Genomic DNA, 57671 nt, shown 5'->3' with positions numbered 1-57671 from the left:
CAAGGTCCGGCAGGCTTCGGTGACGTCGGAGAATCGGCTGGCCTGCTCCTCAGCCGGTCCGGGGGTGCGGCGGCGGATGATGTTCATCGCGATCATCGTCAGTACCGGCTCGTCGTCGGCGTTGATCATCTCGATCCGGGTCCGGACGACGCCGCGGTCGGGTTTCGATCGTGACGGCCGGGCGTCGAGCACCGTGAACCGCGCCGACAGGATGTCCCCCGGCCGGACCGGCCGCAGCCAGCGCAGCTCGTCCACCCCGGGAGATGCCAGGCTCGCGGCCTCGTTCAGGAACGAGGTCGCGAACACCCGCATCATCAACGCTGCCGTGTGCCAGCCCGATGCGATCAAGCCACCGAACGGTCCGGCCGCCGCCCTCTCGACGTCGACATGGATCGACTGTGGGTCGAACTCGCGGGCGAACCGCAGCACATCCGCCTCGGTCACCCGCTCCGCACCGAGCCGGACCTGCGTGCCCGGCCGGTAGTCCTCGAAGTAGCGCTCTTCCACAGCGGTGTCGAATCCGGTCACAACGCCATTCTGTCGCCGCCGATCCGTTCAGTCCCGGCCGCACCTCATTTCAGCGCCTGCCGTCGGCGGATCAGGACCAGCCCGCCGAGCAACGCGACTGCACCGAGCAGGCTGATCCAGAGCATGCCCGCCGGGCTGCCGGTACTGGCAAGGCCACCGCCGTTCCCGCCGCTCCCTGCCGGCATGGTGCCAACGGGCTGGTTGCCGCCAGGCTGATTGCCACCGGGCAGATTGCCGCCGGGCTGATTGCCACCCGGCTGGTTGCCGCCGGGCGACGAGCACGGAACGGCGAACTGCACCGGATCCGAGGCCGACGAGCTGACCAGCAGCGTGCTCAACGTCGTGGCGGCCGACATCCGGACGGCCGATTGCGTAGCGACAGCACTGTAATCACCGCAGCCGAGATCGGTCGGCACCGCGACCGACCAGGTGCCGTCGACGCCGACCTCGGCGCTGCCGATCGGACGACCGTTGACACTGACCTGGACGGTCGCGCCCGGTTCGCCGGTGCCGCCGATCACCGGATTGCCGGGATCCAGTTGGCCGCCGTCGGCGGGCTCGGTGATCACCGGCGGTGCCGGCGGCTCGGTGTTGATCACTGTGAACCCGGATTCGACCGCCTCACTGGCGTTGCCGGCGGCATCGGTCTGGATCGCGGTGACCCGGTGCTCGCCGTAGCCGAGAGCGTCGGTGATCGGGATCGACCAGGAGCCGTCCGCGTCGACCTCCACCGTTCCCACCTTCGTACCGTCCACCTCGACTTCGACGATCGCACCGGGTTCGCCGGTGCCGGTCACCACCGGCGTCCGGTCACCGATCGTCGAGCCGTCGACCGGGCCGGTGATGGTCGGCGGATCGACCTGGGTGTCGACGGTCACCGTGGCGGTCGTCGGATCGGATCTGTTGCCGACCTGGTCCGTCTGGACCGCGGTGATCATGTGCTCACCGTCGGCGAGCGGATCGGTCACCCGGACGCTCCAGTTGCCGTCGTCATCCACCTCGACGGTGCCGAGTTGGTTGCCGTCGACGCTCACAGTGACGGTCGAGCCCGGCGTGCCTGTGCCGGAGATCACCGGGGTGTTGTCGCCGGTGGTCGAGCCGTCGGCCGGCTGGTCGATCACCGGTGATCCCGGAGCGATGGTGTCGATGGTGAACCCGACCGGTTCGGATTCGTCCGAGACGTTGCCGGCCGGATCGGTCGCGGTAGCGGTGATCACGTGCGGACCGTCCAACAACTCGGTGCTGACCAGACTCCAGGTGCCGTCCGCGCCGACCACAGCCGTCCCGATCTGATCGCCGTCCTCGTCGGTGACGGTGATCGTCGCGCCGGGCTCGCCGGTGCCGGTGATCGTCGGCGTACTCGTCGCCAGTTTCGCGCCGTCGGCCGGTCCGGTGATCACCGGAGCGTCCGGGGCTGCGGTGTCGACGGTGAAACCGACCGGCTCCGATGCCGGGGAGGTGTTGCCGGCCGGGTCGGTCTGGGTGGCGCTGGCGGTGTGATCACCGTCAGCCAGCGGATCGGTCAGCTCGACCGACCAACTGCCGTCCTCGCCGACCACCGCCGTACCGACATCGTCGCCGTCGATGATCACGGTGACGGTGGCGCCCGGCTCTCCGGTGCCGGTGATCACCGGAGTGGCGTCGTCGGTGGCAGCACCGTCGACGGGTGAGGTGACGGCGGGTGCCGCCGGCGCCGCGGTGTCGACGGTGAACGTCACCGGATCCGATGCCTCGGAGGCGTTCTGGGCGGCATCGGTCTGGGTTGCGGTGATCGTGTACGTACCATCGGCCAACGCGTCCGGGGTGAGGCTCCAGTTGCCGTCGCCGTCCACGGTCGCGGTCCCGAGCACGGTGTCGCCCGAGGTCACGGTGACCGTCGCCCCCGGCTCGCCGATGCCGGTGATCGCCGGCGTGGAGTCGTTGGTCGACGATCCGTCGGCCGGTGATTCGATCCCGGGCGGCGCGACATCGGAGTCGATCGTCACGGTGACCGGGTCGGATACCGGGGATGCGTTGCCCGCCGGGTCGGTCTGGCCCGCGGTGATCACGTGATCACCGCCGGTCAGCGGCTGATCGTCGGGCACCGTGATGCTCCAGCCGCCGTCGTCACCGACGATCACGGTCCCGATCGATGCGCCGTCGACGAAGACCTCGACCGTCGCGCCGGGTTCACCGGTACCGGTGATCGTCGGCGTGGCGTCGTTCAGGGCGGCGCCGTCGGCCGGTGAACTGATCACCGGCGCGGCCGGTGCGGTGGTGTCGACGGTGATGGTCACCGGATCGGCCGCGGGTGAGGTGTTGCCGGCGGCATCGGTCTGGGTGGCGCCGATGGTGTGCTCGCCGTCGCCCAACGGTTCGGACGGGGTGAAGCTCCAATTGCCGTCGTCGTTGACCTGGGTGCTGCCGACGACCTCGCCGTCGACGGTGATCTCGACGATCGCGCCGGGCTCGCCGGTACCGGTGACGGCGACCGGATCGGCGTTGGTGACCGCACCGTCGGCCGGGCCGGTGATCACCGGCGCCTGCGGTGCGGTGCTGTCGACGGTGACGGTCACCGGATCGGACGGGTCGGAGGTGTTGTCGGCCGGGTCGGTGGCCGTCGCGGTGATCTCGTGATCACCGTCGGCGAGCGGCTCGGTCGGAGTGAACGTCCAGCTACCGTTGTCGTCCGCGGTTGTCGTACCTGCTGGGTCGCCGTCGATGATCACGGTCACCGTCGAACCAGGCTCGGCCGTACCGGAGATGTCCGGGGTCTGCTCACCGGTCACGCTGCCGTCGACCGGTTCGGTGATCACCGGCGGTTCCGGAGCGGTGGCATCGACCGTGACGCTGACCGGATCGGAGACCGGCGAGCTGTTGCCGGCCGGATCGGTCTGGGTCGCGGTGATCTCGTGGGTTCCGTCGTCCAACGCAGAATCGGCGGGTACGTCGAAGGACCAGCTGCCGTCGTCACCGACATCGGCGGTGCCGACCGGCTGTCCGTCGATGATCACCGTGACGGTCGCCCCCGGTTCCCCGGTACCGGTGATCGTCGGGGTCGGGTCGGTCAGGGTGGAACCGTCTTCCGGGCCGGTGATCGCGGGCGCCTCGGGTGCGGTGGCGTCGACGGTGATGGTGACGGGTTCCGACGGGTCGGAGGTGTTGCCGGCCGGATCGGTCTGGGTCGCCGTGATCTCATGATCACCATCGCTCAACGGGTCGGTGAGCGGAAGCGTCCAGCTACCGTCGCCGTTCACGGTCGTGGTGCCGACCTCGGTGCCGTCGACGCTGACCGACACTGTCGCACCGGGCTCGCCGGTGCCGGTGACGGTGGGCAGCGGATCGTTGGTGGTGCTGCCGTCGGCGGGCGCGGTGATCACCGGGGCATCCGGCGCCGTGCTGTCGACAGTGAAGATCACCGGGGCCGAGGCCGCGGATTCGTTGCCCGCTTCGTCGGTCTGGGTGGCGGTGATCGTGTACGTGCCGTCCGCCAGCGCGCCCGGGGTCAGCGACCAGTTGCCGTCGGCGCCGACCTCGGCCGTACCCAGCTCGTTGCCGTCGGAGTCGACGACGGTCACGGTGCTGCCGACCTCGCCGGTGCCGGAGATGGTCGGCGTCGGATCGGTGGTGACGTCGCCGTTGCCGGGCTCGGTGATCACCGGGGGCCCGGCCGCGGTGGTGTCGACGGTGAAGTCGACCGGGTCGGACGCGCCGGACACGTTGCCGGCCGGGTCGGTCTGGGTCGCCGTGACGGTGTGCTCGCCGTCGGCCAGCGCGTCACTCGGATCCAGCGACCAGGTGCCGTCGTCGCCGACGTCGGCGGTGCCGATCACCGTACCGTCGATGCTCACTTCGACAGTGGCGCCGGGCTCCCCGGTGCCGACGATGGTCGGGGTGTTGTCGGCGATCGTCGATCCGTCGGCGGGCCCGGTGATCACCGGCGCCTCCGGTGCGGTCGTGTCGACGGTGAACGTCACCGGCTCCGAGGGGACCGAGCCGTTGCCGGCCTCGTCGGTCGCGGTCGCGGTGATGGTGTAGGTCCCGTCGTCCAGGGCATCCGCTGCGAAGCTCCAGTCTCCGCCGCCGTCCGCGGTTGCGGTGCCGAGCTCGGTGCCGTCCGCGGTGGTCACGGTCACCGTCGCGCCAGGCTCTGCGGTACCGCTGATGGTCGGGGTGCTGTCGCCGGTCACCGAGCCGTCGGCCGGCGTAGTGATCACCGGCGCGTCCGGTGCGGTCGTGTCGATGGTGAACGCGACCGGTTCGGACTCGCCGGACGTGTTCCCGGCAGGATCGGTCTGGGTCGCGGTGGCGGTGTGGTCGCCGTCGGCCAGCGGAGCCGGGACCGGCAGACTCCAGTTGCCGTCCTCGTCGACGGTCGTGGTGCCGATCACGTCGCCGTCGACGGTGACCTCGACCGTGGTGCCGGCCTCCCCGGTTCCGCTGATCGTCGGGGTGCTGTCGTTGCTGGTCGAGCCGTCGGCGGGCGCCGTGATCACCGGTGCGTCCGGAGCTGTGGTGTCGACGGTGAAGGTGCTCGGAGCCGAGGTCGGCGAGTCGTTGCCGGCGCTGTCGGTCGCGACCGCGGTGATCGTGTAGTCGCCGTCGGCCAAGGCATCCGGGGTGAGGGTCCAGATGCCGTTGTCGTCGGCCGTCGCCGTGCCGAGCTCGGTGCCGTCGTCGGAGCTCACGGTCACCGTGGATCCCGGTTCTGCCGTACCGGAGATGTCCGGGGTGTCATCGGCGGTGACCGACCCGTCGGCGGGTGCGGTGATGGTCGGGGTTGCCGGGGCGACGGTGTCGACAACGAACGACGAGGTCGTCGGGTCGCTGCGATTGCCTGCCGGGTCGGTCTGGGTCGCGGTGATCACATGGCCGCCCTCGCCGAGGGCGTCGGTGACGTCGATGCTCCAGGTGCCGTCGTCGTTCACGGTCGTGGTGCCCAGTGACGTGCCGTCGACCAACACCTCGACATTCGCTCCGGGTTCGCCGGAGCCGGTGATCGTCGGCGTTGCGTCACCGATCGTCGACCCGTCGGCGGGTGCGGTGATCTCCGGTGCGTCCGGCAGCTGCGTGTCGACGGTGAAGGTCACCGGGTCCGATGCCTCGGAGGTGTTGTTCGCGTCATCGGTTGCGGTGGCCGTGATCGTGTAGGCACCGTCGGCCAGCGGATCGTCGGGAACGAGGCTCCAGTTGCCGTCAGCATCGGTGGCCGCGGTTCCCAGCACGGTGCCGTCGTCGGTCGTGACGGTGACCACCGAGCCGGCCTCCGCCGTTCCGCTGATCGTCGGCGTCGCGACGTTGGTCGAGCTCCCGTCCGGCGGGCCGGTGATCACCGGTGGCCCCGGTGGAGTGGTGTCCAGCACGGTGAAGTTGACCGCGTTCGACGGGTCGGAGCTTGCTGTATCGGTGGCCTGGGTGGCAGAGATGGTGTGCGATCCCTCGGCCAACGCAGAGTCTGGTTGCAGTGACCAGGTCCCGTCGTCACCGACCACCGCCGTGCCGATCACGTCGGCGCCCTCGACGACGGTCACTGTGGCGCCCGGAACTCCGGTGCCACTGATCGTCGGCGAACCGTCGGTCTCGGCGCCGTCGGCCGGCGCGGTGATGGTCGGGGCGTCCAGCCGGTCACATTCGACGCCGTCCGGAGCACCGGTAGCGGTGGCGTTCAGCGGCAGCAGGCCGATGTCCAGGCTGGCCAGCGAAACGCCGCCGAGGGCGGTGATGCTGCCGGTGATCCGCAGGAAGCTCGTACTCGCCGATCCCGTTGCTCCCGACGACAGATCCTGCAACGACCCGACCGAGATGTCGAGGTGCACGTTGGCGACCAGCGGGATCGTCAGGTCGACCGGGAGCGTTCCGCCGGCCCGCAGGGTGGTCGTCGTCCCGCCGACGGTGACCGCGACTGCGTAGTTGTTGGCGGTCGCCGTCCCGGTGGCGCCGTCCGAGGTCGCGGTGATGCGCGGCTGATCGAGCACGTGCAGCTGCACCAGGCCGTTGATCAACGATGTGTCTGCGAGAACGCCGGAACTGGTGGACACGACGGACCCGTTGTCCAGGTGGGTCTCGCCGGTCGTCGACGCGGCGCCGAGTTCCAGGATGTCGATCCCGGTGATGCCCAGCGCGGCACTCGCCAGGCTGGTGGTGGAGGTGGCGATCGGGCTGCCGTCCGGTACGCACATCGCTTCTCCGGGCCAGCGCGTCGCGCCCGTTCCGGTGATCACGCCGGTGTCCAGGAGCGGCGGTACGTCGACCTGTCCGAGCCCGACGTCGTAGTTGTCGGTGGCCGTCCCGCTGTCCGAGGCGGCCGTCCCGGACGACACCGCAATCGGGATTCCGACGGCATCAGCCTCCAGATTCGCCGACTCCGCCTGAGCCCGAGGGTCGCCCGAACTGGCGACGTCGGTGCTGGAGTGACCCAGCGCCGCACCGATCGTGAGACCCGCAGCAGTCACATCGAGCCCCAGCACGTCGCCGTGGGTTGTGCCGCTGTAATCGGCGGGCAATGGATCGGCTCGGGACACCAGGGTGCTGATCGGAATCAGCAGAATGGCAACAACGGCGACGGCAAAGGCGCGAAAGCCCAGACGACGAAGCATGGAATGACCCTTCGGGGGAAAAGGGAGACGTCAGGAGATCAGAATCCAAGCACAGTTCACGCCGCGCTGAGTAGATCTTGAGAAAAATTCTTGAATGGCATTGCCGAATCCCCACGCAGATCAGCCTGATGTAATCCCATCCGCCCCACCGGTCAACTTTCGACCCTCCTGTCACATCCGCACTTGACCCGCTTCGACAACCTTTGGGCGTCGACCCCGCAGCACGACCGGCCGACCGAAGATGCATCAGCTACCCGTGCTCGAGGCGTTCGATCGCTCCCCTCCGGCATCACTCCCGGATCGTTGACGGCCCGACTTTGGAGCACAGCAGCTCGTTGCTATAGTTCATCCGCCGCTGCACGCGGCGACCCTCGTCCGGGTGGCGGAATTGGTAGACGCGCTAGCTTGAGGTGCTAGTGCCCTTCACGGGGCTTGGGGGTTCAAGTCCCCCCTCGGACACCGCAGCAATCCTTTCTGACAAGTAAAGTCAGCGCTACAGCCTCGGCCCCGTCGGGCCGGGGCTGTCGGCATTTCCACGGCGTCGGCGGAATCGACACGTCGAGCCCGCCCGGCCGCTACCCCACTTTGATTCCACGCTCACGGTCTCGGAAAGCCTCGAACAGCAGGAAGAGGTTGATGACCATCGGCAACGCAAACGTATCCGCTGCTTTGCTCATCCGCCGCTGATGGCCTGGTCCGGTGGCGATAGGTTGCGGTCATGTCCTCTGCTGCATCGACGCCCGCCGGCTTGCGGCGCCGGATCGATCAAGTCCGTGAGCGGGCCCGGAAGGGCGGCCTCTCGGCGGTCATGATCACGCCGGGTCCGGACCTGGGCTACCTGACCGGGCTGAGCACGCACTCACACGAACGATTGACCGCGCTGGTGATCCCGTCCGATGCCGTGCTGCCCGTCGCGTTCGTCTCGCCCGCCCTCGAGTTCGCCGACATCGGCCGAGACCGCTTCGACGCCCTCGGCATCGAGGTACGGATCTGGCGGGACGAGGACGACCCCTTCCGGCTAGCGCTGCGGGATCTGCCCCCTGGCCCGATCGCGGTCTCCGACCTGACGCCCGCACTGCACACGTTCGCGCTGCGGGATGCCGGCGCCGGCGACCTGGTCCTGGCCGGTCCCGCAGTCGCCGACCTGCGGATGCGCAAGGACAGCGCAGAGCTCGCCGAGCTGGGCGCGGCCGGCGCCGCCATCGATCGGGTGCATGCCCGGGTCGCCGACTGGTTGCGCCCGGGTCGTACCGAGCGTGAGGTCGCCGCCGACATCGCCGCCGCGATCGTCGAGGAGGGACACGCGACGGCAGAGTTCGTGATCGTCGGCTCCGGTCCGAACGGCGCCAATCCGCATCACAGCGCCTCGGATCGGGTCCTTGCCCGCGGAGACCTGGTCGTCGTCGACATCGGCGGGCCGATGCCGTCCGGCTACTGCTCGGATTCCACACGCACCTACGCACTCGGGACACCCGCACCGGCGGTCGGCCAGGCCTACGCCGTGCTGCAGCAGGCGCAGCAGGCGGCGGTCGAGGCCGTGCGCCCGGGGATCAGCGCCGAGTCGGTGGACCGGGTCGCCCGTGACATCATCACCGCGGCCGGTTTCGGTGAGAACTTCATCCACCGCACCGGACACGGCATCGGCCTGGAGGTGCACGAACATCCCTACATCGTCGAGAGGAACCAGACCGTCCTCGAGCCGGGGATGACCTTCAGCATCGAGCCGGGCATCTACGTCGCCGACACCTGGGGTGCCCGGATCGAGGACATCGTCGCGGTCACCGCATCCGGCGTCGAGGCACTGAACAAACGACCGCACGAGTTACTGGTGCTCTGATCAGTCGGCTCCAGTTCTGATCAGTCGGTGCCGTTCTGATCAGTCGCTACCCGTGCCGACCCGAGGTTCGGTGGATCCGATCGTGCCGACCGGCTGGACCTCGTCGGGATGATCTTGTGCGAAACGTGGACCGGCCTGTCCCACCGCCAGTCGCCGACGAAGAACCAGGAGCCACCACAGCGCGGCCAGTGCGACCACTCCGGCGAACACGAATCCGTTGCCGGCGAACGCCGGCAGGAAGATCAGAGCAGCCTCGACGATCAGGAAGACGACCAGGCTGATCACCAGCAATGGTGTCCGGGCCCGACCGAGATCGAAGGTTCCGGGCTCGGCCTGCGGGATACGCCGGCGTGCCGTCGCCACCAGCAGTCCGATCGTCTGCAGCACGTAGGTCGTGAAGAACGCCAACGTCGCGATGCCGAGGAAATAGTTGAACGCCTGCTGGCTGATCAGTGCCGAGAGCAGCATCAGCACCGAGACCGCGCCGAGCGTCAGTACTGCCGTCGAGGGTGTCTTCCGCTCCGGCGAGACGTGCCGCAGCACCCGGGAGAACGGCATCATGTTGTCCCGAGAGAGCGAGTAGAGCAGCCGGGTCCCGACCAGCACATTGGACAGCAGGCAGACCAGGATGTTGGTCAGTGCGGCAGCCACCACGACGCGGGAGAACACCGGGTCGACCTGCTGGGTGATGATCTCCTCGATCGGCGCCGACGTGTTCGCCAGGGCGGCCGGGTTCTTGATCGCCAAGACGTACACCAGATACATGAAGAACTCGATCACGCACGAGGTGGCGAAGGCGTACAGCATCGTCCGCGGGATGACCCGGCGCGCCCGCTTGGTCTCCTCGGCGACGTCGGCCACCGCTTCGACACCGACCAGGCCGAAGAACGGACCCAGCGATGCCGCAAGCCAGGCGAGGATGTACGGCGTCTGTTCGTCCGGGCTGTGGCCGACGAACAGCGACGACAGCGGTTGCGCGTCACCGGTGATCACGAACGCGACCACGGCGACGACCGCGGTGACGACGATCGTCACGACGAGTTCGATACCGACGCCGATGTTGTTGATGAAGGTCGCCAACCGGACCCGGTAGGCGTTGATGATCACGCAGACGATGACGGTGCCGATCGCGATGAAGATCTGCTGCGGTTGGGTGAGCCGCCAGCCGAAAACGCTGCCGAGGTAGCCGGCGAAGACATAGCCGAGACTGGTCATCCCGCTGACCCAGCCGATCAGCGCAGCGAATCCGGTGAACCAGCCGAAGCTGGAGCCGTTCAGGCGACTCGTCCATTGATAGGCGTAGCCGGCGAGCGGGATCTTGGCCGCGACGTCCGCGGCGATCAAGGTCCAGAGCAGGAACACCGGGATGGCCAGGAACAGCGTCCAGACGAACGGCGGTCCGGCGTTCAGGTAGCCGGCACCGAACCCGGTGAAGACCGCCGTGGTCGCGCTGATCGTGGAGAAGCCGATGGTGAACGAGGCGATCCGGCCGACGGAGCGATCCAAGTTCTGCTTGTACCCGAATTCCTCCAGCCGGGCGTCCTCGTCCTCACCCGCGTGTTGGACCGGCGGCGCCAGATCGGTGCCGGGTGACTTCTTCGGCTCGGACATGGTTGCGCTCCTCCTTGATCGCTGACGGACCGCGGCCACGACCTGGGTCCTGGTGCAGCAGTAAAGCCGGAGCGCAACGGCTACCGGAAGGACGGAGCTGTTATCTGCTGATAAGCCAGCGTTATCACTGGGGTTGGCGGACGGTGGGGATCCGGCTCAGCATGTGCTGCACGAGCAGACGTGCCGACGTCGACAACCGACCGGATCGCCAGGCCAGGGCGGTGTAGCTGACCGGACGATCCACGATCGGGACGAAGCGGATACCGGGACGTTCGTACAGCCGCGACAACGACGACGTGGTGAAGCTGATCCCCACCCCGCGGGCGATCAACGTCGTCTCAGCCTCGTACGTCGCGGCCTCGGCGACGATGTTCGCCGGTTTACCGTTCCTCGCGTCCGCTGCCATCCAGTAGTCGCGCCATCGCCCGGCCGACTGCGGCGCCACCACGATCGGTTCGTCGAGCAACTCCTCCACGGTCAGTTCAGCACGCCCGGCCAACCGATGCGTCCGCGGCAGACAGGCGATCCAGGACTCCTCAGCCACCATCACCATTTCAAGATCATCCACGTCCACCGGTGGCCGCAGGAGGGCGAGGTCGGTCTTGCCTGCCGCCAGGCCCGCCGTCGGATCGGCGAAGTCGTACTCGGTGGTCTCGATGGAGATCTCGGCAAGATCATCATCCAGCCCCTCCAACATCTCGAAGAGCAGATCCCCGCCGGTCCCGGTGAGGTATCCGATCCGGACCTGGGCGTTGTTGGCCAGAGTGGCGACCGCGTCGATGGCTGCATCGACCTCCCGCAGAGCCGAACGCACGTAGGGCAGCCATTCCCGACCGACTGCAGTCAACGCGACGGAGTGGGTGTCCCGGTCGAACAGTCGATCGCCGACCCGCCGCTCCAACTGGCGGATCGCTGCGGACAGTGCCGGCTGGGAGATGAAGAGCTTCTCGGCCGCGCGTCGGTAGTTCAGTTCGGTGCCGAGCGCTTCGAAGTAGCGCAGCAGGCTCAGGCTGACGTCCTTGTTCATTGCGTCCCGTTCATAGCTGCTACCAGCCTCTCTGATAACCCGTGCTTATCACATCATCGCCATTCTTCGCTTCCACCTCACCGGCGCCGTCGGCAGGATGAGCCGCGCAAGAGCCCGTGGCCCGAAGGAGGAAGCATGAGCACCAGCCGCCATCGATCGGTGGTGATCGAAACGCCTGCTCGACAGGAGTTCTTCGACGTCACCGCCGATTTGCAGCAGGTCGTCGCCGACAGCGCAGTGCAGAACGGCATCGCGATCGCCTACTCCGCACACACCAGTTGCTGCGTGATCCTGCAGGAGGAGTCGGAGGACGTGACCTACTACGGGACTCAGCTGTTGCTGCAGGACACCCTGAACGTGTTCGCCAAGATCGCGCCGCCGGTCCGGCACGAAGGTCAGTATCTGCATCCCGGTCCGATCCACATCCGCAACGCCGGCGAACTCCGTGACGAGCTGCCGCAGTGGGGACTGAACACCGACGGCCACATCATCTCCTCGATCCTCGGTCGGTCGGAGACGGTCCCGGTGATCGACGGGACGGTCGTCCTGGGCGAGTTCGGCCGGGTCTATTTCGGGGATCTCGACTCGGTGCGGGCCCGGACCCGCACTGTCCACTTCCAGATCCTCGGCGACTGACGTGCTCGTCTACGCCGTCGACGTCGGCACCACGAACACCAAGGTGGTGCTCTTCGACGAACAGCTGCGGCGGCTGGCCATCGCCTCGACGCCGGCGATCTACGACCGTGCCGACGATCGGGTGGAATTCTCCGCCGAGCGACTCTTCTGCTCCGTGGTCGAGCTGATCCGGCAGTGCCACCGCGATGCCGGCACGCTCGACCTGCAGCATGCGATCATCGCCCTGACCGGCCAAGCCGAATCCCTTGTCCTGGTTGATCATCAGGGGCACTCGATGGGTCCGGGACTGTCCTGGCTGGACGACCGGGCGACCGACGAGGCGACCGAGATCGGCGAACACTTCGGCATCGACGCTGCGTTCGCAATCACCGGCGAACCCGCTCCGTCGGCGACCTGGCCGGCGGCAAAACTTCGCTGGTTGGCGCGGCACGATCCGGCCCGCCTGGAGGCGGCGTCCTCGATCTTGATGATCAAGGACGACCTGATCCGACGTTTCACCGGGACGGCTGCCGCCGAGATCACGACCCGCGGGTTCAGCTACTTCTACGATGTGCCGAAGCGCCGTTACTGGCAAGGGATGCTGGACCTTCTCGGCGTACCGGAGACCAAGCTGCCCGACGTCGTCGCGGCCGGTTCCGATCTGGGCACGGTGTCCAGCCCCGTGGCCGACCTGCTGCCACCGGCCACCTCCTACCGGGTGAACGCCGGTGCGCTCGATCACTTCTGCGCCATGGTCGGCACCGGCTCGTATCGGCCCGGCGTGATCAGTGAGTCGGCCGGCACCGTGCTGTCACTGTCACTGCTGACCACGGACTGGGCGTTCGACCCAGGGCACAGGGTGTCGTTCCACCCCGGCATCGGTGCCGACGACCTGGTCCTCTTCAATGGCGTGGACTGTGGCGGGATCGCTCTGGAGTGGTATCGCCGGGAGGCGCTCTCCGGGATCGGCTACGACGAACTGGAACGCCTGCTGCAACGGCGCACGTCGACGTCGGCACCCTTGTTCCTGCCCTATCTCACCGGTGTGAATCCGCCGGACTACTTCGTCGACGCTCGCGGCGCGTTCCTCGATCTCGATCTGGGCCACGACCGCATCGATCTCGCCTTCGCCGTACAGGAAGGGATCGCTCACCTGCTGCGCCGCAACGTCGACGCCCTCGCCTCCGACGCGATCCGGGAGATCGTGTCCACCGGTGGCGGGGCGGAGTCGGCGTTCTGGAGTTCGCTCAAGGCCGACGTCTGCGGTGTCGACGTCGTCGTCCCCGAGGAACCTGAGGCCACCTGCCGCGGCGCCGCCGTGCTCGCACTCGTCACGGCCGGCCGGCTGGGCAGCATCGACGACGGCACACGGCTGCACCGGCCGCCGATCGTGCGGCATCCCGCACACCGGACCGCCGAGCGGGAGGGCCGCTATCGACGTTTCGAGGACTACCTGCACCGCCTCTTCGAGGCGTGAGAGCCAACAGCAAGATCAGAAAGGACAACCGCCGATGCTGCTCGCCTGCTCGTCTCCGATGATTCCCGGAGACACGCTCACCGACAAGGCCATCCTGCTCGCGCAGTGGGGGTATGACGCTATTGCCGTGTTCCATCCGTTGCAGGACTGGAATTCCGACGTCCGACGGGAGCTCACCGCGCTCACCTCGCGTACCGGGGTCCGGCCAGTCGAGTTCGTGCTCACCGACGCGGTGTACGGCCAGGCCATGACCGCCGACGACGACCTCCGGGAACGGTGCCGGGCCATGTATCGCGAAGCTGCCGCGGTCTGCGCCGAGATCGGGGCCGTGACCGAGATCGAGTACGAGTACGGTCCGCAGGATCCGCTGCCGCTCTTCGAGCCGCACCAGCCGCTGGATGATCAACAACGGTCGGCGTTCCTGGACTTCTATCGGGAGCTGCTCGAGATCGTCTCCGGATCCGAGGGCCGAGTGCTGCTCGAGCCGTTGAACCGCTACGAGAGCCGCTACCTCAACCTCGTGGACGACAACCTGGTGATCATCGACGCCGTCGACCATCCGCAGGCAGGACTGCTCCCGGACGTGTTCCACATGTCGATCGAGGAGTCCGACCTGCCCGCCGCACTGCGCCGGGCCGGTGATCGGATCGCCCACGTCCATCTCGGCGACAGCAACCGGCTGCTGCCCGGGCACGGTCACCTGGACTGGCCGGAGATCTTCGCTGCTCTCCGCGAGGTCGGATACGACCGGTACGTCAACCTGGAGTGTTCGACCGAGGGCGACCCGGCGACAACGCTGCCGGCAACGGCGGAGCGACTCCGTGCCCTGATCGAGTCATGATCACCGCCCCATTCTTCGAGATCGGGCCGAAGAATCTGCTGCGTCGGCACGAGATCGAACCGATCGCCGCTGCCGCCGGCCGGGCCGGAGCAGAGCTCGGTGTCGCTGTCGTCCTGACTGTTCCGACGGCACTCGTCGCGCCGCTCGACGGTCTCCGAACCGGTGTATCGGTGTTTGCCCAGGGCATGGATGTCGCGCGACTCGGCGACTCGATGTTCCGAGTGACCGCGGAGTCGCTGGCCGATGCCGGTGCCGCGGGTGTGATGCTCAACCACGACAGCAATCCGCTTCGTCCCGAAGAGATCACGTCGAGCTTGGCACGCTGTGCCGAGCTCGGCCTGCAGACCATCGTCTGCGCCGGAACCGAGCAGGCGGCGATCGAGATCGCCGCGCTCGAACCGACAGCCGTCCTGTTCGAGCCGGCATCGCTGATCGGCAGCTCCGGGGTCCACGCCCGCGACTGGATCCCGGCCGCGACGGCAGCGATCCGTGGTGCCGGCGCCGGCGTCCTCGCCATGCATGCCGGCGGAGTCGCCACGCCGGAGATCGCCGAGATGATCATGGTCGCCGGAGCCGACGGCACCGGATCGACCAGCGGCGTGCTCACCGCCACCGACCCCAGCATCGCCGCACGGCGGTTCATCGCCGCCACCCGGACCGGATGGGAACAGGCCCGACGGGCGTAACACCCGACATCCCATCCTCCGCCGTTTCTCTCGTCCACCATCAATCAAGGAGTCGCATCATGAACACCGATCTCAGTCAACGCACCGCTGTCGTCACCGGCGGCGGCCGCGGTATCGGTCTCGCACTGGCCCGGTCGTTCGCCGCAAGTGGAGCCAGGGTCGCCCTGATCGACCTGCTCGACACCGTCGACGACACCGCTCGACACCTCGCCGATGAGTACGGAGTCGCGACCTGCGGTCGTCGGGTCGACGTCACCGACCAGGCGGCGGTCGCCGACGCGTTCGCCGACATCGGCGCCGGCCTCGGCGTACCACAGGTGTTGCTGACCGCCGCCGGCATCGAGATCAACGGCGACTCCGTCGACGTGACGGCCGACCAGTGGCGCAAGGTGATCGACGTCAATCTCACCGGCACGTTCTTCGCCGCCCAGGCCTTCGGGTCCGGGTTGCTCACGGCCGGGTTGCCCGGCAGTGCGGTGATGATCGCGTCGATGTCCGGGTCGATCGTCAACGTGCCGCAATGGGCGGCCTCGTACAACGCCTCCAAGGCAGCCGTCGCCCATCTGGGCAAGTCACTTGCGGTCGAATGGGCCGCATCCGGCATCCGGGTCAACTCGATCTCGCCCGGCTACGTGCTGACCGACCTGACCCAGGCGATCCTCGACCGACAGCCGCAACTGCATGACGATTGGGTCGCCCGGATCCCCCAGGGACGGATGGCCAAGCCGACCGATCTCGCCGGCCTGGTGACGTTCCTGGCTTCCGACGCCTCGGACTATCTGACCGCCCAGGACATCGTGATCGACGGCGGCTACACCGCCATCTGAGGTGATCCGACCGTCAGCGCAGGACGGCACCATCCACCACGCCGGGCCGCAGAGGCCGGGTCAGCAATCCACTTGACCAACGCCCGCGGAACTCCTATTCTCAGTTTCACTTAGCGAAGTGACATTTCCGTATTGTAAAAATGGGTTGGGGCAAGCATCCACGGTGATCAGCGATATTTCGGCGCGGAGCGTATCGACGGTGCCCGCCACTGTTCCTGACGCGAGCCCTGACATCGAGGCGGCTGCTGCCGCCTTCGCTGCGACCTTTCGCCGGGATCAGCTCATCACCGACCCGGCCGGGCTGAGGACCTACGAGTGCGACGGGCTCAGTGCTTTCCGGGTCCGTCCCGCGCTCGTCCTCCTCGCCGACTCGACCGAGGACGTTGTCGCCGCCGTGCGGATCTGCACGACGTACGGCGTCTGTTTCGTCCCTCGTGGTGCAGGCACCGGACTCTCCGGTGGCGCTCTACCGCAAGCGAATGGTGTCGTGATCAGCACCGCACGGATGCGCAAGGTGCTGTCGATCGATCCGGACAACAGGCGGATGACTGTCCAACCGGGGATGGCCAACAGCGCCGTTTCGGCTGCCGCGGAATCCCACGGTCTGTACTTCGCACCGGATCCATCCAGTCAGATCGTCTGTTCGGTCGGTGGGAACGTCGCCGAGAACAGCGGCGGAGCCCACTGCCTGAAGTACGGATTCACGACCAACCACATCCACGCGATCACGGTTGTCACTCCGACCGGAGAGGTGGTCCGACTCGGCGGCTCGTCGGCCGATCCTGTCGGACCAGATCTGCTCGGAGTGTTCATCGGATCCGAGGGGACGTTGGGCATCGTCACCGAGATCACCGTTCGGCTGCTGGTCCGCCCCATTGCGGTGCGCACCCTGGTCGCCGACTTCGCGACTGCAGAGCAAGCCGCCGACGCTGTCAGCGGGCTCGTGTCACACGGCGTCATTCCCGCCGCCGTCGAGATGCTTGATCAGCTGGCGATCTCGGCTGTGGAGACCGCAACCCGAGCGGGCTACAACAGGGACGCCGGTGCCGCGCTGGTGATCGAACTCGACGGCTTCGATGCAGCCGTCGGCGAGGAGTTCACGATCACCGAACGACTGTGCCGGGACAACCACGCATCGAACATCCGCATCGCACAGAGTCCCGCCGAGCGGGACTTGATCTGGAAGGGCCGCAAGTCTGCCTTCGCGGCGATGGGTCGGATCAGCCCCGCGTACCTGGTTCAGGACGGCGTCATCCCCCGAACCAAGCTCGCCGAGGTCCTCACTCGGATCGCCGAACTCGCCACGGCCGCCGGCCTCCGGGTAGCCAATGTCTTCCACGCCGGCGACGGCAATCTGCACCCGCTGGTGCTCTTCGACTCCGATGATGCGGAGGAGACCGAACGCGCCGAACAGCTGTCAACGGCGATCGCCGAGCTCTGCGTGACCTTCGGCGGTTCGCTCAGCGGCGAGCACGGTATCGGCGCCGACAAGGCCTGTTCCATGCCCACGATGTTCTCCGGCGACGACCTGGAAACCATGCAACGAGTCCGCGCCGCGTTCGACCCCGCCGGCCTGGCCAACCCGGACAAGATCTTCCCCACCCCGCGACTGTGCGGCGAAAGGTCGGGCAAATACCGGCCGCATCCGCTCGAACTGACCGGCCGGATCGGAAGGGGCTAGAGCCGATGACGACAGCCACCAGCCCCGGCCGGCCGCCGGCCGCGGAACGGCAACGTCCCGATACGGTCGAGGCTGCCGCCCGATATCTGCGCGCCGGTGCCGGTGACCGCCGCGGCGTGCTGATCACCGGTGCCGGCACCAAACTCGGATGGGGCGGCCCCGTCACCGCCCCGATGGTTGAGCTCGACACCAGTCGACTGGATCAGATCATCGACTACCGGCCGAGTGATATGACGGTCGCGGTGCAGGCCGGAACGCCCTTGAACACCCTGCAAGGTGTTCTCGCCGAGCACGGTCAATGGCTGGCCATCGATCCGCCGACAGAGGCTGCGGGCGCTACCGTCGGCGGGCTCCTGGCAACCGGCGATGCCGGACCGTGTCGTTTGCGGTACGGGACGCTGCGCGATCTCGCGATCGGCTGCACCGTGGTTCTGGCAGACGGCGTTGTCGCGCACGCCGGCGGTCACGTGATCAAGAATGTCGCCGGATACGACCTGACCAAATTGATGCACGGGTCACTCGGAACGCTCGCTCTGATCGGCGAGGTCGTCCTTCGGCTGCAGCCGGTGCCGGAGGCGACTCGGACGATCAGTTGCCGACTGTCCGCGGTCGCCGCCGTCTGGGCGACTCTGGCGGTCATCGGGTCGGGGGTGGAGCCCAGCGCCACCGAGTGGTACGGAGCCGGCAGTGGGCCCGGCGTCCTGCTGGTCCGGTTGGATGGCACCCAGCGCAGCATCGAACCGGCCGCAGCCGTTGTCCTTCAGCAGCTCCGCGAGGTGAACGCAGTCGACCTTCAGATCCTCACCGTCGACGATGCTGTCGAACAGTGGAGACGCGCCGCCGAGACCACAACCGGCGGCGGCAGATGCCATCCGGCAGCGGACGGTGCGGCGACCGTCCGTCTTGGCACGCTCCCCGACCAGTTGCCCCTGGTGGTCGAGCAACTCGACACACTCGGAAGTCGCCATCAGGTGCGCTTCGAACTCACCAGCAGTACCGGAATCGGGTTGCACACCGTACGACTGACAGGACCGGTGGCGAGCCTGGCGGCACTCATCGACGACCTCGGCGCCGTCCTCCAACGGCAGCTCGGCGGCACCCTCACGCTCCGTGACCGCGACCGTGACGTCGATCAGCTCCGCGGTACATCCGCGCCGATGCCCGACCCTCCGCCGACCGCCGGACTGCAGCGCGCCGTGAAGGATCATTTCGACCCGGGACACCGGCTGGCGCCCGGTCGGTTCGCTCCCTGGTTCTGACGACCACCATCCCGACAGAGGACTCCCTCCATGACCGACCCCTCCGAAGTGTTCGCCAGCGAGACGATCCTGGACCGGTCCCCGAAGAGCATCTTCGATGATCATCATCCGCCGGAGAAGGATCTGATCGCCGACTGTGTCCATTGCGGGTTCTGCCTGCCGGCCTGTCCGACCTACCAGTTGTGGGGCAACGAGATCGATTCGCCGCGGGGTCGGATCGATCTGATGAAGGCGGGCCGAGAGGGTGCGGTCCACCTTGATGACGCGTTCGTCCAGTCCTTCGACAACTGCCTCGGCTGCCTGGCCTGCACGACTGCCTGCCCCAGCGGTGTGCAGTACGACAAGTTGCTCAACGACGTTCGCCCGCAGATCGAACGCCACCGCAAGCGTTCGCCGGGCGACCGTCTCTGGCGCGCGCTGATCTTCGCCCTGTTCCCGCACCCGGATCGGCTCCGGGTGGCGGCCGCGCTCGGAGCCGGCTATCAGCGCATCCTCCGCCCGCTGCTGCTCCGCAGCGGACTGCTGACCCGACTGCCCAAGAAGCTGCGGGCGATGGAAGCGCTGCTGCCACCGGTCCGGATCAGCGACATCGCTGCCCGGCTCCCCGAACACACTGCCGCGATCGGCCCAACCCGTCGCCGAGTCGGAATGCTCACCGGCTGTGCACAACGGGTGTTCTTCCACGACGTGAACCAAGCGACAGTTCGGGTGCTGGCCGCGGAAGGCTGCGAGGTCTTCTCTCCCGCCGCGCAGGGATGCTGCGGGGCGCTGTCCGAGCACGTCGGCCGCGACGAATCGGCAGCCGACCAGGCCAGACGACTGATCGACGCCTTCGAACCGCTCGACCTGGACACCATCGTCACCAATGTCGCCGGCTGCGGCGCCAACATGAAGGGCTACGGCCGGCTGCTACGCGACGATCCTCACTACGCCGACCGAGCCGCCGCATTTGCAGCCAGGTGCCGCGACATCTCCGAACTCCTCGATGAGCTCGGACCGGTTGCCCGACGGCATCCGATTCAGGCAACGGTTGCCTACCACGATGCGTGCCATCTCGCGCACGGCCAGCAGGTCAGGTCCCAACCACGCGCTGCTCTGCAGGCGATTCCCGGCATCGCCATCTCCGACATCCCGGAATCCGAGACCTGCTGCGGTTCAGCCGGCACCTACAACCTGACCAACCCCGAACCCGCCGAGCAACTCGGCCGCCGCAAGGTCCGCAACATCCTCTCCACCGAACCCGAGCTGATCGCGACCGGCAATGCGGGCTGCCTGCTGCAGATTCGCCGCTACCTGGCCGAGGGTGACGCCGATGTCCCGCTCTACCACCCGATCCAGCTGATCGACTTCTCGATCCGTGGCGTTCAGCCGCCGACCGTCGGGCCCGCCGGACCGGGTCTGTCCGGCCCGCGCTGAGTCGATCGCCACGCCCTGGCTACCTCATCCGCTCTGCGGTGAATGATCCCGCCGGATTGCCGACCCCAGATGCAACTCGAGGCTGGACGGCCGCAGATTTCGAGATGCGCGTCGGGACGGCAGACCCGATCCACGCACCGGTCCGTCTGTGACCACGCTGAGCATCAGGCCGTCCACGGCCGATCCCCGCAGGCCTGGGAGTGGCGTTCATCTTCGCGATCGTCGCCTGCCTGATCGCGGGCATGGCCTCGGCGTTGCGTGGCGGCAAGTAGGTCCACCTCGAGGCGTCCCCGTTGCCACCGAACCGGGCGGCTTGCCGTCGTTGGCGACGGCGGACGCCGAACGGCCCGCGGGAGAGAAGCACCGACAGGTCTGAGCAGCCCGACCGACCGAGGACCGGCATCACCGGTGCTCGTCGTAACCCACCGCACGTGCCAGGGTGATGTCGTAGTCGACGTCGTGCTGGAGGTCGCGGAGATCCACCATCCGGCCGCCCAGTCGGCTCAACCGTTGCGGTCGATACCGCCGGTGCACGCGACCGGCGTAGCGGGCCCAGTGGTCGGACGCATTCTCCAGATGCGTGACGGCCTGCTGCCGAGCGTCCTCGTCCAACGCCGTTCCGGCGATCACCCGATGGGTTGCCGCGGCTCCGCGGATCTTGTCGGCGTAGTAGCAGCCGAGTTCGGCCAGGTCGACGATGTCGTCCAGCAACTCGATCAGCTCGGGATCGGCCGCGGCGCGAAGTCGTTCGGCAGCAGCGGTGGCCGAGGTCGCCGCTCGGTCCAGCCGGTCGGCCACCTCACCGGGTCGGATCCCGTCGGCGCCGCCGGTCCGACAGTCCTCGACGATGCCGAGCAGGCCACTGCCCGGTAGCGGCGTAGCGGCAATGAAATCATGCACGGTATGGAATCCGTGGCGTTGTCGCGGATGGCTGAGACAGGCTTCCGGATACCAGTCGAGGTCGAACTTGTTGCCCTCGAAGTGGAATGTGTTGACGGCCGGGATGATCATCGACGCCGCTCGCCAGGCGTCGTCCAGTGTGGCCGGGTCCGCTGCCGGATAACGCACCCGCAGCCGGTCTCGGAAATAGCCGTCGGTCAGGTGCGGATCGAATCCGAGCTGGCCGAACATGGCGAACAGATACCACTGCCGGTCGAACACCAGCTCGCGGTCATCGGTCGGGGCCAGCCGCAGCTGCTCACGGCCGATGGTGTAACCGTCCGGACCGAGGTAGAAGCCGTTCAGCCGGGCGTGGGACGGCAGCCGCCGCAGATAATCCCGGACGAATGCCGGATCACCGGGCCGAAGCAGGTAGTAGTCGTCGTCGCGGACGGTCAGCCAGAACCGCGCCCCGGCCGGTAGTTGATCAAGGAATCCGTCCCGGTGGATGTACGGCGGTTCGGTCGTCGTGTGCAGGTGGGCCGAGGAGTACTTGTAGCTGAACTCGGCGGGCAACCCGACATCGTCGAAGACCGACGAGACCTCCTGCAGGTCGGACCAATGGCTGCGGTGGATCAGCCGCAACCGACGATCGGGTTGCTCGGCGGCGATGTCCTGCAGCGCCGCGCCGTAGGTCGACCGGAGCCACGCCTGGTTGCGGCGTGCACCATGCTCGGAGCGGTCCATGTGTTCGCCGGCGGTGATACCGATCCCGGCCAACAGTGGATAGGTCCGCAACAGTGCGCGGACGCTGGCCCGGGTGTAGTCGATCGTGACCGGATTGTCCATCCGGTCGTCGATCCCGTACGAAGTGTGGTCGGTGCCGTAGCTGAACACGTTCCAGGTGAAGATCATGATCTCGATGCAGCGATCGTGGGCGTGGGCCATCACCCGCCGCCAGAAGTCGATCTTGTCGTCGATGCCGATCGTGGCGACCGTGCGCAGACTCTCCCGGGTCCGCTTGTCGACCATGCCGACACCGGTGGTGTGGGCGACCGGACGGACATCGGACACCATCACGTCGTCGAGCGCGACGTCCGGGTACTCCGGCACCCGTACCATCGACGGGAAGGGATGCAGATTCCACAAGGACAGGAGGTTGTACCGTTCGGTCGCCATCCGGTCCAGCAGTGATCGCCAGAAGTCGAAGGACCACAGGTCGCTGACCGCAGCGGCCGCGGAGTCGCCGTCGTCGCTGTAGCCCGGGGTCCGTGCATCCAGCGGTGCATTGAACTTGATCCCGCGGTACGGCAGATACGGCGTCTTCTGCTCGTCGGCGATCGCCGCAGGTCCGTCCGCCCGCACCGTCTCGGCGATGCGGAGCAACCCGTAGAGGGCTCCGGCCCGGCCGCCCGCGATCACCGTGCAACCGCCCTCCGTGCGGTCGATCCGATAACCCTGCCGATCGGCGTCGGCGTCGGCCTCAACGGTGAGACCGACCCGATAGGGCTGCCGGCCACCAGTCCCCCAGCCGAGTCCGGACCGGATTGTCGCATCCCGTAACCGGTCGGTGGCGAACGCGATCGCCGGTTCATCGGTCACGGCATCGAACTGCACTGTGTCGTACATCGACTCCGACATTATCGGAAGGCAATCCTGGTAGTGATCATTTGAGTCCGGTGGTGGCGATGCCACGGATCAGATGCCGCTGGGCGAAGACGAAGAACAGCATGATCGGCACCAACGAGACGACCGACATCGCCAGCAGCATCCCGGTGCCACCCTGGGACTGGGAATCGACCATCGAGTTCAGCGCGACCGGCACCGTGAACGACTGCGACGAGGTGAGGTAGATCAGCGGCACGAAGAAGTCGTTCCAGGTCCAGATGAAGGTGAAGATCGTCGTGGTCAGCAGTGCGGGGCGCATCAACGGCAGGATCACGTAGAGGAACGTCCGGAACGGGCCGGAGCCGTCGATCATCGCCGCCTGATCCAACTCGCGCGGGATACCGCGGATGAACTGGATCATCAGGAACACGAAGAACGAGTCCGTGCCCAGGACTTTCGGGACCACCAGCGGGAAGTAGGTGTTCACCAGATGCAGCTGGGAGAAGAAGATGTACTGCGGGATCACCAGTACGTGGATCGGCAGCATCACCGTCACCAGGACGATCCCGACATAGATCTTGCGCATCCGGAACTCCAACCGAGCCAGCGCGTACGCAGTCAGCGAGCAGGAGAACAGGTTGCCCAGGATCGCTCCGACGGTGACGATCAGGGAGTTGATGAAGAAGACGATGAACGGCTGACCGAGGACGTTCCAGCCCTGGATGAAGTTCTCCAGCGTGAACTCGCGCGGAATCGGGCTCGGATCGGCGAGGATCTGATTGTCCGGCTTGAACGAACTGACCAGCATCCAGAGCAACGGGTAGATCATGATCAGCGCGAAGATGATCAGCCCGCTGTGTTGGCCGACCGCGCGCAGGCGAGCGCGGCGGCGCGAGCGGGACGGCGTCGTCGGGTGGGCCCGGACGACGGCCTCGGGGCGGACAAGTTGATCGACCATGATCAGTCTCCGTAGAAGACCCAGTACTTGGACAACGTGAAGTGGACAGCGGTGACGATCCCGATGAAGATCAACAGGACCCAGGCCAGCGCGGAGGCGTACCCCATGTCGAAGCTGACGAATCCCTGTTGGTAGATGTAGAGCGTGTAGAACAGGGTGGAGTCGACCGGGCCGCCAGTGCCGCCACTGACGACATGGGCCTGGGTGAAGGACTGGAAGGCGCCGATCGTCTGCAGGATCAGGTTGAAGAAGACGATCGGGGTGAGCAGCGGCAGGGTCACGTTGCGGAACTGTCGCAGCTTGGAGGCGCCGTCCATCCGGGCCGCCTCGTACAGGTCCTCGGGAATCTGCCGCAGACCGGCCAGGAAGATCACCATCGGTGACCCGAACGCCCAGACGTGCAGGATGATCAACGTGATCAGCGCGGTGGACGGATTCTGCAGCCAGCTGGTCCCGTTGATGCCCACGAGTCCGAGCAGGTCGTTGATCAGGCCGGAGTCGCCGAAGACCTCCCGCCACAGCACCGCCACGGCGACACTGCCACCGAGCAGGGACGGAAGGTAGAAGGCGCTGCGGTAGATCGTCAGCCCGCGCAGCCCGCGATCCAGGATCAGGGCCAGCAGCAGCGCGAAGGCCAGCTGCAGCGGAACCGACACCGCGACGTAGATCGACGTCACCTTCACCGACTGCCAGAACCGATGATCATGGAACATCCGGGTGAAGTTGGCCAGCCCGATGAATTTCGGACTGGACAGCACGTTGTAATTGGTGAAGGCGAGGTAGAGCGAGGCGAGCAGCGGGATCGCCGTGACCAGGGCAAGGCCGGCGAGCCAGGGGATCAGGAAGACGTGGGCCACCTTGCCCTGGCGTCGCAGGTAGCCGCCGCGCGACGTGGTGGTCGTTGCCATCCGGCTGCCACCTCCCCGCTGCTCGGCGACCCGGCTACTGATTGCTCGCCCGATCGATCGCAGTCTTGATCTCGCTGATCATCTGCCGGGCACCCTTGGTCGTGGTGGTGTTGCCCAGATCGATCGCCTCGGCGATCCGGGTCATGATCGTCCGCCAGTTGTTGGCGCCGGCCGGGGATTCGTACCGCGGGTTGCGTTTCTGCGCGCGGTCCTCCGCCACGACCCGGAGCATCTCCTGCTCGTCCTTGTTGGCAAAGGCTTTCGCCTCTTCGGCCACCCGCGCGTTGGGCGGCGCACCAAGATCAAGTCCGACGGTCTTCAGCATCGTCGTCTGGTTGACGTTGTAGTCGATCAAGGTAGCCGCCGCCTCGATCTTGGCCTTGTCGGTGCCGGCGTACAACGCCATCCGCGGGTAGTAGAAATAGTGGTACCCGTCGGCAGCATCGGCGTCGGCGGGCAAGTGCCGCAGCTTGAAGGTGCTCTCCGGGAAGACCGGCGCCTCGCCGACGATGTGGTTGGAATTGTCCAGGTTGGCCAGCACCTTCTTGCCGAAGATCTCCCAGTCCGGCCCCATCCCCTCCTGCTCGCTGCGGGTCAACACCGCGTCGGACTTGCGGAGTTTCTGCCACCAATCGAACCAGGCCGCCAGCCCGTCGGCACTGAAGCCCGGCTGGCCATCGGCGGTCCAGAGCTGCTCCCCGCGCTGACGCAACCAGCCCTCGAACGGCAGGTCTGCATCGGGCACGTACGGCAGCCCCTTGCGACCGTGCTTGTTGTGCTTGCTGTAGTCGGTCAGGAACTCCGCGAACCCGTCCCAGCTGTAGCCCTTGTCGCCGTCCTCGGGGATGGTGACGCCGTCCTGCTCGGCAAAGCTCGCGTTGTAGCGCATCACGGGCACATAGATCCCGAACGGGATGGTGTTCAGCTTGCCGTCCAGCTTGAAACTGTCCAGTTCCTCCGAGCTGTAGTCGGACAGCTTGAGCTGGTCGAGCCCGGAGAGATCGTGGTACAGGTGGTTCTTGGCGTAGGTCAGGACCTGCGGCGAGGCGATCCAGAAAACGTCCGGGACGCTCTTGGCGGCCATCTGGGTGGTCATCCGCTCCTGGAAGGCGTCGTACTCGGCGAACTCGGTCTGCACCGAGATGTCGCTGTGCGACTGACCGAAATCCTTGAGCGCCTTGGTGTAGTGCTGCTGCCGGGTGCTGTTGCCCCAGAAGCCGTAGCGCAGTGTCGTCTTGCCGCCGCCCGTTGCGACCGAGCCTCCGACACCGCTGCAGCCGGTCAGTCCGAGACCGCCCAAGGCTGTGCCGGCGACACCGGCGGCGGTCAGTTTGAGTAGGCCCCTTCGACTCACTCCACTCATGCCGAACTCCCATCGTTGACGAGCGGCCGGGCACCGCTGTGCCCGTCGAAGATCGTTCCATTGGACTATTTGATTGTCAATAGCGCTTGCCTACTTGTATGACAATCTAGCATCAGCCCCAGTGGACGATCACCGTCTCGATCACGCCGACGGACGGGATCGACACCCGGAACCGACCGTCCGGCAGTCGTTCGGCAGGGACGTGCTGCCCGGCGACAACCAGCCGCGCGTCGGCGCCGGAGCAGCCCGGCGGCGCGACCAGAAGGAGTTCCTGGGGAGGCAGCGGCAGCACCGACCGTTGTTGGCCGCGCATCGCCATCGGGTTGTTCAGATTGACCAGCGTCACCGCGGTGGTCGCTTCGTCGGCCCGGACCGAGAGATCGACCAGGCCGGCCCCGGTCACCCGAACTGCCGGAGCGGAGCCGCGGGCCCATCCGACGAGATTGGCGATCAGCTGTCCGTGATCGGATTGCAGCGCATCCCAGAAGACTTCGCCGACATTGAAGGCCACGTACGCCGTTCGACCCCCGCCGGGTTGTTCGCGGCAGACGACCGCCGGATCACCGACCTGCCCCTCCTGCCGTGGATAGACCTCCTCCATCGGCAGATCAGGGAAGTCGGGGACGAAGCGGAACGGCACGCTCGCGTCCGGAGCGGCGTCGACCGCGAACAAGTGGGTGCCGCCGACAATCCGCTCGGCCCCGTCGAAACCCGCGGCGACCGGATGTCGGTCGGTGATCGCGATGTAATTGTTCTTGACCGGCCCACGCGGACCGCCGCGATGGCTGACGCCGAGCAGCCGACCCAGACCGTAGTCCGCCCGCTGCCGCCCTTCCTCGTCGAGCAGGCTGGAGCGATGGGCAGCCACCACGCTGCCACCGGCGGCGACGTAGGCCTCGATGACCCGGCAGTGTTCCTCGCTCATCGCCCGAGCGTCGGGCAGCACCAGGACATCGACCTCGGCCAACCGCGCGGCGGTCAACTCCTGATCCGCGAGGTAGCCGAACGGGACCCGAGCTTCGACCAGTGCCTGGTAGAAGCCGTCCTCGTTCGGATCGTCGCCGACCTTCGGCCCGAACGGGCGGGCCGGATCGATCCGCAGGTTGTCGAAGATCGCCACCCGCTCGGTGAACGGCAGTCCCCCGACGGCATCGTCGATGATCTTGTGCAGACCGAACGCGTCGACGATCGGCTGCACCCACCGGTCGTCACGGATCCGGGCGTTGAACTTGGTGAACCACGGAGAGGCGCCCTGGGCGAAACCGTCGGCGATCCAGCTCCGCAGCTCGGCCGGGGCTGCGACCGAGTCCTTCCAGCGATACTCGTGACTCTCCGGCCCGACCGAGGTGATCAGGCTGACCGGACGCTCGGGGAACATTCCCCGGCTGCGTTTTCCGATCCGCCCGGCCGTCCAGATCGGCTCCCGACCGGAGCGACCTTGCTTGTCGATGAAGAACATCGGATAGCGACCGTCGACGATCTGCCGATCAAGATCGCGAGTGAGCAGACTCCCCCGATTCGGTATGAACCGGGCCGCCGGCCGGACCGCCCGAACGGCGTCGTCCCAGAGCACCACCAACTCGCTCAACCGACGGCTTCGCCAGGCACCGTAGGCCGGCCACGACGGGTCGGAGGGGTCGTCCTGGCGGGGCAACTGCAGCCCGGTAGCGTCGAAGAAGCCACGCCGAGCGGCCTCGCTGTAGGAGACTCCGCCGTGCCCCTCCCAGCGGTTGGCGAAGATCGCATCCACCTGATAGTCACCGACGATCTCCCGGGCGACCTCGGTGATGAAGTCCCGGTGATAGGAGCCGAACGGGCAGGTCAACCAGATGTCGGGGAAGGACCAGTGCGGTAACGGTTCGCCATCCTGGCCGAGCGCGAGCCAGTCCGGCCGCGCCGTGGCCGCGTCATCGTGGATGGCATGCGGATCGACCCGGGCCATCACCCGCATGTCCAGCTTGCGGGCGGCCTCGACCATCGCCCCGAACGGGTCACCATCGGCCAGCTCCGCACTGCGGTAGTGCAGCGGGATCCGGGTCGGGTAGAAGGCGATGTAGCCGCCGGCACTCAGGCAGAGCGCATTGGATCCCGATCGCTGCATCACGTCGATCCAGAAGTCCTGATCGAAGGTCTGCGGATCGTTCTCCACGAAGGTCAACTGGGTCCAGCGGGAGGCCCCGAGGAACCAGTCCCGGTCGCTGCTGTGCGGTTGTTGTTCGGTCGCGGTGAGGGTCATCGACTCCGACGTCATGGTGTGATTGTATAGCAATTAGTCAAGAACACTTTTCATACTAATCTCCCTGTATGGAGGCTCACGATGGAGTACGGCGGCTACGAGTTGAGCGCGAACGTGTCGTTGCTGTTCGCCGAAATCCCTTATCTGGAACGGTTTTCTGCGGCTCACGCCGCCGGATTCGGTGCGGTGGAGAGCTGGTGGCCGTTTACGACGGCCGAACCGGGCGTGGAGCAGATCGACGAACTGCTCGCAGCGATCGAAGCGGCCGACGTCCGTCTCACCGGCCTGAACTTCTACGCCGGCGACATGCCCGCCGGCGAACGAGGGGTCGCCTGTCGACCGGAACGACACGGCGAGCTCCGAGCCAGCATCGCACCGCTGCTGCGGATCGCCGAGACAACCGGCTGCCGGCATTTCAACCTGCTCTACGGCCAACTGGCCACCGACTCGCCGGCGGACCGGCAGCACCGGGCAGCGGCGGAGGCGATCGAGTGGTGTGCTGCCGCGGTCGCACCGATCGGCGGCACGGTGTTGATCGAACCGTTGGCCGAAGGCCTGAACGGCGCCTATCCGCTGCTCACCGATGCCGACGTGCTGGCCCTGTTGGACGGGCCGCTGGCCGGGGTACCCAATGCGGCGCTGCTACTGGACACCTTCCATCTGGCGACCAACGGCATCGACCCGGCCGACGCTGCCGTCCGGGCGGCGGAGCGGATCGGCCACGTCCAACTCGCCGACGCCCCGGGCCGCGGCGAACCGGGTTCCGGTGACCTGGATTGGCCGGCGGTGATCGCCGGCCTGGATCGGGCGGGCTACCGCGGCCTGCTCGGCTGCGAGTACAAGCCGACCGGGCCGACGGCCGAATCGTTCGGCTGGCTGCAGGACACTGCACCGACCCGGTGAGTACATTGCGCACAGCAGGAGCGCGATCGGGCGGATGATGGACAGGGAGTGAGGACGATGACTGCGGGGACATCGGCGGGTCGATTTCAGCTGGGACCGTCCTCACTGACCGAGGCACTGTATGAGTCGTTGCGCGCCAGGATCGTGAACGGCGACATCGCCCCGGGCGAACGGCTGACCGAACAGCGGATCGCCGGCGAGTACGACGTCGCCCGGCCGACGGCCAAGGCCTGCCTGGAAAAGCTCACCGCACTGGGACTGCTGCGCCGGACCGCACACAAGACCGCGGTGGTCCCCGAGCTGGACATCGACGACATCACCGACCTGTTCTTCTGCCGTGGACTGGTCGAGTCGGCAGCAGCCGGCCGACTGGCAGCGACGACGACCGTCCCGGACGCGGCCACCGAGGCCCAACAAGCGATGATCGCGGCCGTGGAGCAGGACGCCTACCGTGATCAGGTCGAGGCCGACATCGCCTTCCACACCGCGCTGGTCGGCGGCGTCGGCAGTACCCGACTGAGCCGGTTGTTCGAGACCATCTCCGGCGAGATCCAGTTGTCGATGGGTCTGTATCAGGCGCACAAGACCGCCAAGCCCGCGTCGGTGGCGCATGAGCACGACGCCATTCTGACCGCCATTGCCGATGGCAACCAGGAGCTGGCGGAACGCTGCGTGCGCGAGCATCTGCAGCACGCAGCTGACCGGGTGGCTGCTCGGCGGGAACAGCAACTCGCCGAGCCCGAGAATCAGCCGACGGTGTAGCGATCCCGTGGGGTTGCGGCGTTGATCATCGGCTCGCCACGAAGGTAGTGCTCCCGGTTGGCGATCATCACGTCGATCGACCGTTGGGTCTTGTCCGGCATCGGCAGCGTGTGATGCGGCGTGATCATCACATTCGGCAGGTCCCAGAGTTCGGAGTGCTCGGGCAGCGGTTCCGGGTCGGTGACGTCCAGCCCTGCACCGCCGATCCGGCCGTCGCGCAGGGCCTCGATCAGCGCCTGCTGATCGACAACGCCACCACGGGCCAGGTTGATCAACAAGGCGTCGGCCTTCAGCAGGCCGAGCTCGCGTTTGCCGATCAGTTGGTGGGTCTCATCACTGAGCCCGACCGCGAGCATGATCACGTCGGACTCTTCGAGCAGCGGATCCAGCGGGTCGCCGCGATCGGCGCTGAGCATCCGGTCGACGTCCTCCGGCGCCTCACTGTCGCTGCGCCGGTAAACGATCACCCGCATCCCGAAGGCTCGGCCGAGAGCCGCCATCTGTCGACCGGTGTGGCCGAAGCCGATGATGCCCAGGGTCTTGCCCCACAGGCAGCCACGTTCTCGGATCGACTCCGGTGGCGCCCACCGGTGCCCGGCTTGCTGCCGCAGCGCGGCCGACGTGTCGTAGCTCAGCGCGAGCGCGAAGTGGAAGGCGTGCTGCGCCAAGGCCGGCCCGGATCGGCCGGCCGAGCCGGTCAGCGCGATGCCCCGCTCGAAGATTGCGGGCCGCGCCGACTTGTTCAACCCGGCGTGGTCGCAGTGGATCCAGCCGATCCGCGGTGCCGCCAGGTGACGGTCGTCCAGATCGCCGGCCAGCAGGGCCACCTCGGCCCGTTCCAGAGTGGCGGTGATCCTCGCGTCGTCGTCAGGACGGCAGTGGACGAACTCCGCCGGCGCGAACGCAGCCCGGAGCTGATCGAGGTCAGCCTCGTCATAGCCGAGGGTGCACAGCACTGTCTCGATGGTGGGTGCCATCATTTCTCCTCGATCACGATCGCCTCGAACAGTTCGATGTCCGGCAGCTCGATGATCAACTCACCGTCGACGTAGGAGGATGGGCAGCTGCGGCCTGCGACCAAGGCCCGAACACCGCGCGGTGCCGCCGACAGTGGCAGCCGGACCCGACCGGATACCGGGATCGGTGGCGCGAAGCTCTTCCGTCGCCGACCGGAGAAGTTGATCAGATGCAGCACCAGCCGGCCGGGCGCCCGCTGCATCGTGATCTCCACACATTCATCGAGCTCGGCGGTCAGCAGCACCCCGGCACCGGCGAGACTGCGGACCAGGCCGGCCGCCAACCGGCGGAAACCGTCCAGGCCGAGGTCGTAGTAGCAGCGGCCGATCGTCCACGGCACTAGTGCGACCGCTCCGTCGCCGCTGACCAGATAGCCCGGCCGTCCGTCCGGCTGATTGCCGTAGGCCTTCTCCGGAGGTCCGAAGCGCGCTGCGCCGAGATGCGCCAGCATCGATCGGGCGTCGGCCGCCGACTCCACCTCGTGGTAGCTGCCGTAGACCGGCAGCATCGGCGGCGCGAAGTCCGGTGCGTCGGCATCCGCGCTGACGTAGGTCGCCTTCAATTCCTCCGGGTCGTCCCGGGTCTGCAGCACTCGGCGGATCGGCATCCCGGACAGCTGCGGCCGGCCGTCGGCATCGATCGTTCCGCGACCGGTGATCAACAACCTGCCGCCGGCGGACCGGAATCGCTCGACGGCGCTCGCAGCATCGGAGGCCAGGGGGCAATCGGGGATGATCAACACCGCCAGCCGATCCAGGTCCGGCGCCTGGGCCAACCCCTCGGCAGGGATCACGTCGAACGGACAGTGACCCTCCTGCAGCGCGGCATAGAGTCCGCGGAACTCGGCCTCACTCTCGGCGTGCCGAGTCAACGTCTGGGCCAACGGATCGGGACGAACCAGGCCGATACTGCCGGCGGGACGGAGGTCGGCGTAACTGTCGGAGTTGGCCTTGCGCAGCCGGACGATCTCCGAGGCCTGACCCAGCAGCGGGTAGTCGATCTCCCCCGGCGGACCCATGATGTAGGCGGACGGATTGCCGCCGCGAGCCAGCGTCTGGGCGAAGTACTGGGCGAAGTGCTCGGTGCGCTCGGCCGCCATCCGATAGGGCATGTCGATGAAGGACACGGCGTTCACCAGCACCGGCAGCTCGGGAGATTCCGACCGCACTCCGCTCACCATCGCCCCGGTGGCCGGGTGCCACAACTCGCGGCCCACCTTGTTGTTGGCCTCGTGGAAGACGATGTCGGCGGCGTCCCGCAGGATCAACCCGGCGTCGGGGTTGCGTTGCTTGACGTGATCATGGATCCGCTCCGACAGATCCTTCAGCACGCCGCGCGACCAGGATCGCCATTGGTCGTAGGTCGGTGAGTCCGGTCCGGTGGGCAGTTCGGCACCGCCGCTGAATTCGGCGAAGGACTTGCGGGAGGTGTCGTTGGCGCAGGGGCCGCGATAGACGCCGCTGTAGTCGACCTCGTTGAAACCGAACCAGTTGAAGAAGAAGCCGTCGACCGGGTAGCGATCCAGCACCTCATCGATGATCTCGAAGGAACGTTGCTGGTAGTAGTCGGCGCTGGGGCAGGTGCTGACCAGATCGTTGTAGACCTGTCGCTCGCCGTCCGGGCCGATGAAGCACCATTCAGGATGATCATCGGCGATTGCCTTGCTGATCTTGGAGAAGTCCATCCGGGCCATCAGCCGGACCCCGCGCCGGTGTGCGGCCTCGACAGCGTCGCCGAGCAAGTCACCGCTGGCCCGCTCGCTGAGTGCCGGATTCCTTGTCTGGAACGGAAGATCGCTCGGGTAGAAAGACAGGATGCCGCCGGCATTGATCAACCAGACGTCGGCGCCGTACGCAGTGATCGCGTCCAGTGCTGCCTCGACGTCCATCCCGGCGTCGATCTCCCGCAGGTTGGTCTGGAACATCGCGAACGGCCGCTGCCACCAGCGTTGGGTCATGGTTTCACCGCGTTCAGCTCCGCACATTGGGCGTACAGCGCGGAATGATCAAGGTCACCGTCACCGCGGGCGACCAGGGTCTGCATCAACTGAGTGACCAGTGCGGTGGCCGGCAGGCCGACCCCGGCGGCCCGAGCCGAACGTTGCACGATCCCGAGATCCTTGTGATGCAGGCGAGCCCGGAAACCCGGCCGGAAGTCGCCCGCCAACAGACTCTCCCGTTTACGTTGCAGCACGGTGCTGCCGGCCAGGCCGCCGCCGATCACCTCCAGGGCTCGCTCCAGGTCGGCGTCCTGCCCACGCAGGAAGACCAGGGCCTCGGCCAGTATTTGGATGTTGCCGGCGACGACGATCTGGTTGGCCGCCTTGACCACCTGGCCGCTGCCGGCAGGACCGACGTGCACGATCGTCGTCCCGAGCAGGTCGAGCAGCCCGCGAGCCGATTCCAGTACCTCGGCCTCGCCGCCGACCATGATCGACAACTGGCCCTCGATCGCCCCGGCCTCACCACCGCTGACCGGCGCGTCGAGGAACCGGACGCCCTGCGCGGTCGATCGGGCGTGCAGGTCACGGGCGGTGTCCGGGTCGATGGTGCTCATGTCGATCCAGAGCACGCCGGCGGCGGTGTGGCCCAGCACGCCGCCCTCACCCAGCCCGACCTCGACGACGTCCGGGGAGTCGGGGAGCACCGTGATCACGACGTCCGCCCCGTCGACGGCCTCCGCTGTCGACCCGACCGCCTCGATCCCCTGCTCGGCCGCCTTCGCCCGCGTCTGTTCGGATCGTGCGAAGCCGCGGACCCGGTGTCCGCCTTGGACCAGGTTGGCCGCCATCGGCAGCCCCATGATCCCCAGTCCGATGAATCCGATCGAGAGTCCAGTCTCAGACATCGCTGCCCCTTCGTGATCGTGTGCAGTGCCGACCATCTTTCACCGCACAAGTTGAACAATGCAATCTTGTCAGACTAAGTGTCTTGACATGCAACACTACGCGTAGTCATACTCCCAGCAGGTGCACAGTCGCTCCCGAAGGGATCTGTCGTCGATGCCACTGACCGAGGTTGCCGCCAGCCTGTATGCCTGGGATCTGGCCGACGAGACCGTCGAACGATGTCTGGACAATCTGCAGGCCCTGGCCGGGGTGAACTCGGCGTATCTGGTCGGCCTGATGCACAAGGAGAAGCGGCCGCTCCATGCCCGTTTCTATCCCCACAATCCGGTCCGCAAGTACTACACGCCGGAGGACAGCCGGGCCTACTGGACCCCTGATCCGGCCGGTTACCGCGGTCGGATCAAACCGCTGACCTCGGATCGGGATTTCCTCCGTGGCACCGACTGGTTGGACACCTTGATCCAGCCGGCACGGGAACGCGGGCTGAAGACCGGCTGCGAGATCTCGCACACCGTGATCGACGCTGACGTCGCCCGCCGGGAGTATCCCGACGTGCTGCAGCGCGATGCGTTCGGCAATGTGGTCGGCACCTTCGAGGCGATCGAGGCCCAACGGGCCCTGCCGTGCTTGAACAATCCCGATGTTCAGGAGTATCTGGCGGCCCTGGTGACCGACCTGGTCGGCAACCACGATATCGACTTCATCCAGAGCTGCCTGGTGATGTTCGGCTCCGGCTACTCCCGCAGCAACACCGTCGGCGGGGCGGCCACGGCGTCCTGGAGTGATCTGATGGCCACCGCGACCGGCGGCTGCTTCTGTGATGCCTGCCGCCACAAGGCGACCGCCGCCGGCCTGGACTGGGAGGCGATCCTCCGCGAGGCTCGGCATCTGGCGATCGTGCACAGCGGACGTGATCTTGAAGAAGCCCACGAGGCGCAACTGCTGCGGGAGAGCAACTACAGCGAGGCCGAACTGCTCCTGGAGTACGAGGCATTCGCCTCCTGGCTCTCCTTCCGCCGACACAGCATCGACGACCTGTTCGCGTTGGTCAGCACGGCCGCGCACGATGCCCGGCCGGACATCGACTTCCGTTACAACACCTACATGGCGCGGCCGGAGCTGGCCGGTCTGAGCTTCAGCTCCGCGTTCGAACACGTCGACTCGGTCCGCGAGTCCGACTACTCCGACCAGCTCGGCACCGACGAGGGCGTGGCGATCAAGCGAGCGAAGCTGATGCGGGCCCGGAGGGCGCTGGGCTATGACAAGCCACTGCTGGCCGCACTCGGTGTGCGTCCGAACGCCACCCCGGAGATCCTGCGTGCCTCGGTGAAGGCCGCGGTCGACTCCGGCTGCGACGGCTTGTCGCTGGGCCACTACGACGGCGCCACGATGGAACGCCTCCGGGCGGTGCGCGACGGGATGGTCGAGTGGGAGGCCCTGGAGTCCGAATGGATCCACCGGCCATGAGCATCATCCGCTCGGTGACGCTGACCGAATTCGCCTGGCAGCCGCCCGGCAGCAACCGGCAGTCGCGCAAATTCGCTGTCCGGATCGACACCTCCGACGACGAGTCCGGCAGCTACGTCGCCCTGTGGAGTGCGCCACCGCTGGCGGTGCTGCAGACCATCGCCGCGGCCCGACTGCTGATCGGCCAGGATCCGCGGGATCGGGAACGGCTGTGGAATCTCGCCGCCCGCGCGCACGCCAAGAACGACCGGATCGGGTACGGCGCCCTGGACATCGCGCTGTGGGACCTGGCCGGGCGCACCCTGGGCCAGCCGATCTGGGCCCTGCTCGGCCGACAACGAGACCGACTACCTGCCTACGTCAGCACGGTTTCCGGACGCAAGGGCACCGGAGCGCTCGGCTCGGCGCAGGCCTACGCCGACTACGCCGAACACTGTGTTGATCATGGTGCGCTGGCCTACAAGTTCCACGGCTTCAGCGGCGCTTCGGTTCGCGACGAGATGGAGATCATGCGCGCGGTCGGCGAGCGGCTCGCCGGTCGGGCCGACGTCATGACCGATCCGGGCAAGGGATTGGCCACGGTCGCCGATGCGCTACGGCTGGGCCGAGTCTGCGACGAGGTCGGCGCCTTCTGGTGGGAGGACCCGTTACGGGGTGACGCGCCGACCGCACACCGGCTGCTCCGGGAGCGGATCCGGACCCCGTTGTTGATCACCGAATTCGTACGTCCGTTGGAGTTGCGCACCGCCCTGGCGATCGACGGTGGCACCGACCTGCTGCGCGCCGATCCCGAACTGGACATGGGCATCACCGGGGTGATGAAATCCGCGCACGCCGCGGAGAGCCTCGGTCTCGACCTCGAGGTGCACGCCGGCGGACCGGCCCAACGGCACTGCATGGCGGCCATCCGCAACACCAACTACTACGAGCTCGGACTGCTCGATCCCGAGCTCGGCAATCCTGCCATGCCGCCGGTCTACGCCGAGGGCTACAACGAGACATTGTCGGCCATCGATCCGTCGGACGGCTGTGTCTCGCTGCCCGACGGCCCGGGCCTCGGCGTCAATTACGACACCGACTGGATCGACGCCCACACCGTCGCCGTTCACCACATCACCGAGTAGCCCAACGAGGAGCTGCCTGACCATGTCCACCCCCGACGCCACGACCGACTCCCAGGACCCGGTCGTCGCGATCCAGATCGGCGCCGTCTCATTCGCCGACGAGGGCGTCGAACCCGTCCTGGACATCCTGCAGGAACGTGGCGCGGTGAACGCGCTGTTCCTGGCCACTCCGACCTGGACCCGGGGCACCGGCGGCCGGCAGGTACCCGGCCGCCCGCTGCCCGACCACGGTGTCCAGTCCTATGACCACGACTGGGTCGGCGGCAACTACGCCACCATCCATCCGGAGTTCTATCGCACCACCCGGCTCGGACCGGTCGGCCGGGCACCGGACTACGACGGCGATCTGCTGTCCGACGTGGTGTCAACGGCGGCCGAACGCGGTGTCGCCAGCTACGCCTGGATGGAGGAAAGCTCGTACGCGCAGGCCCTGCGGGACTATCCGAACTTTCCGCAGTGCCTGGAGGTCGACGTCTGGGGACGGCCGGCGCCCCGACCGTGTTTCAACAATCCGGACTACCGCAACTGGCATCTGGGCATCGTCGAGGACTACGTCAAGAGTTATCCGATCGACGGCCTGGCCTGGTGCTCGGAGCGTCCGGGGCCGCTGAACATCCTGCTGCAACGCAGCAACACCCCACCCGAACTGGTGACCTGCTTCTGTCGATACTGCCGAGATCGCGGGCAGGAGGCCGGGATCGACGTCGACCGGGCACGCGCCGGCTATCGCGAACTGTTGGACTGGAACAGCCGGGTCGGCGCCGGTGACCGGCCGGCCGACGGCGCTTTCGTCACGTTCTGGCGGATCCTGCTGCACTACCCGGAGATCCTTGCCTGGCAGACGTTGTGGACCCAGAGCCAGCGCCAGCTCTACCGCGACATCTACGGTGTCGCCAAGGCCTGCCGGCGTTCGGTGCAGGTCGGCTGGCACGTCTTCCACGAGATCTCCTTCAGCCCGTTCTACCGGGCCGACCAGGACTACGCCGAGCTCAGCGAGTTGTCCGACTTCATCAAGGTGGTCGAGTACAACAACTGCGCCGGCCCCCGCTTCCACAGCTGGATCGACAGCATCTCCCACAGCCTGTTCGGCGACGCCGATCCCGAACAGGTCTACCCACTGATGCTCCGGCTGCTCGGCCTGGAGGAGGCCGACTATGGCGACCTGCCGCAGACCGGCTTCAGCGCCGACTACGTCCGGCGGGAGACCGCCCGCGCCGTCGCCGGGGTGCGGCCGGGCTGCAAGATCCTGCCGGGCATCGACATCGATATCCCGGTCGGGCAGGTCCCGGCAGCGACCCAGGACCGACGACGCAGATCGGAGGCACCGTCCGGGGTGAACGCCGACAACACCAGCGGCTCGGCTCTCACCCACTGCACACCCGAAGGCGTTCGGGACGCCGTCCTGGCCGCCTTCGACGGCGGCGCCGACGGCGTCGTCCTGAGCCGCAAGTACTCCGAGATGCGACTGGACAACCTCTCCGGTGCCGGCGAGGCGATCCGTCAACTGGCAAACCAACGAACTCCTTGAGCCCGTCAGATGTGAGGACATGATCATGAACGCAACGACGCGATTCAACGCCTCGCCCAGCAACACGTCCACCCTCAGCAGACGCGCCTTCGTCGGCATCGGCGGCGCCGCTGCGGCTTCGATGTTGGCCGGCTGCAGTGGCAGCACCTCCGGCGGCAGCGGCTCGAAGTCGATGACCTTCCTGAACGACTCCGACGTCCAGGACAACCCGTTCGGCAAGGCCGTCGAGGCCTTTCAGAAGAAGAGCGGGATCACCGTCGAGGTGCAGCCGGTGCCGTCGGACTACGACACCAAGTTCCGGACCGTGCTGTCCGGCGGCAAACCGCCGGATCTGATCAAGATCAACGATGACTACGTCAAGGGCATGTCGGCCACCGGTGCCCTGCTGGATCTGAACACCTACATCAAGCGGGACAAGCTGGACACCTCCCACTACCCCCAGGAGTTGTACGACTTCCCCAAGCAGGCTGACGGCAAGCACACCGCCTGGGTGATCGCGCACTCACCCCGGCTGATCTACTACAACGTGGACGCGTTCAAGGAGGCCGGGCTCGAGCTGCCGCCGACCACCTGGAGCTCCGAGGGCTGGACCTGGGACGATTTCCGGAGCACTGCCCAGAAGCTGACGATCAAGGGCAAGCGGTTCGGCGGTCTGATCTATCTGGACACCGGTTTCGAGCAGACCTTCGCGATCAACAACGGTAGCCCGACCGGCATCTTCGCCGGCGACGGCAGCAGCTTCACGCTGTCCGAACCGAAGGCCGCCGAGGCCATCCAATGGGCGACCGACCTGACCTGCAAATATCACGTCCAACCTGCCTGGGGTGACCTGCAGAGCACCAATGCCGACCTGCAACTGTTCACCCAGGGCAAGTTGGCGATGATGTTCAGCCAGTTCAGCACGCTGCCCTATCTGGCCGAGAACGTGAAGGACTTCACCTTCGACGTTGCGCCGCCGCCGGCCGGGCCGGCCGATCAGAAGACCGAGTCGAGTGTGATCACCTACGCGATCCCGACCAAGGCGGAGAACCCGGACGCGGCCTGGGAGTTGCTGAAGTTCCTGACCAGCCAGGAGGGCGGCAAGTTCTTCGTCGAAGGCAACATGTGGCTGTCGATGGACGATCGGGCGCTGCAGTACCTGTCCAAGCCACCGGCACACGTCGAGCTCTTCGCAGAAGCGGTGAAGCATTCGACGCTGCCCAATCAGACCAACAACACCCTCGGCGCCCGACAGATCTACCGTCCGATGCTGGACGACGTCTACAACTGCAACAAGACCGCCGAACAGGTCCTGCAGACGGCGAAACCGCGGGTTGATCAATCGCTGAAGCAGCAGGGCTGAACGGATCTCCCGATGACCGCCGTTCATTCCCAGGCCCGTGGACTGGCCGGGTCCGCACCGGGTGACCCGCCGGTCCGCCGACGCCGTCGAGGGGGCTGGCGGCGCTACGAGGGCCTGGTCTACGTAGCGCCGGTCTTCCTCGGCATTATTGCCTTCCAGCTGATCCCGATCCTGGTCTCGATGTATCTGTCGTTGGCCGACTGGAACGGGATCAACCCGCCGAAGTTCATCGGTCTGAAGAACTTCACCGAGATGTTCACCAACGACCCGCTGTATCTGTCGACGCTGCGGAACACGTTGCTGTTCACCCTCGGCGCGATCCCGACCACCACCGTGCTGGCCTTTGTGCTGGCGCTGTTGTGCAACCGCAAGGTGCCGGGCATCGCGGCGTTCCGGGCAGCGTACTTCGCTCCGTTCATCACCAATATCGTGGCGATCGGCTACATCTGGTATTGGATCTACAAGCCGGACCAGGGTGTGTTGAACGGGCTGCTCTCGGTGGTCGGCATTGACGGGCCGGCCTGGCTGTCCAGCCCCAACCTGGCGCTGATCTCGGTGATCGTGGTCAGTGTCTGGCAGGGTGCCGGCTACCCGATGGTGATCTTCCTGGCAGGCCTGCAGGGCATTCCGAAGGATCTCTACGAATCGGCCAGCATCGACGGCGCCAGCACCACCAGGCAGCTGTTCAAGATCACCATCCCACTGATGACGCCGAGCATCTTCTTCGTCCTGATCACCCAGTTCATCACCTCGTTCCAGGTGTTCGGAGTGATCTACATCATGACCCAGGGTGGGCCCGGAAACAGCACCAGTGTCTACATCTACTACCTGTACCAGGTGGCCTTCTCGTTCGGCCGATACGGCTACGCGGCGGCGATGGCGTGGGTGCTGTTCGTCATCCTGGGCGTCATCACCCTGATCCAATGGAGATTGCAGAAGCGGTGGGTGTTCTACGGATGATAACGACCACTGAGATGCCGGCCAAGAGCACACGGGCCAGGGGCAGCAACATCAAGATCATGAACATCGTGCTGTACGTGTTGATGATCATCCTCGCACTCACTTTCATCCTGCCTCTGCTGTGGATGATCGGCGCCTCGTTGAAGGAGGAGGGCAAGGTCCTCAGCACGCCACCGACACTGTTCCCACTGCATCCGCAATGGAGCAACTACGCCCAGGTCTTCGACGTCATCCCGCGGTTCTTCTACAACAGTGTGAAACTTGCGGTGATCAACGTCGTCGGCGTCCTGGCGGTGTCGTCGCTGGCCGGGTTCGCCTTCGGACGGCTCCGCTTCCCTGCCAGGAATGTGCTGTTCGTCGTGTTGTTGGCGACCGCGATGATCCCCGGCATCGCCTACCTGATCCCGCAGTACATCATCTTCCAACAGATCGGTTGGGTGGACACCCAACTGCCGCTCTGGGTGCCGCGGGTCTTCACCCCGGTCTTCGCGACCTTCCTGATGCGGCAGTACTTCATGAGTCTGCCGCAGGAGTTGGAGGATGCTGCGCGGGTCGACGGCGCCGGTACCTTCACCGTGTTCTGGCGGATCTTGTTGCCGGAGACCAAACCGGCGCTCGGGGCGATCGCGATCTTCACGTTTCTGGAGTCCTGGAACGACCTGTTCGGCCCGTTGATCTACATCAATTCCCGTGAACTGCAGACCCTGCCGGTCGCGCTGGCCCAGTTCCAGAACGAATACTTCAGCCAGATCACCCTGCTGATGGCCGGCGCGACGATCGCCGTACTGCCGGTGATCGTGGTCTATCTGGTGGCGCAGCGGCAGTTCATCCGCGGCATCACCCTGACCGGCATCAACCGCTGAGCCGGACCTGAGCGAGACCCAACAGGTCGACCCGCCCTACCGTTGTCACCTGCACAGATCAGCGACGTGCCTGGGCCAATTGGGACAGGTGTTGGCGCAGCACCCGCTGGACCTGGGCCGGGGTCACCGACTCCGGCTCGTAGACCCGCTCGATCGTGAGCCCTCGCAGCAGTGCCGACAGCCGTCGTGATTCCACGGCCCGCACCGCGGGACTCCAGTGTGGCCGGACCCGGCCCAACACGCGGCGCACCAGGGCCAGTCGCCGGCCGTCGATGCCCGCCATCACCGCGGCGAGTTCCGGATCGGTCCTGGCCGCCTCCCGCATCGCCGTCCAGATGGTCGCCTCGGCCAGCCGGTCGTCATCCATCGGCAGCAGTTGCTCCAACCACTCCAGGCTGCGCCGCCGGCGGGCCGCCACCGACAGACCGGCACCGGGGTAGATCAGCGGCCGGGCGGATTCGTTGAGGCGCAACATCAGGTCGTCGCCGATGATCTGCAGCGTCAGCCGCCGCAGGTCGTCATGGCCACCGACATAATGCCGGACCGAGCCGATCGCCAGTCCGGATTCGGCCGCTACCGACGTCAGCGACAGCGCCGCCACCCCCTGTCCGATGATCACCCGGCACGCTGCTCGGACGATCTCGCGGCGCCGTTCGTCGGGGTCGATGATCTTGGGCATCTGCTTTTTATAGCAGCATGCTGCTAATTCGTTCTGTACGCCGGATGGGCCTGACTCCGCTGCGTCAGGCTCAAATCCGCGCGCGGCCAACCGACTCCGACCGCCCCCGCAGCTCGCTCTCAGCTGGCAGTCCTAGCGTCGGACCGAATCACTGTCCACGGCGGACCCGCGTCCGCGCAGGAGGATCGTCATCGTGTGTGGAATCACCGGATGGGTCGGCTACGACCACGACCTCAGCACCAGCACTGTCATCGACACGATGACGGAGACGATGGCCTGCCGCGGTCCAGACGCGGCCGGCACCTGGTTGTCGCCACGCGCGGCGCTCGGGCATCGCCGGCTGTCGATCATCGACCTGGAGACCGGCGACCAGCCGATGACCGCCGACACCCCGAACGGTCCGGTGACCATCGTCTACTCCGGCGAGACGTACAACTTCGCCGAACTCCGTCGCGAGCTGTCCGGCCGTGGGCATCGGTTCCGGACCAGCTCGGACACCGAGGTGGTGCTGCACAGCTATCTGGAATGGGGCGCCGATCTGGTCGACCGGCTGAACGGCATGTTCGCGTTCGCGATCTGGGACAGCCGGACCGAAAAGCTGATCTTGGCCCGGGACCGGATGGGGATCAAGCCGCTCTACTACTACCCGACCGCCGACGGCGTGCTGTTCGGCTCGGAGCCCAAGGCGATCCTGGCCAATCCGCTGGCCGAGCCGGTGGTCGGTCCGGACGGGTTGCGTGAGGCGTTCACCATGATCAAGACCCCCGGTCACGCGATCTGGGAGGGGATGGCGGAGGTGATCCCTGGGACATTGATCACCGTCGATCGCCAAGGACTGCGCAGTCACACCTACTGGCGGCTGGAGACCCGACGACATCCCGATGATCTGGACGGCACCGTCACCCACGTCCGGGACCTGCTCGACGACATCATCGGTCGTCAGCTGGTCGCCGACGTGCCGCGGTGCACCTTGTTGTCGGGCGGCTTGGACTCCTCCGCGCTGACCGCGATCGCCGCCCAGCAGCTCGCTGCCGAGGGTGAGCGGGTCCGCAGCTTCGCCGTCGACTTCAGCGGGCAGGAGGAGAACTACCAGGCCACCGAGTTCCGGCCGACGCCGGACGCGCCTTTCGTCCGGGATGTAGCCAAGCAGTCGCAGACCGAGCACGCCGACATCGTGCTCGACACGGCCGACCTCGCCGATCCCGCCGTCCGCCGGTCGGTGATCAGCGCTCGCGATCTGCCGACCGGGCTCGGCGACATGGACCTGTCGCTGTTGCTGCTGTTCAAGGCCGTCCGCGAGCATTCCACGGTGGCACTGTCCGGTGAGTCGGCCGATGAGGTGTTCGGCGGCTATCGCCAGTTCTTCTCCCCCGTCGCGCGCGAGGGGACCACCTTCCCGTGGCTGGCCGAATTCGGCAAGTACGCCGACCGGACATCCTCGCTGTGGAACGAGAGTCTGCTGGGTTCGCTCGATCTGCGCGGCTACACCGCCGACGGCTACGCCTCCGCAGTCACCGAGATCGAACGGCTCGACGGCGAGGACGACCTGGAATGGCAGATGCGCAAGATCAGCTATCTGCATCTGACCCGCTTCGTCCGGGTGCTGCTGGACCGCAAGGACCGGATGTCGATGGCGGTCGGCCTCGAGGTCAGGGTGCCGTTCTGCGATCACCGGCTCGTGGAGTACGTCTACAACGCGCCCTGGGCATTCAAGAACTACGACGGCCGGGAGAAGTCGCTGCTCCGTGGTGCGACCAGGGACGTGCTGCCGCGTTCGGTCGCCGACCGGGTCAAGTCGCCCTACCCGTCCACCCAGGACGAGAGCTATGCGACGGCGTTGCGGGAGCAGGCCGGCGATCTGCTCGGCACGCCGAACCATCCGGTTTTCGACCTGGTCGACTCCGACCGGTTGTCCACGCTGGTCGGCCGGGCCGACAATCCGTCGATGTTCGGCCGGATGGGCCTGGAGCGCACCCTGGATCTGGCGGTCTGGTTCGATCTCTACCGACCGGCGATCAAGATCAACTGATCGGGACCGACTCGCCGGCACTGGCCGGAGTTCCCTTGTCGACAGGGAAGATCCGGGCGAAGAAGTCGGCCAGTGCTGCCGAGTCGTCCAGACTCAGCACGTCGGCTACGTAGTGATCGGGTCGGACGACGACGAGCACGCCGTCCCGGTCGACGCCTCGACTGTCGAAGATGTCGTCGGCCGGGTCGGCCGCGTACACCAGTTCGTGATCGACCACGGAGAACGGGCCGACCTTGGGCCGATAGGCCGCCGGCACCCGGCCGAGATCGACGTCGTCGTACGGCTGTTGATAGATGATCTTGACGTCGAACCAGGCGTCGACATCGGCACCGGCCGGGGTGTAGGCGACCACCGGGGACTGCGGCGAGGTCGAGATCCAGTCGGCGAACGCGGTAGCCCTGGAGTCCTCGCCGGCCCGCGGCCGGTCGGCGAAGACGTAGATCCGCCATCGTCCGTCGGCCCGGTGATGGTGGCCCAGGTGGACCGGGTTGGCATCACACACCCGAGTGACGACGTTACTCCTGAATCGCTTGCCCAGTGGGAATCCGGTCGCCAACTGCTGTCGCGCCGCACCGTCGATGATCATCGACGGCGGGTACTGCGTCATCAGTCCGGCCGGGAACTCCGCGGTCTTGACGTAGAAGGTCTCCAGCTCGGTGGGATCGGACAGCTCGTCCGGCTTGGCGGCCATCAGGCTGGACCACTGCCGATCGAAGTCGATCAGGTTCTGGGCGATCACCTGGCGTTCGGCCGAGTAGGTGTCCAACAGTGCTGCCGACGCTCGCCCCTGGAGGACGTGGCCGAGTTTCCAGGCGATGTTCCAGCCGTCCTGCAGTGACACGTTCATGCCCTGGCCCGCCTTGGCGCTGTGGGTGTGGCAGGCGTCGCCGGTGATGAACACCCGCGGGCTGCGGGTCCCGGTGAGCTCGGCCGGGACGTCGTCGAACTTGTCGGTCAGTCGGTGACCCACCTCGTACACGCTGCGCCAGCAGACCTCCTTGACGGTCAGCGTGTAGGGATGCAGGATCCGGTTGGCCCGTGCCTCCACCTCCTGTTGCGACGTGTGTCGGACGTCGCCGCCGTCCTTCCCGGTGACCTCGCCGAGATCGACGTACATCCGGAACAGATAGTTGCCCTCCCGCGGGATCAGCAGGATGCTTCCGCCGTCGTGGGACTGGATCGCGCACTTGGTCCGGATGTCGGGGAAGTCGGTCTCGGCCAGGACGTCCATCACACCCCAGGCATGGTTGGCCCGGTCACCGACCAGTTCCCGGCCGATCGACTCGCGGACCCTGCTCCGGGCACCGTCGCAGCCGATCACGTACCGGGCGCGGATCGTGCGCCTGCTGCCGGCATCCGGGCCGGCGGTGCGTTCCAGGGTGGCGATCACCGGATGATCATCATCGTCGGCGACCTGCAGAGTGACGAATTCCCAGCCGTAGTCCGGCACCGATCGGGTCGGAGCGTTCCGGGCGACTTCGGCGAAGTAGTCCAGAACCCTGGCCTGGTTGACGATCAGGTGCGGGAACTCGCTGATCCCGGTCGGGTCGTCCGGTGTCCTGGCGGCGCGCACGATATTCTCCGGAAGCTGCGGATCGGGCTTCCAGAAGCACATCTCGGTGATCCGGTAGGCCTCGTCGATGATCCGATTGGCGAAGCCGAAGGCCTGGAACGTCTCCACACTGCGGGCCTGGATTCCGTCGGCCTGGCCGATCTCCAGCCGGCCGGGTCTGCGTTCGACCATCCGGGTGACGATGTCGTCGAACTGGGCGAGCTGTGCCGCGGCGATCATGCCGGCGGGCCCGCTGCCGACGATCAACACGTCGACCTCGGCAGGCAACTCGTCGGGGCGGTCCACGCCGCAGCCGGCAGCCGGCTGGATCCGCGGATCACCCGAGACGTAGCCGTGGTGGTGGAACTGCACACCCGCTCCTCACGTCACTGTGGGACCTCGATCGAGGCCCACAATAACGCCGGACGAAACAGCTGCAGCCGACCGGTCAGCCGGCGCCGGTGATGTCGACACTCAGGTGCGAGAGTCGTCCTCCCCAACCGTCGTCGGGAAAGGAATCGGACACCTTGAGGTAGACCGCCTTGTCGGTCCCGAGATAGGGCGCGAGGTCGATCTCGTGGGTGGCCTTGTTCTGGCCGTCGTGGATCTGTTCGGTCTCTTTCAGCACTGTCGTCCAGTCGGTCCCGTCCGGTCCTGCCTGGACGGTGTACTCGTTGTCGATGGTCAACTTCGCAGTGGCAGCCTTGGTGTCGGCCGGCAACGGGAAGCGGTAGACGAAGTAACTGTTGCCGTCGGCGAACCGGTTCTGCGGACCACTGCTCTGCGATCCGTCGGCGTCGTACAACCACGGGTCCTCCGCGGCCGTACCGGTATCGAAGTCGATGCTGTGCGCGACCAGCACGTCGGCCTCGGCGGTGAACGTCAGCCGCGGATCGGCGGTCACCGTGGCTCGTACGGTGTGGTGTCCGTCGGCGGCATCGGCAGGCACCGTGACGTCGACGGCGATGCTGCCGTACGCGGGCGTCCGGCTGCCGTCGGTGCGCAGCGCCACCGAGGAACTCTTCGGCGTGATCTGCCAGCCCTTCGGCCCCGTCACGTCTGCCGTGACCTGCATCGGACGCTTGCCCGCCGCGGTCCCGGAGACGCCGAGATTGATCTTGATCCGGGTCGCGCCGGTCGCTGCCGGCATCACCACCGGTTGGGCCGGGTCCATCGTTGCGGCCAGTGAACGGGTCGGCGCCGGCTCCGGCACGGCCGCGATCAACGCACTCAACGCGCTGGCCTGGGTCCGCCAGTCGAAGGCGTTGGGGTGTTCACCGTCACCGGCGCCACCGGCCCACCGTTCGCCGAGTCGATCCGCTGCGTCGCGGTCGGTGGTCCAGATGCTGTCCGCCTGCCGCTGGACGAAGGCCTCGTACCGGTCGGCGTGCGTGGTGTCGGCGAGATCCATCACGTAACGCATGAAGATGCCCTTGAACTGCTTGCCGTTGTCATCACAGCTCCGGTCCGCGACATCGCAGGACTCGGTGAGGATGCCGTCGGTGGTCAGCTCCGACGACGTCAGAGCGGCGTCGGCCAACCGGCGCGAGGTGGCCAGCAGTTGATCATCACCGGTGGCCCGCCACAGCTCCAGTCCGGCGCCGATCGCCAGCCCCTGGTTGTAGCTGTAGACGGTCTGGCCGTTGCTGGTGCAGTCGTCGTTCAGTCCGTCGTTGACCAGACCGTCGGAGTTGATCATGCCGCTGTCCATCAGCCAGTCCCAACCGGCCCGGGACTTCTTCAGCCATTGGGTATCGCCGTCGATCCTGTTGTGCAGCTCCGCAGTCAGCCGGATCCACAGCCCGTTGGTCACCGCGTTCTTGTAGGTCCGCTCACCGTTCCACCACACGCCGCCACCGCAGGTGTCATCCCAGTAATCGTTGACGAACTCGGCGATCGTGACGGCCATGTCCAGATACTTCCGATCACCGGTCAGGTCGTAGGCCTGGATCCAGGTCAGCCCCCACCATTCGGAATCGTCGATGGCCCGACTGGTGAAGTTCCCGAGCAGCGGATCCCCGGACAGATAGCCGGGCGGGAAAACACCCTTGTCCTTCTCGAAGGTGTTGTCCAGTTGCGGCAGGTAGCGGCGATCACCGGTGCGTTGCATGTAGTCGCCGATGGTCTGCAGGGCGACCGCGGAGTTCCACCAGCTGGAGGGGAACCAGGCCTTGACCGGTTCGTAGGAGCCCATCAACACGTCGGCCGCCACCCGGGCTCTTGCGGTCGCGGTCGCCCCGGAGTCCTCGGGCACGTCGGCCCGCGCCGTGACCGCCGTTGTCGCCGGGACCAGCCCGACAAGGAGTGCGATCAGTCCGATCACCCCGTTGCGAAGACGGTGCGGCCGGTGCTTCCCGATCATCATGAACAGCCTTCTCCCTGCGCTTGCTGCGATGGAAACGTTTCCGAAGGTCGCACGTCAGTATGCTGAGCCGACCCGGACCTGTCAACCGTCAGATGCCGACCGGCACGCAGCAACCGGGCCCGATCAGCTCAGGCATCACATCAGGCGCTGTAGCCCTTCGGCGGGATCAGGGTCGCCAACTGCTCGAAGGTCAGCCAGTAGGTCTCGGTGGGAGCGAAGCCGGCCGGGTCGGCGATCAGTACGTCCTGGTTGTCGGGGTTGTAACCGATCACGGTGAAGTAGTGCCAGATCGTCTGGTCGCTCGGATAGCCCGGCGGATGGTTGCTCGGAGGGGCGACGATGTTGGTGACCAGCGGATAGCCCTGATCGAGATCGGTGGTGACGTCGTTCCAGAGCTTCTCCCGCTGGGCCTGGGTCGGCGGATCGTCCGGCATCTCGGTGGTCTCGTACCATCCGACGTACTTGGCCAGGACGGCGGTGACCTGACCGATCCAGTCGGTTCCGTTCTCGCTGGTGGGCAACTCGTCGGCCATCTGCTGCTGGGTGACAGCGACCCCGCGGGCGGACAAGGCGATCCGGGTCGCCGCCGGACCGCACCAGTACGAGGTCTGCTGATATTCGAAGTCGATGTCGACCACGACATTGCCCTCGGCACGTGCTTGCGCCGTCTGCTGCGCGACACGGGTACGGACGCCTCCGGTGGTGCTGCGCATCGCCCATTGCGGGACCCGCTGAGCCTGTGGGGTGTGCTTGGGCTCGGACGCCGGTGCTGCGGCCGCCGTCCCGATCGGCAGCACCCGCGCCGACGCGGCGACCGGCAGCGCAAGCGTCGACGCGGCGACGCTGCCGAGCAGGAACTGTCGTCGGGACGGAAGACGGCGATTGTCGTGCATCGTGATCATGGTTCTCCTCTGCTCAGCAGTCGCGGATCTCGGTGCCGGAAACGTCGTTGGCCTCGTCGTTGCCCCAGCCGGACAGGTAGTAGGCCGAGACATACTGTCCGGCCGGTCCGACGTCCGGATCGGTCTTGAGCCACCAGTGGTTGAAGGTACTGTTGTCACCGGTGACCCGACCCCAGACCTTGCAGTACACGTAATTGCTGCCCTCGTTGAGCGTTCCGGTCCGGGTGGTGGAGGTCGGAGAGTCGAAGACCGGGGCGTCGGCGAAGGTGTTCACGAAGTAGTGCGACGGCGGCGGCGTCGTACCGTCGTCGATCTCGGCGGCGCGCGCGATCAGCTCCCGCGCCGTACCTTCGGCCTGGTCGTACCTTTCGGGATAGGCCGACCGCTGGACCTCCTGGGAGACTTCCCCTGCCGTCCAGCCCGGATTCTGTTGATCAACGACGATCGCGCCGGGCAGTGGCGCGTTGCCGTCCAGGAACTTGCCCGTCGCGTAATCCACATTCAGAAGTTGATCAACGGTCCCCCAGCCCATCGAGGGTCGCTGCTGAAACACGCCGACCGAGTCCCGGTCACCGCAATTGAGGTTGTTGGCATGGGATTCGACCCACGCCGTCTCGTACATGGCCAACCGCACCTTGTCGGTCACCTGCCGTTGATCGGCGACGTGTTTCAAGATCACCAGGACGTTGTCATCGGCCTGCGCGGGGATGGCACACTCGACGTGCGGCAGCTCGGTTGCCGGCACGTGGCTACCGCTGTGCGGCTCACCCGGCGCGGCCGCTGCCGCACTCGAACTGCCGACCAGCGGCACCGCCAGCGCGACAGCAACCAACACTCCGACGACCGCGGTCAACCGCCCGGATCGTGATCGCGATCTTGACCGTACTGTAGGAAGCTTCATGATCATCCTGCCTTGTCGAGGAAGTCGGCCAGATCGGCCAGATCGTCACGGAACAGTCCGAGATCGACCAGATGGCCGCCCGGATGCTCGCGTCGGTGGTACGCGACTCCGGCTGCCCGCATCGCCTCGGAGAATTCACGCTGGCTGACGAGCACATGGCTCTCCTGGATCACGTCGGACAACGGCACCCCGGCGTCAGCGGTGCCGGCTGCCAGGAAGACGCGTTTGCCGCGATAGGCATCGAGCTGCTCGATCGGATTGTCCGCGGTGACCAGCGACTCGTTCCACGGAACGCCGTACACGGTGGCGCCGCCGAGCTCGACCGCGGCCGAGGACAGGTTCGCCCAGTGCACCATGGTGCCGTTCTGACTACGCAGACTCGCCGGACCGGAGTGGGCACTGACCGAGGCGAACTCGCCGGGATGCCGTGCGACGTACTTCAGCGCCCCGAAGCCGCCCATCGAATAGCCGGCGACTCCCCTCCCGGAAGCGTCGGCGACGGTCCGGAAATGGGCGTCGATCCACGGCAGCAGTTGCTTGATGTGGAAGGTCTCCCAGTTGCGCGGGCCGACGGCCGACCCGGTCGGGTCGCTGTACCAGCCGGCATGTCCGCCGTCCGGCATCACCACGATCAGCGGAAGGTCGGAGGTCTCGGATCGGATGTCGATGCCCATCCGGCCGTCCCACTGGCGGAAATCGGCATCGGTGCCACCACCGTGCAACAGATACAACACCGGATAGCGCCGGCCACTGGTCTCGTAGTCGGCCGGGACCAGCACGTTGACGCCTGGGTCCCAACCGATCGCGGAGGTGGCGAACCGGTAGTACTTCAGCCGCGGATCATCGGTCCTGCTGTCCACCACCGTCAGGTCGTCGGCGCGTGCGGGCTGCGCGCTGCGCCAGCCGGTGCCGCCGAGGATCGTCGAAGCCAGCGCCGTACCGCCGGCACGTCTCAACATGTCGCGCCGGCTGTGCCGGTCGGCCGTCGGGAATGCCACCCACGAGTCCTCTCGTCCGCATCTCGGCCTTCCCCGAACGGCCTTTCCCGACCCCGCCACGGATTCCAGCATCATCGGCCCGGATCCACAAGTGAATCGGCGAGATCACCGGACGTTACGACCATATTTGCGGCCAGCTGATCGAATCTCGATGAAATCGGTTGCGCGGATGGACCAGCATCCGGTCCGCTCGCCGACCATTGCCGTTCCCCACCTAATCTGGCGGCATGGATTCCTGGGGCAACCCGTTCTGGCCGACCTTGCGGGGCGCCCTGAGCCATCTCGCCGAGGGTGACGAGCGAGCCGTACGATTCGATCCGCGGGTCAACATTTTCGCCGCCCTCCCCGACTCTCCGGGCCCGGATTCCTGGACCGCGCTGGCCGACCTGGTCGGGCCCGGCGGCACTGCAGTGCTGTGCAAGACGAGCCCCGAGGTCCCGGTCGGCTGGACCGTCGAGAACCAGATGTACGGCGTGCAATATTTGTCGGTCCGCACCCCCAACCTCGACGAACCCGACCTCGACGTTGCCGGCCGCGACGATGCCGGCCGCGACGATGCCGGCCGCGACAATGCCGACCTCGACAATTCCGGTCTCTCCCAGATCGTCGAACTCGGCCCGGCCGATGTGCCGGAGATGGCGGCCCTGACCGCGGCTACTCAGCCCGGGCCGTTCCTACCGAGGACGATCGAACAGGGCGGTTTCATCGGGATCCGTGATCATGGTCGGCTGGTTTCGATCGGTGGCTACCGCTGTCAATTGGATGACGCGGTCGAGATCAGCACAGTCTGCACCGCGCCGGAGGCCCGAGGGAAGGGCCATGCCTCGCGGCTGATCCGCGCTCTGGTGCGACGGATCGAGGCATCCGGGCGCCGCGCAATCCTGCACACCGGTGAGGACAACGCGGCCCGCGGGCTGTACGAGAGTCTGGGCTTCGAGCTCGTCGCCAAGCCGGTCTTCACCACCGTCCGGGCCGACCACTGACCCCTCCCTCTCACCCGGCCCGGGCAACGACCCCGTGCGTGCCTGGGATGGGCGCGGTACAGGCCAGGGATGGGCGCGCTCCGGGCCAGGGATGGGCGCCGCAGGGGCGACGGACGACCAGGCGACCAAACGGGCGAGCGACCAGGCGGACGTCTGACCAGACGAAAGCGACGACCGGGCGAAAGTGGCGACCGGGCGAAAGTCGCGACCGGGCGAAAGTGGCGACCGGACGAAAGTGGCGACCGGACGGAAGCGGCGAATGCGGACTGTCAGGACACCGCCAACTCCGCACGATCGCGCCCGACCGACGGAAGGCCGAGATTCTCTCGCAGCGTCGTTCCCCGATAGTCGTCAGCGACCAGACCACGCCGACGCAACTCCGGAAGCAGCCCGGCGACGACGTAGTCATGTTGTTCGTCGTCGCCGAGATCACCGACACTGATGATGTCCAGCACGCCGGCTCGGAACCGTTCCTCGATGGCGTCGGCGATCTGCTCCGGGGCGCCGGAGACCGCCCAGTGCCCGGTGTCCTGCGCCGCGATGATCAACTCCCGCAGTGTGTAGCCCTGCCGGATGTAGTCACTGAAGATCTCCACCCGGCCACGGCGCCCGTTCACCGAGGTGATCTCGGGAATGATCGACTGTGGCACCGGCTGATCAAGAGACAGGTCGGCCAGATCGACTCCGCCGCCCAGCATGTCGGCTACTCGTTGCCGGCCATGATCGAAGTCGATCCGCTCGGCACGTTGGGCGATCTTGCGTTGCGCCTCGGCCTCGGTCGCGCCGTACGTCACATGCAGCGAACTGAAGATCAACGGCAGACCGGACGGACGGCCATGGGCTGCGGCGGCCTTCCTGATCTTGGACGCGTAGCGCTGCGCGACGTCCAGGGTCGGCAACGAGGTGAACACGGCCTCGGCGAACCGGGCCCCGAGCGCCACTCCGGCATCGGATTGTCCGGCTTGGAAGAGCACCGGCCGCCCCTGCGGTAGTGGCGGGATGTTGAACGGGCCCGCGACATCGAAGTGCTCGCCGTGGTGATCGATCGGCACCACCTTGTCGGCGTCCAGCACCGCATGCCCGTCCGGACCCGCGACCAACGATCCCGGTGTCCAGCTGTCCCACAGCGCGCTGGCCACCTCGAGCACCTCGGCCGCCCGGGCATAGCGCTGCTCCGGGCTGGGCAACGCGGTCCCGTAGTTCTCCTCACCGACCGATGAGGTGACGAGGTTCCAGGCCGCGCGGCCGTTGCTGACATGATCAAGAGTGCCGAACATCCGGGCCAGGTTGAACGGATGATGAAAGGTGCTGGTGACGGTGGCGATCAGACCGATCCGGGAGGTGATGCCGGCGAGAGCAGCCATGAAGATCATCGGCTCCTGGTTGCCGATCGGACCTTGATCACCGAAGCGCAGCAGGTCAGCGGTGAACAGGGCGTCGACGCGTGCGACCTCGGCCCGCTGGGCGATCTTGGTCGCGTGGTCGATCGTCGACCGGCCCGGATCGACTGCCTGGTCATAGATCTCCAGCCCCTGGCCGCCGGCTCCGGCCACGGTCCCCAGCGTGCGGTTCTGTGCAAGGGTCATCGTCAGCTTCCTTTCTGGCGGCGTACCTCGGCATTTCCTAGTGCAATGGTAGGCAATAGGGGTGCACGACGTCCCCGCCGACCGCATCGCGATACGCCGCACCATCTCGCGCCGCTGTCGCCGATCAAAGCCGTTGCATGGTCGAGGGCGCTCCGTCAGTGTTGAACGTCGGCATGAGGAGGTTGCGAACACGATGAAGCTGGCAGAGGCACTAGCCGTGCGGTCCGACGCACAGAAGCGACTCGAGCAGTTGAAGGCTCGGGCGATCGGCTGTGCGCGCTATCAGGAAGGTGAGCCGCCGACGGAGGATCCGGCAGAGCTGCATCGTGAGGCGTTGGCGGTGATCGACGAGATCGAGAGGCTGGTCCGCCGGATCAACCGGACCAATGCGGCGACCGAGCTCGAACCGGGCCTGACGATCACCGACGCGATCGCGCGACGGGACGCTCTGTCGGCCAAACACAGGTTGGCCGGTGGTCTCGCCGATGCCGCCGCCGGTCGATCCTCCGACGAGTACGGTTGGGGACGACAGCTGCGATCCGAGCTGCGCTACGTCACCGACCTGCCGGTGTCGGAATTGCGCCGCGACGCAGATCGGCTGGCTCAGCAGTATCGCGAGCTGGACATCCGGCTCCAGGAAGCCAACTGGGCGACCGAACTACTGGAATGATCGACCGGGAGCCGGGCCGAGTCGGTAGCCGGATCGCATGAGGCGAGCATCAAGCCGCGCATCGGCGGTCAATCCGGTGCATCTTTCCACCAGAAAGTGCGAGGGGCAGCACATCCGGGACACCGGTCACCGGGCAGCCTCGTATCGGGCACATGTGACCGAGCACTTCGTACGGTGCACAACCAGATGCTGATCATCGATCCGGTGAGGGCGGGTCAGGGGCCTCGGCCCGGCTCCCACACAGGCGGTCCCCGGTCTCGGCAGCCGGTTCTGAGCGTCGCAGGTAACACTCAGGCCGCTTCGGAATAGGGAGCGGCTCGAGTCGCCGGGGATCGGCCCCGACCGCGGACAGGCGGATCGCGCTGCGGATCGGGGTTGTCGCCCTGCGGATCAGGAGCCTCGGGCGGTACGGGATCGCGAAGCATCCCGAACACCGCATCAACGCACGATCGGAGTTCGAACCCGGCCCCGCCGCCGACGGCGCGGATCGTGGTCGCTGGTTCGTCGTCGAGACCACGGACATGATCAACAAGCCGGCGTTGATGGATCAGTTCCGACGTCAATCGCTCCGCACTCATCAGCGGCCAGCCCTGTTCGGGCAGCAGTGTGCCGTCGGGCAACGTGAACCGCCAGCCGGTGCCGGCTGAACGTGCCGCCGGATAATCCGCGTCCGGTGATCGGTCGATGGTGATTCCCCCTCGTGGACGGCGACGTGGTGGAAGCGGCAGAGCAGCAGAAGATTGTCCAGGTCCGTCCTCCCCTCGTCCGCCCAGCTGACCCGGTGGTGCGCTTCGAGGTGACGATCTTGGTGACATCCCGGAAACTGACAGCACTGATCGCGGACCATCAGCGCCCGCCGCTGGCGCCGGGACACCAGTCGGCGGCTCCTGCCGAGAGCGAGGACGTCGCCATGGCGGTCGACGATCACGCCGAGCACCGAGCCGGAACAGGCGTGGCGTGCGGCAGTCTCCGGCTCAGCCGGGCCACGCCCTCGAACCGTGCAGACCTGATCACCGATCCAGCCACTGCCGGCACGCTGCGGAGTCGACGCCGGACCAGGGATCTCGTGTGGCTCATCTCCCATTGGACGGGCCGAATCACCGAACGCCCCGGCGGGAACGTCCGTGGCTGCCGACAACCCCACGGCAACGTCCCCACCCGCCAACGACCCCACGGCAACGTCCCCACCCGCCAACGACCCCACGGCAACGTCCCCACCCGCCAACGACCCCACGGGAACGTCCCCGCATGCCGCCAACTCTCCGACCTCCGACGCCTCCGCGGGAACCTTACTGGCGGTCCCTACTCGGATCGAGCCGAGCTGCTCGGCGGCGAACTCCATGACGACCAGGCTGCGGTCTTCCCCTGACTCGTCGTGGGTGACGGCCGTGTTGAGGTAGTGCCGACAGATGTCCAGGAACGCGTCGGCATTGGTGTACGGCGGGGTTGTGTCGGGTTCGACCGATCGAGCACCGGGGTCGCACGAGGTTTGTGGTGTGGGCGGCGGCTTGTTGAGATCCCGGGCTCGCTGGATGGCGGCATCGACGAGGGCTGCTTCGTCGTTGGGCAATCGGCCGGACACACCGGTGTATTCGCCTCCGTCCCGCGCGATCAGTTGAAACCGTCGTCGCTCCTGCTCGCGCAGCCGCAATCCTGCAGCCGTTCGAAAGGCAGCGATCGTCCTCGCCAGTTGCGATGCTGTCGAGTACCTGGCCAAGCTGCAGAGCCGTGCCTCGTCGACCATGCCTGCCAGGCGACTGATCTCCCGCACCTTGGAATAGGACAATTCACCACGCCGGAAGGAAGCTGTGACCGTAGGCATTCGACGCATCGCTCGCGCTACCCGGACGTGCTCCCGAGCGGTGCCGGGCGCCATCGAGCAGGACCAGGCGAGCCAGTGCGCCATCGACTTCATCCCCCGCATCCAACTCCAGCCCGCACCCGCATCGAACTCTCCGACGAACTCCAGCAGCTGACAGCTTGCCTTGGCCTGCTCCGCGGCACTGGCGCAGATCTTGCCGGCCAACAGTTCAGCCGCCGTGCGATCCAGCGGTGGCGGTCCCTCGCCCCGCGTTGTTGTCGATCCCGACGTCGTTGTCGTCGTCATCACTCCCCCCGAGCATCTTGAGTCCCTGTGGGCTCCAGCGACTCCTTCCTCGACCTCTGTGTCGACCGCGATACCGCTGCCGACATGTGTCGTCGGATCTCACGCCGATTCCTGGCCCGAGTCGCCGCCAGCCGAGGCGGTCGATCCGGCGCGACGGCCGACCCCACGAGACAGTCGTCCCGACGAGAGCATCACTGCAACCCGAGAACAACGCTAGAAGGCGGCTCCGACAATTTCGCGGGGCGAGGTTCCGGAGCCGATCGCAGGCACCATTCCGGCGCGTCACAGCCAGGACCTCGGAGGGCATCACTCCGGTGTCTCAACCGCGGATTGCGAAGGGCGCCGGCTGCATTCCACCGGGACCTCGAAAGGGGCTCTCAGGTTCGGTTTAAGTCACGTGCTTGACTTATATCCCGCGAGTGACTGTACTGGCATGACTCGGGTCATCGACAAAGCGACAGAGGAGCACCGTGAGCATCTGCCCGGTCACCGGCCAGACATCAGCAGGACATCCCGAAACAACCTCGAGCAGCCTTGACGCTCCCCTGAGCTATCCGTTGGAACGTCCCGGACCGCTCGAACCACCAGCCGAGTGGGAGACGCTGCGACAGGAGTGTCCGGTTGCTCCGATCACCTTCCCCAGCGGCGATCCGGCTGTCCTGCTGACCCGCTATGACGACGTACGACAGGTGTTGTCCGATCCACGATTCTCCCGGGTCGGCGAAGGTTCGGCCAAGATCACCAACAGCGAGACCGGCGGGGTCTTCAACAGGTCGACCGCGAGTCCGCTGCCGCAGACCGGCGAAGGTCACCAGCAGTGGCGGCGGATGTTGAGCAAGTGGTTCACCGCCAAGCGAATGGCAGCGTTGAAGCCGGCGATCGCGGCAATGGCGGACCGATTGATCGACGACATGATCAAGAACGGGCCGAATCAGGACGACAGCCGGACTGATCCTGGCAACAGCGTTGATCCCGGCGACGCGGTCGATCTGAAGGCGGCGCTCGGATTTCCGTTGCCTGTCTGGGTGATCTGTATGTTGCTGGGCGTACCGGACTCCGACCGGGACCGGTTCTCGCACTGGTCCGACGCGTTCCTCAATCTTGATCGCTTCACCGATGACGAGGTCGCCACGGCACGCCAGGAGTTCCACACCTACCTCCTCGGACACGTCCGGAGCAAGCGTGCCGACCCGGGTGATGACGTGCTCGGGACCATGATCACCGACGCGCGGGCTGCCGGGACCGAGCTGTCGGACGAGATGCTCGTCGCGACCGGGCTCGGGTTGTTGGTCGCCGGTCATGAGACCACCGCCAACATGATCGGCAAAATGACGGCGATGCTGTTGTCGGACCGGACCCGGTGGGAGCAGCTGGTCGCCGATCCGTCCATGATCAGGACCGCCGTTGAGGAGGTGCTCCGGATGGACACCAACCTCGGCTTCGGCATGCCCCGCTACCTGACCGAGGAGGTGGAGCTCTCTGCTGCCGCTGTGCCGGCGAACACGACCGTCATCTGTGACATGTCGGCTGCCAACCGCGACCAGCAGATCTTTACCGACGGCGACACGATGGATCTGACCCGGAGCCCCAATCCCCATCTCACGTTCGGCGCCGGCCCGCATTCCTGCCTCGGACAGATGCTGGCTCGTACCGAGTTGCAGACCGTGCTGGAGGTCATGGTGCGGCGATTGCCGAGCCTGGAGTTGGCGGTGCCGACCGATCAGCTGCAACCGATCACGGGCCTGATCGTCGG

The 57671-nt window shown here is 66.7% G+C and carries 41 protein-coding genes and 1 tRNA gene (2 of these 42 cut by a window edge); 22 read left to right on the top strand and 20 right to left on the bottom strand.

All coding sequences use genetic code 11. The features are described from left to right. Window positions 1–528 carry the 5' portion of a cytidine deaminase gene (locus tag BLU38_RS31830; protein WP_231919966.1) on the bottom strand. Its footprint begins 408 nt before the window's first position, so the window shows 528 of its 936 coding nt (coding positions 1–528); it begins with the start codon at window positions 526–528; the stop codon falls past the left edge of the window. A gap of 44 nt (window positions 529–572) precedes the next feature. After that, window positions 573–7103, bottom strand: coding sequence for an Ig-like domain-containing protein (locus BLU38_RS21185; RefSeq protein ID WP_091527395.1), 6531 nt, complete (start codon window positions 7101–7103; stop codon window positions 573–575). Between the two features lie 373 nt (window positions 7104–7476). Here BLU38_RS21185 and BLU38_RS21180 point away from each other — a divergent pair. Then, window positions 7477–7562 (top strand) — tRNA-Leu (locus BLU38_RS21180). Between the two features lie 259 nt (window positions 7563–7821). After that, window positions 7822–8940, top strand: coding sequence for a M24 family metallopeptidase (locus BLU38_RS21175; protein ID WP_091527394.1), 1119 nt, complete (start codon window positions 7822–7824; stop codon window positions 8938–8940). Between the two features lie 39 nt (window positions 8941–8979). Here the strand turns inward: BLU38_RS21175 and BLU38_RS21170 are convergent, their stop codons facing one another. Continuing rightward, window positions 8980–10551 (bottom strand): APC family permease, encoded by a 1572-nt coding sequence (locus BLU38_RS21170; RefSeq protein WP_091527393.1) that lies wholly within the window; start codon window positions 10549–10551, stop codon window positions 8980–8982. 124 nt (window positions 10552–10675) lie between these two features. Then, window positions 10676–11578: a LysR family transcriptional regulator gene (locus BLU38_RS21165; RefSeq protein ID WP_091527392.1), complete on the bottom strand. Its 903-nt coding sequence runs from the start codon at window positions 11576–11578 to the stop codon at window positions 10676–10678. Between the two features lie 135 nt (window positions 11579–11713). Between BLU38_RS21165 and BLU38_RS21160 the strand changes: the two genes are divergently transcribed. The 8 genes from BLU38_RS21160 to BLU38_RS21125 all read left to right on the top strand — a co-directional run bounded on the left by BLU38_RS21160 (window position 11714) and on the right by BLU38_RS21125 (window position 20380). Continuing rightward, a complete protein-coding gene (locus tag BLU38_RS21160; protein WP_091527391.1) occupies window positions 11714–12214 on the top strand; it encodes a YjbQ family protein in 501 nt (166 codons plus the stop codon). Window position 12215: 1 nt separating this feature from the next. Then, window positions 12216–13670 carry an FGGY-family carbohydrate kinase gene (locus BLU38_RS21155; RefSeq protein ID WP_091527390.1) on the top strand — a complete coding sequence of 485 codons (1455 nt, stop codon included), beginning with the start codon at window positions 12216–12218 and terminating at the stop codon, window positions 13668–13670. Window positions 13671–13704: 34 nt separating this feature from the next. After that, the gene (locus BLU38_RS21150) at window positions 13705–14511 is read left to right on the top strand and encodes a sugar phosphate isomerase/epimerase family protein (protein WP_091527389.1); all 807 of its coding nucleotides are present in this window, start codon (window positions 13705–13707) and stop codon (window positions 14509–14511) included. After that, window positions 14508–15197, top strand: coding sequence for a triose-phosphate isomerase (locus tag BLU38_RS21145; protein ID WP_091527388.1), 690 nt, complete (start codon window positions 14508–14510; stop codon window positions 15195–15197). The genes BLU38_RS21150 and BLU38_RS21145 overlap by 4 nt, the downstream gene beginning before the upstream one ends. Window positions 15198–15256: 59 nt before the next feature. Then, window positions 15257–16024 carry an SDR family oxidoreductase gene (locus tag BLU38_RS21140; protein WP_197679806.1) on the top strand — a complete coding sequence of 256 codons (768 nt, stop codon included), beginning with the start codon at window positions 15257–15259 and terminating at the stop codon, window positions 16022–16024. Window positions 16025–16142: 118 nt separating this feature from the next. Further along, window positions 16143–17705 (top strand): FAD-linked oxidase C-terminal domain-containing protein, encoded by a 1563-nt coding sequence (locus tag BLU38_RS21135; protein WP_231919965.1) that lies wholly within the window; start codon window positions 16143–16145, stop codon window positions 17703–17705. A 5-nt stretch (window positions 17706–17710) separates the two neighbouring features. Then, the gene (locus tag BLU38_RS21130) at window positions 17711–18964 is read left to right on the top strand and encodes an FAD-binding oxidoreductase (protein WP_091527387.1); all 1254 of its coding nucleotides are present in this window, start codon (window positions 17711–17713) and stop codon (window positions 18962–18964) included. Between the two features lie 30 nt (window positions 18965–18994). Then, window positions 18995–20380 carry a (Fe-S)-binding protein gene (locus tag BLU38_RS21125; protein WP_091527386.1) on the top strand — a complete coding sequence of 462 codons (1386 nt, stop codon included), beginning with the start codon at window positions 18995–18997 and terminating at the stop codon, window positions 20378–20380. Window positions 20381–20782: 402 nt separating this feature from the next. Here the strand turns inward: BLU38_RS21125 and BLU38_RS21120 are convergent, their stop codons facing one another. The 5 genes from BLU38_RS21120 to BLU38_RS21100 form a co-directional block, all read right to left on the bottom strand. Beyond that, window positions 20783–22888 carry a hypothetical protein gene (locus tag BLU38_RS21120; protein ID WP_157683602.1) on the bottom strand — a complete coding sequence of 702 codons (2106 nt, stop codon included), beginning with the start codon at window positions 22886–22888 and terminating at the stop codon, window positions 20783–20785. 37 nt (window positions 22889–22925) lie between these two features. After that, window positions 22926–23825 (bottom strand): carbohydrate ABC transporter permease, encoded by a 900-nt coding sequence (locus tag BLU38_RS21115; protein ID WP_091527384.1) that lies wholly within the window; start codon window positions 23823–23825, stop codon window positions 22926–22928. A 2-nt stretch (window positions 23826–23827) separates the two neighbouring features. Next, window positions 23828–24733, bottom strand: coding sequence for a carbohydrate ABC transporter permease (locus BLU38_RS21110; RefSeq protein ID WP_091527383.1), 906 nt, complete (start codon window positions 24731–24733; stop codon window positions 23828–23830). A 34-nt stretch (window positions 24734–24767) separates the two neighbouring features. Further along, window positions 24768–26096, bottom strand: coding sequence for an ABC transporter substrate-binding protein (locus tag BLU38_RS21105; protein WP_091527382.1), 1329 nt, complete (start codon window positions 26094–26096; stop codon window positions 24768–24770). A 112-nt stretch (window positions 26097–26208) separates the two neighbouring features. Next, window positions 26209–28347, bottom strand: coding sequence for an alpha-amylase family protein (locus BLU38_RS21100; protein WP_231919964.1), 2139 nt, complete (start codon window positions 28345–28347; stop codon window positions 26209–26211). Between the two features lie 66 nt (window positions 28348–28413). On the opposite strand from BLU38_RS21100, the gene BLU38_RS21095 reads away from it, so the two are divergent. Both BLU38_RS21095 and BLU38_RS21090 read left to right on the top strand, forming a co-directional pair. Next, window positions 28414–29235: a hydroxypyruvate isomerase family protein gene (locus BLU38_RS21095; protein ID WP_091527381.1), complete on the top strand. Its 822-nt coding sequence runs from the start codon at window positions 28414–28416 to the stop codon at window positions 29233–29235. Window positions 29236–29292: 57 nt separating this feature from the next. Then, window positions 29293–29997, top strand: a complete 705-nt coding sequence (locus tag BLU38_RS21090; RefSeq protein WP_091527380.1) for a GntR family transcriptional regulator — start codon at window positions 29293–29295, stop codon at window positions 29995–29997. On the opposite strand, the gene BLU38_RS21085 is transcribed toward BLU38_RS21090, so the two are convergent. From BLU38_RS21085 to BLU38_RS21075, 3 genes are read right to left on the bottom strand one after another with little or no spacing between them, the layout of a single operon-like run. After that, window positions 29982–30977: a D-2-hydroxyacid dehydrogenase gene (locus BLU38_RS21085; protein ID WP_091527379.1), complete on the bottom strand. Its 996-nt coding sequence runs from the start codon at window positions 30975–30977 to the stop codon at window positions 29982–29984. The two genes, BLU38_RS21090 and BLU38_RS21085, sit on opposite strands and share 16 nt — an antisense overlap. Next, window positions 30974–32971 carry an alpha-amylase family protein gene (locus BLU38_RS21080; protein WP_091527378.1) on the bottom strand — a complete coding sequence of 666 codons (1998 nt, stop codon included), beginning with the start codon at window positions 32969–32971 and terminating at the stop codon, window positions 30974–30976. The genes BLU38_RS21085 and BLU38_RS21080 overlap by 4 nt, the downstream gene beginning before the upstream one ends. Beyond that, complete coding sequence (locus tag BLU38_RS21075) at window positions 32968–33861, bottom strand: NAD(P)-dependent oxidoreductase (RefSeq protein WP_091532892.1); 894 nt, start codon at window positions 33859–33861, stop codon at window positions 32968–32970. Before BLU38_RS21075 ends, BLU38_RS21080 begins: the two co-directional genes overlap by 4 nt. Before the next feature lie 154 nt (window positions 33862–34015). Here BLU38_RS21075 and BLU38_RS21070 point away from each other — a divergent pair, with 154 nt between their 5' ends. Genes BLU38_RS21070 through BLU38_RS21045 form a run of 6 tightly spaced genes read left to right on the top strand, consistent with a single transcriptional unit; the run spans window position 34016 to window position 41146 of the window. Continuing rightward, complete coding sequence (locus BLU38_RS21070; RefSeq protein ID WP_091527377.1) at window positions 34016–35329, top strand: alpha-amylase family protein; 1314 nt, start codon at window positions 34016–34018, stop codon at window positions 35327–35329. Continuing rightward, entirely contained in the window at window positions 35326–36453 is a 1128-nt protein-coding gene (locus tag BLU38_RS21065; protein WP_197679805.1) for an enolase C-terminal domain-like protein, read from the top strand. The genes BLU38_RS21070 and BLU38_RS21065 overlap by 4 nt, the downstream gene beginning before the upstream one ends. A 22-nt stretch (window positions 36454–36475) precedes the next feature. Next, a complete protein-coding gene (locus BLU38_RS21060) occupies window positions 36476–37981 on the top strand; it encodes a glycoside hydrolase family 10 protein (RefSeq protein WP_091527375.1) in 1506 nt (501 codons plus the stop codon). A gap of 25 nt (window positions 37982–38006) precedes the next feature. Further along, window positions 38007–39323 carry an ABC transporter substrate-binding protein gene (locus BLU38_RS21055; protein ID WP_157683601.1) on the top strand — a complete coding sequence of 439 codons (1317 nt, stop codon included), beginning with the start codon at window positions 38007–38009 and terminating at the stop codon, window positions 39321–39323. A 12-nt stretch (window positions 39324–39335) separates the two neighbouring features. After that, window positions 39336–40283, top strand: coding sequence for a carbohydrate ABC transporter permease (locus BLU38_RS21050; RefSeq protein ID WP_091527373.1), 948 nt, complete (start codon window positions 39336–39338; stop codon window positions 40281–40283). Next, window positions 40280–41146 (top strand): carbohydrate ABC transporter permease, encoded by an 867-nt coding sequence (locus BLU38_RS21045; protein ID WP_157683600.1) that lies wholly within the window; start codon window positions 40280–40282, stop codon window positions 41144–41146. Before BLU38_RS21050 ends, BLU38_RS21045 begins: the two co-directional genes overlap by 4 nt. Window positions 41147–41204: 58 nt before the next feature. Here the strand turns inward: BLU38_RS21045 and BLU38_RS21040 are convergent, their stop codons facing one another. Continuing rightward, complete coding sequence (locus BLU38_RS21040) at window positions 41205–41825, bottom strand: TetR/AcrR family transcriptional regulator (RefSeq protein ID WP_091527371.1); 621 nt, start codon at window positions 41823–41825, stop codon at window positions 41205–41207. Between the two features lie 193 nt (window positions 41826–42018). Here BLU38_RS21040 and asnB point away from each other — a divergent pair, with 193 nt between their 5' ends. After that, the gene (gene asnB / locus BLU38_RS21035) at window positions 42019–43854 is read left to right on the top strand and encodes an asparagine synthase (glutamine-hydrolyzing) (RefSeq protein WP_091527370.1); all 1836 of its coding nucleotides are present in this window, start codon (window positions 42019–42021) and stop codon (window positions 43852–43854) included. Here asnB and BLU38_RS21030 read toward each other — a convergent pair. The 5 genes from BLU38_RS21030 to BLU38_RS21010 all read right to left on the bottom strand — a co-directional run bounded on the left by BLU38_RS21030 (window position 43847) and on the right by BLU38_RS21010 (window position 50572). After that, window positions 43847–45778, bottom strand: coding sequence for an FAD-binding monooxygenase (locus BLU38_RS21030; RefSeq protein WP_091527369.1), 1932 nt, complete (start codon window positions 45776–45778; stop codon window positions 43847–43849). The two genes, asnB and BLU38_RS21030, sit on opposite strands and share 8 nt — an antisense overlap. Window positions 45779–45854: 76 nt before the next feature. After that, window positions 45855–47771, bottom strand: coding sequence for a glycoside hydrolase family 76 protein (locus BLU38_RS21025; protein WP_091527368.1), 1917 nt, complete (start codon window positions 47769–47771; stop codon window positions 45855–45857). Window positions 47772–47911: 140 nt separating this feature from the next. Beyond that, window positions 47912–48673, bottom strand: coding sequence for a C39 family peptidase (locus tag BLU38_RS21020; protein WP_231919963.1), 762 nt, complete (start codon window positions 48671–48673; stop codon window positions 47912–47914). 13 nt (window positions 48674–48686) lie between these two features. Then, the gene (locus BLU38_RS21015) at window positions 48687–49526 is read right to left on the bottom strand and encodes a hypothetical protein (protein ID WP_157683599.1); all 840 of its coding nucleotides are present in this window, start codon (window positions 49524–49526) and stop codon (window positions 48687–48689) included. Between the two features lie 50 nt (window positions 49527–49576). Then, the gene (locus BLU38_RS21010) at window positions 49577–50572 is read right to left on the bottom strand and encodes an alpha/beta hydrolase (RefSeq protein WP_269458130.1); all 996 of its coding nucleotides are present in this window, start codon (window positions 50570–50572) and stop codon (window positions 49577–49579) included. A 227-nt stretch (window positions 50573–50799) separates the two neighbouring features. On the opposite strand from BLU38_RS21010, the gene BLU38_RS21005 reads away from it, so the two are divergent. Next, the gene (locus tag BLU38_RS21005) at window positions 50800–51555 is read left to right on the top strand and encodes a GNAT family N-acetyltransferase (RefSeq protein ID WP_091527365.1); all 756 of its coding nucleotides are present in this window, start codon (window positions 50800–50802) and stop codon (window positions 51553–51555) included. Between the two features lie 269 nt (window positions 51556–51824). Here BLU38_RS21005 and BLU38_RS21000 read toward each other — a convergent pair whose 3' ends face one another. Then, window positions 51825–53141 carry an NtaA/DmoA family FMN-dependent monooxygenase gene (locus tag BLU38_RS21000; protein WP_091527364.1) on the bottom strand — a complete coding sequence of 439 codons (1317 nt, stop codon included), beginning with the start codon at window positions 53139–53141 and terminating at the stop codon, window positions 51825–51827. A 193-nt stretch (window positions 53142–53334) separates the two neighbouring features. Here BLU38_RS21000 and BLU38_RS20995 point away from each other — a divergent pair, with 193 nt between their 5' ends. Further along, a complete protein-coding gene (locus tag BLU38_RS20995; RefSeq protein WP_091527363.1) occupies window positions 53335–53811 on the top strand; it encodes a DIP1984 family protein in 477 nt (158 codons plus the stop codon). A 577-nt stretch (window positions 53812–54388) separates the two neighbouring features. On the opposite strand, the gene BLU38_RS32400 is transcribed toward BLU38_RS20995, so the two are convergent. Next, window positions 54389–55918 (bottom strand): HNH endonuclease signature motif containing protein, encoded by a 1530-nt coding sequence (locus BLU38_RS32400; RefSeq protein ID WP_157683598.1) that lies wholly within the window; start codon window positions 55916–55918, stop codon window positions 54389–54391. A gap of 470 nt (window positions 55919–56388) precedes the next feature. On the opposite strand from BLU38_RS32400, the gene BLU38_RS20980 reads away from it, so the two are divergent. Beyond that, window positions 56389–57671, top strand: the 5' portion of a protein-coding gene (locus BLU38_RS20980; protein WP_231919962.1) for a cytochrome P450. Its footprint extends 31 nt past the window's final position; only the first 1283 of its 1314 coding nucleotides appear in the window; its start codon is at window positions 56389–56391; its stop codon lies off the right edge, out of view.

Origin of the sequence: Microlunatus soli (assembly GCF_900105385.1) — a bacterium.
Classification (GTDB): Bacteria; Actinomycetota; Actinomycetes; order Propionibacteriales; family Propionibacteriaceae; genus Microlunatus; species Microlunatus soli.
The sequence above is the reverse complement of the archived record's forward strand: the minus strand, read 5'-3'. Positions and strand labels throughout refer to the sequence as shown.

What these genes read in the sequence shown, in the direction of transcription:
- BLU38_RS21020 (WP_231919963.1), bottom strand. Translation starts at nt 48,673, where the DNA reads ATGATCACGATGCACGACAATCGCCGTCTTCCGTCCCGACGACAGTTC.
- BLU38_RS21095 (WP_091527381.1), top strand. Translation starts at nt 28,414, where the DNA reads ATGGAGTACGGCGGCTACGAGTTGAGCGCGAACGTGTCGTTGCTGTTC.
- BLU38_RS21045 (WP_157683600.1), top strand. Translation starts at nt 40,280, where the DNA reads ATGATAACGACCACTGAGATGCCGGCCAAGAGCACACGGGCCAGGGGC.
- BLU38_RS32400 (WP_157683598.1), bottom strand. Translation starts at nt 55,918, where the DNA reads ATGACGACGACAACGACGTCGGGATCGACAACAACGCGGGGCGAGGGA.
- BLU38_RS21075 (WP_091532892.1), bottom strand. Translation starts at nt 33,861, where the DNA reads ATGTCTGAGACTGGACTCTCGATCGGATTCATCGGACTGGGGATCATG.
- BLU38_RS21185 (WP_091527395.1), bottom strand. Translation starts at nt 7,103, where the DNA reads ATGCTTCGTCGTCTGGGCTTTCGCGCCTTTGCCGTCGCCGTTGTTGCC.
- BLU38_RS21175 (WP_091527394.1), top strand. Translation starts at nt 7,822, where the DNA reads ATGTCCTCTGCTGCATCGACGCCCGCCGGCTTGCGGCGCCGGATCGAT.
- BLU38_RS21025 (WP_091527368.1), bottom strand. Translation starts at nt 47,771, where the DNA reads ATGATGATCGGGAAGCACCGGCCGCACCGTCTTCGCAACGGGGTGATC.
- BLU38_RS21160 (WP_091527391.1), top strand. Translation starts at nt 11,714, where the DNA reads ATGAGCACCAGCCGCCATCGATCGGTGGTGATCGAAACGCCTGCTCGA.
- BLU38_RS21065 (WP_197679805.1), top strand. Translation starts at nt 35,326, where the DNA reads ATGAGCATCATCCGCTCGGTGACGCTGACCGAATTCGCCTGGCAGCCG.
- BLU38_RS21055 (WP_157683601.1), top strand. Translation starts at nt 38,007, where the DNA reads ATGAACGCAACGACGCGATTCAACGCCTCGCCCAGCAACACGTCCACC.
- BLU38_RS21170 (WP_091527393.1), bottom strand. Translation starts at nt 10,551, where the DNA reads ATGTCCGAGCCGAAGAAGTCACCCGGCACCGATCTGGCGCCGCCGGTC.
- BLU38_RS21110 (WP_091527383.1), bottom strand. Translation starts at nt 24,733, where the DNA reads ATGGCAACGACCACCACGTCGCGCGGCGGCTACCTGCGACGCCAGGGC.
- BLU38_RS21105 (WP_091527382.1), bottom strand. Translation starts at nt 26,096, where the DNA reads ATGAGTGGAGTGAGTCGAAGGGGCCTACTCAAACTGACCGCCGCCGGT.
- BLU38_RS21140 (WP_197679806.1), top strand. Translation starts at nt 15,257, where the DNA reads ATGAACACCGATCTCAGTCAACGCACCGCTGTCGTCACCGGCGGCGGC.
- BLU38_RS21000 (WP_091527364.1), bottom strand. Translation starts at nt 53,141, where the DNA reads ATGACCCTTGCACAGAACCGCACGCTGGGGACCGTGGCCGGAGCCGGC.
- BLU38_RS21120 (WP_157683602.1), bottom strand. Translation starts at nt 22,888, where the DNA reads ATGTACGACACAGTGCAGTTCGATGCCGTGACCGATGAACCGGCGATC.
- BLU38_RS21050 (WP_091527373.1), top strand. Translation starts at nt 39,336, where the DNA reads ATGACCGCCGTTCATTCCCAGGCCCGTGGACTGGCCGGGTCCGCACCG.
- BLU38_RS21040 (WP_091527371.1), bottom strand. Translation starts at nt 41,825, where the DNA reads ATGCCCAAGATCATCGACCCCGACGAACGGCGCCGCGAGATCGTCCGA.
- BLU38_RS21005 (WP_091527365.1), top strand. Translation starts at nt 50,800, where the DNA reads ATGGATTCCTGGGGCAACCCGTTCTGGCCGACCTTGCGGGGCGCCCTG.
- BLU38_RS21130 (WP_091527387.1), top strand. Translation starts at nt 17,711, where the DNA reads ATGACGACAGCCACCAGCCCCGGCCGGCCGCCGGCCGCGGAACGGCAA.
- BLU38_RS21115 (WP_091527384.1), bottom strand. Translation starts at nt 23,825, where the DNA reads ATGGTCGATCAACTTGTCCGCCCCGAGGCCGTCGTCCGGGCCCACCCG.
- BLU38_RS21150 (WP_091527389.1), top strand. Translation starts at nt 13,705, where the DNA reads ATGCTGCTCGCCTGCTCGTCTCCGATGATTCCCGGAGACACGCTCACC.
- BLU38_RS21060 (WP_091527375.1), top strand. Translation starts at nt 36,476, where the DNA reads ATGTCCACCCCCGACGCCACGACCGACTCCCAGGACCCGGTCGTCGCG.
- BLU38_RS21165 (WP_091527392.1), bottom strand. Translation starts at nt 11,578, where the DNA reads ATGAACAAGGACGTCAGCCTGAGCCTGCTGCGCTACTTCGAAGCGCTC.
- BLU38_RS21125 (WP_091527386.1), top strand. Translation starts at nt 18,995, where the DNA reads ATGACCGACCCCTCCGAAGTGTTCGCCAGCGAGACGATCCTGGACCGG.
- BLU38_RS20995 (WP_091527363.1), top strand. Translation starts at nt 53,335, where the DNA reads ATGAAGCTGGCAGAGGCACTAGCCGTGCGGTCCGACGCACAGAAGCGA.
- BLU38_RS21145 (WP_091527388.1), top strand. Translation starts at nt 14,508, where the DNA reads ATGATCACCGCCCCATTCTTCGAGATCGGGCCGAAGAATCTGCTGCGT.
- BLU38_RS21070 (WP_091527377.1), top strand. Translation starts at nt 34,016, where the DNA reads ATGCCACTGACCGAGGTTGCCGCCAGCCTGTATGCCTGGGATCTGGCC.
- BLU38_RS21080 (WP_091527378.1), bottom strand. Translation starts at nt 32,971, where the DNA reads ATGACCCAACGCTGGTGGCAGCGGCCGTTCGCGATGTTCCAGACCAAC.
- BLU38_RS21090 (WP_091527380.1), top strand. Translation starts at nt 29,293, where the DNA reads ATGACTGCGGGGACATCGGCGGGTCGATTTCAGCTGGGACCGTCCTCA.
- BLU38_RS21085 (WP_091527379.1), bottom strand. Translation starts at nt 30,977, where the DNA reads ATGATGGCACCCACCATCGAGACAGTGCTGTGCACCCTCGGCTATGAC.
- BLU38_RS21100 (WP_231919964.1), bottom strand. Translation starts at nt 28,347, where the DNA reads ATGACGTCGGAGTCGATGACCCTCACCGCGACCGAACAACAACCGCAC.